Genomic DNA, 55,747 nt, shown 5'->3' with positions numbered 1-55,747 from the left:
CCTTCGACAGTGGGCCGAACGGACGTACAGGTGGGGGCGGTTCGGCTCGGGAAGTACCACCGTGGGCCGGGCGAAGGGCGGTTGCCGGAATGAGGGAGGGCCGCTGAGGCCTGGTGCCGGGACCGTCGGCCCATGCCGAGAGGCGGCACGAGCGGGGGACGCTGGGGTTGGACGGTTCACGAAGGGTGGACGGTCCGCGAGAGGCGGGATCCACCATGTCCGTGTCGTACGAGAAACCCGGCCACGCGGCGGTGCACCTGACCCGCGCCGCCTGCCTTGCGCCCTCCCCGCACAACAGCCAGCCCTGGTACTTCGTCGAGGAGGGCCACGACCACGGCTTCGAGGTGCACGCCGACGTCGGGCGCCGCATGATCCTCACCGACCCCGGCGGAAGGGAGATGGTCATCGCCTGCGGGGCGGCACTGTTCAACGCGCGGACGGCTGTGCGGCACCTCGGGTTCCGGCCGGTCGTCGAGCTGCTGCCGGAGCCCGGCAGCCCCGCCTTCCTCGCCCGCGTGGGTTTCGCGACGCACGCCCCGGTCACACCCGACGAGGCGGAACTCGCCGACGCGATCGCCCGCCGCCACACCCACCGCGGGCCGTTCCTGAACGAGTCGCTGCCCGACGGCCTCATGGACGAACTGCGCGAGCACGCCCGGGTGGAGGGCGCCGTCCTCCAGGTCTTCGACGAGCCGGAGGAGCTGGAGGTGCTCGCGGAACTGGTGCGCACCGCCGAGGACACCCAGCGCGCGGATCCCGGACGCGCCGCCGAGGTGATGCGCGGCCTCGGGCACGGCGGGGTGCCCGCCGAGGCCTGCCGGTACCACCCGGACGGCACACTCCTCGCCGGTCGCGACTACCTCGGCCTCGCCCGCCGCTACCTCCTCCCGTCCCGCCGTCGCCACCACGGGACGGGCACCGTCGCGGTGCTGTCCACCCCATGCGACGACCGCCACGACTGGCTGCGGTCGGGGCAGGCGCTCCAGCGTGTCCTGCTGGCCGCCGCCGCCCGCGGGGTCATGGCCGCCTTTCACACCCAGCCCCTCGAACTGCCCGCGCTCCGCGCCCAGTTGCGCCATCGCCTGACGGCCGGGAACTTTCCGCAGACGCTGCTGCGGCTCGGCCGCCCCGCACAGACATGGACCGCGCCGCGCCGCCCGCCCGCCGAGGTCCTGGTCCGCGACGGCAGCCCGGCCAGGTGGTGACGACGGCCACGGTGCGGCACGTACGGACGGCCGGGACCCGGCGGTGGCGGCCGCGGCGCAACCCGCTCGGGCGGCAGCGGCCGGTCCACGGCACGTTCCCGCAGCGGGGCGGCCACGGCGGGCCCACTCCGTCGTCGTACCGGAACTCGTCTCCGACGCCTGTCACGGCGATCGCGGTGTGCGCCCCCGTGCTGCTCACGGTGGGCCGCCGGGACCGGGCCCCACACGGGCCGAACGGGCCCCGCAGCCCGGCCGACCTGCCCCGCGGCGACTCACGACGGCACGACGGCGACCCGGCACCGGACGGCGTCCGGCAGCACTCGCGCGGGTTGCCCGTGCGCCGACCGAGCACCACCAGCGCGGCGTTCGCGGAGACAGAGCCGAGCGCCTCGCCGGGAGGCATCCCCAGAACATCCTCCAGGACGTTCACGTCCGGATATCCGGCGCGCCTCGGACGGTGCACGCGGAGAGCAGTTGCCCCCCCGCGTCGCACCGACTTTCCCCTGGACGGGACCACCGCCGTGTCCGTCGGCGGACCGGGTGGGAGGGGGGCCGAACGGACCCGGTCGCAGCCCTGGCGGCCCCTGTCGGGCGGTGAGCCGCAGGAAGACGCTAAGACCGGGAGCAGTCCGGACACAGGAGGTAACTGTCATGCTTGCGCCAGTCATTGTGGGAGTCGACGGGTCCGCCGAGAGCCTCGCCGCCGCCGAGTGGGCCGCGCACGAGGCGGTCCGCCGTGACCGGCCGCTGCGCCTCGTGCACGCGTGGAACTGGCACCCCCGCCAGGAGTCCGGTGAACAGGCCGACGCTGCTCAGCGGTACCAGGGCCGACGCTCCCTGCGCCAGGCCGAGGAACGGGTCCGCCGTACCTGCCCCGATGTCCGCCTGAACGACGAGCAGGTCGAGGGACCCGCGATCGCCGCGCTGCTGAAGGCCGCCGACCAGTCCGAGCTGCTGGTGCTGGGCTCGCGAGGGCTGAGCGGATTCGCCGGTTTCGTGGTCGGCTCGGTGGCCCTTGGTGTGGTGGCACGGGCAGAGCGCCCTGTCGTCCTGGTCCGGGCGGGGGAGGAGCCCGCCGACGAACACCTGCCTGCCGCCGACGGCAGTGCGTCCACCCGCTCCGCGTACCGGGATGTCGTCCTGGGCATCGATCTCGCCGACCCCTGCGACGAGGTGATCGAGTTCGCCTTCGAGGCGGCCCGGCTGCGCAGGGCCCGCCTGAGGGTCGTCCACGCCTGGCGGCAGCCGTCCCCGATCGGGCTCGGCCCCGGTGACCTCGGACTGGGCAGCGCCCCGGAGCGGGGCGACGAGTGGCTCGGCTTCCTGACCGCCGTGCTGCGGATGTGGCGCGACAAGTATCCCGGGGTCGAGGTCGACGAGACCGTCGCGGAGGGTCGGCCGCAGACCGTTCTGGTCCACGCGGCGGCCGAGGCGGGCCTGCTCGTCGTCGGGCGCCGTATCACCGAGCGCCCGGCCGGACCGCACACCGGCCCCGTCACCCACGCCGTCATCCACCATGTCGGCTGCCCCGTGGCCGTCGTGGCCCACGCCTGAGGGATCTCCGCGGATACGCCGACGCAGCAGGCCCAGGCACCGTCTGGCCCCCGGCCGCTCCTCCCGGAGCACGAGTGCGCACGTCTCCCCGGGGGGCGATGGCGTGAGGCGAGAGCAGAACCCCCGCGAGAGATCTGACTGTCCGACAGTAAAGTCGGCATTGGGCCGGCGGCAGCCCGATCAGAGCTGACGACGGCCGGCGGGACCCGCGCCGTGAAGTGCGGTGGATCGAGTGGTGTGACAGGGGTCTGCCTGGCTGTCCGTGCGAACCGGGCGGGGTGTGTTTCACCCCGCCCGGCGCTGTGTGCGTCAGCTTGTGAGGGCCCTGCTCAGCGCACTCGACCTCGTGGTTTCAGTGGCACCGGCGGCAGTTCGGGAGCAGGCAGAGGTGCTCCGTCGTAACCCTTCACTTCCCCGAATCGCGACCCGTTCATCCATTCCTCACGAGCCTGTTCGATATCCGCCTGGGTGCGTCCGACGAAGTTCCACCACATGATGAGTTCCTCCTCGAACGGCTCGCCGCCCAGGAGCATGAGCGTCGCGTCCGACTCGGCGCGCAGCGGCAGCTCGGAGCGGCCGCAGCCGAGGTAGAGCATCGAGCCCGGCAGCACCGGCACGCCGTCGACGCTCACCTCGCCGGACATCCCCAGCACGCCGTACTCGAAGTCGGGCTCCAGGGGCAGGCGCAGGTCGGTGCCCCGGGCGAGGGACAGGTCCGCGCCGACGATCGGGGTGAACGCCGTACCGGGGGACGTCGCGCCGTCGAGGGAGCCGAGGATGACCGTGGCGGTCAGGCCGGGGGCGGTGACCGTCGGCAGGTCGGGGTGGTGTTCGAATTTCGGGTCGGTGTGGCGGTGGGAGTCCGGCAGGGCCACCCACAGCTGGGCGCCGTGCAGATACCGGGCGTGCGACCGCGGGCTCTCCTCCGAGTGGCTGATCGCCCGGCCCGAGGTCATCAGCCCGAGCTCGCGCGGGCGGATCGTCTGCAGGCTGCCGGTCGAGTCGCGGTGCAGCACCTCACCCTGGTGCAGCCAGCTGACCGTCTGCAGTCCGATGTGCGGGTGCGGGGGCACCTGCATCCCGGGCTCGTCGGCGATGTCGTCGGGACCGTAGTGGTCGACGAACGCCCAGGCGCCGATCATGCGGCGGCCGAGGTTCGGCAGCAGCCGCCGCACCTCGGTCGACTCGCCGAGCTGCACACGGCGGGGGCTCAGCAGCTCGCGGACGGGTTCGGCGACGACGAATCCGCGGCCACCGCACACGCTCGGGACGGGCGCACGGTCAAGGTTGCTCATGCTGCCCAACTTAGCGGCCGAACGTCCCGGTTGCCGAGCGGTCGGCCGCTCATGCGGAATCCGTCCCTCACATCGTCGAAGTCCGGGCTGTGGCCGCGGGCCCGGTGGTGCACCAACGGCCGCGTCAGCGCGCCGTCAGTGTCCACAGATGGTCCGCCGTGCCGTTGTCGTCCCACTGGAGGACCTGGGCGACGGCGGAGGTACTCATTGCGGTCACTCCTGGCAGCAGCCCGCCGTTGTAGTTGGCGATCTCGTAGTAGCCGTCGCCGGACGGGCCGAGCTGCCAGAGATGGCCGGCGGTGCCGTTGTCGCCCCAGATCGGGGCGGTGCCACCGGCGCCGGTGCCCGCGTCGGTGATGCCGAGGAGCAGCCCGCTCGCCTGCTGCCGGATCTTGTAGAGGCCGCTGCCGGCGGCCACCAGCGTCCAGTTCTGGTCGGTGCCCGTGGTGGCGGTGGCCTGGACGACCGCGGTGCCCTGGGCGGTGCCCGCGCGGCTGGTGTCCAGGGCGAGGCCGCTGTTGCGGTTGGTGATCTGGCAGCGCCCGGCCGGCGAGGTGGCGGTGCCGCTCGGGGTGACGGTCAGGTGGTGGCCGGCGGCGGCGTTCATCGTCACCGGCACGGTGATCGAGCCGCCGCTGACCGGGTAGTCGGCGTCCGAGACGGTGATCGGCCCGGAGACGGCCTTCGTGCGGCCCCTGGACGGGGCGTACTCCAGCTTCACGTGCACGGTGCTGCCGAACGCCCCGGGCGGCGCACCGACCCCCGCCCGCCCCTGTCCGGCATCGATCCGGCGATCCCGGTCGTCTACGCCCTCTCGCCGTCGACCGACCCCGCCGACACCTCCGTCGTCACCGACGACCGGGGCTGCGCCGGGCTGGCCGTGGAACACCTGCCGGCCGCCGGCCGTACCCGGATCGCCCATGTCACCGGACCCGAACACCGCCAGGCGGCCCGCGACCGTGCCGCGCACGCGGTCCGGCACCTGGCCGGTGCCTGCCTCCGGCCCGCCACCGGCCGGGTGCACCTCGGGGAGTGGAGCGAGGCCCGGGGGCGGCGGGCCGCCGACGCGGTGCTGCGGACGGCACCCGACACGGACGCCGTCTTCTGCGGCAACGACCAGACGGCCCGGGGAGTGGCGGACGCGCTGCGCGAGCGCGGCAAGGACGTGCCGGGGGACGTCGCGGTCGTCGGCTACGACAACTGGGACACGATGGCCCTCGCCTGCCGCCCGCCGCTCACCACCGTCGACATGAACCCGGCCGAGACCGGGCGGATCGCCGCGCTGCGGCCGCTCCAGGCCATCGACGCCGGACCGGCACCCGGGGTGCACACGGTCCCGTGCCGACCGGTGGTGCGCGAGTCGAGCCGAGCGGGCATCCGACCGTGCTTGCTTGCGTAAATCAAGTGACTTACATTCGGGAGGGTCGTGCAGAGTCGAACGGCCCTACGGAGGCTCGACCATGTCCCACGCACAGCCCCGGCCGGAAGCGGCGGGGGAGTCCGCGCCGCCGCGGACCCAGACAGTCGTCGCGGTGCTGGCCTTCGGCGGGATCGTGGTCTCGCTGATGCAGACCCTCGTGATCCCCATCGTGCCCGAGCTGCCGAAGCTGCTCGACGCCGCGGCGTCCGACGCGGTCTGGGCCGTCACCGCCACCCTGCTCGCCGCCGCCGTCGCCACGCCCGTCATGGGACGGCTCGGCGACATGTACGGCAAGCGGCTGATGCTGCTGACCAGCCTGCTCATGCTGGTCGCCGGGTCGGTCACCGCCGCGCTCAGCGACACCCTCGTACCGATGATCGTCGGCCGCGCGCTGCAGGGCCTGGCCTCGGGTGTGATCCCGCTCGGCATCAGCATCATGCGCGACGAACTCCCCGCCGAACGCCTCGGGTCCGCCACCGCCCTGATGAGCGCCTCGCTCGGTGTCGGCGGCGCGCTCGGCCTGCCCGCCGCCGCGCTGATCGCGGACCACTTCGACTGGCACGTGCTGTTCTGGACCTCGGCCGCGCTCGGTGTCGTCGCCGCCGTACTGGTCCTCGTGCTGGTGCCCGAGTCCAAGGTGCGCACCGGCGGCAGGTTCGACCTGATCGGCGCCCTGGGCATGGCGACGGGCCTGGTCTGTCTGCTGCTCGGCATCTCCAAGGGCGCCGACTGGGGCTGGCACAGCGGCACCACGCTCGGTCTGTTCGGAGCCGCCGTGGTGACCCTGCTCGCCTGGGGCTGCTACGAACTGCGCACCCGGCAGCCGCTGGTCGACCTGCGTACCACCGCCCGCCGTCAGGTCCTGGTGACGAACCTCGCCTCGATCGCCTTCGGGTTCTCCATGTTCGCGATGTCCCTGGTGCTTCCGCAGCTCCTGCAGTTGCCTGAGGCGACCGGCTACGGGCTGGGCAAGTCGCTGCTCGACGCGGGACTGGTGATGGCCCCGACCGGCCTGGTGATGATGGCGACGGCGCCCGTGTCGGCCCTCGTCTCCAGGAACTTCGGCCCGAAGACCACCCTGATGTGCGGCGCGGTGATCGTGGCGGCCGGGTACGGGCTCAGCATCGTGCTGATGGACGCCGTCTGGCAGCTGGTGCTGGTCTCCTGCATCGTCGGCGCCGGAATCGGTTTCGCCTACGGCGCGATGCCCGCGCTCATCATGGGCGCCGTCGACCCGCACGAGACGGCCGCCGCCAACAGCCTCAACACCCTGATGCGGTCCATCGGTACGTCGACCGCCAGTGCCGTCGCCGGGGTGATCCTGGCCCAGATGACGAACGTCTTCGGCGGCGTGACCGTGCCCTCCGAGAACGGCTTCAAGGTGGTCATGGCGGTCGGCTCCGGTGCGGCGGTCCTCGCCCTGCTGGTGGCCGCGTTCATCCCGCGCCGGGAGCCCGCCGCGGCGGCCGGATCCGCCGACGGTGCACCGGCGTCCCTGCCCGCGTCGGCGCCCGAGCCACCGGTGGGTGCCGGCGGATCCGCGGTGACGGCCGGCCTCACCGACGACGGTGTCCAGGTGCGGGGGCAGGTGCGCGCCGCCGACGGAACAGGCGTCGGCCGGGCGGCCGTCACCCTGATCTCGCTCGGCGGCCGCCAGCTCGGCCGCGCGGTGGCGGACGCCGAGGGCCGCTACGCCGTGACGGCGCCCGGAGAGGGGACGTACGTTCTCATAGCCGCCGCCGACGGCTGCCGGCCGCAGGCCACCGCCCTGGTCGTGAGCACCGGACCGGTCGCGTACGACGTGCTGCTCGACGGCGCCGGCGGCCTGGCCGGACTGGTGCGGGCCGCGGACGGCGGGGAACCGGTCGCCGGAGCCGTGGTGGTCGTCACCGATGTGCGCGGGGACGTGCTCGCCACCCGGCAGACCGACGGCGTCGGGGAGTTCTCGGTCGGCGAGCTGGTGCCCGGCCCCGTGACCCTCGCCGTCAGCTCCCCCAAGCACCGTCCGCTCGCCGTGGCCGTCGAGATCGCCGGAACCGGGGCCACCCGCGTCGAGATCGAGCTGCGGCCCGGTGCCCATGTGCGCGGTGCGGTACGGGGCGGAGCGGGCCCGCTGGGTGACGCCCGGGTCACGCTGGTGGACGTCGCCGGCAACGTCGTCGCCGCGACCACCACCGGGGACGACGGCGCGTACGCCTTCTCCGACCTGGACACCGGTCCGTACACCGTCATCGCGACCGGCTACGCACCGCGGGCCGCCGGAGTGCTGGTCTCCGGTGCCGACATCCACGACCACGACATCGAACTCGCCCACCCCGAAGCCTAGGACACCGCATCGGCCCAGCCGGGGCACGTCCGGGCGTCAGATCGGCAGCAACCGTGCGATCAGGGCGCCCAGTTGGCGGGCCGTTCGGCACTCGTGCATCTCGGCCAGTTCGGCGTAGTCGGGTGCCGCCGAATCGCCGGTGCCCCACAGGGAGCGCGCCTCGGGGTTCAACCAGTAGACGCGGCGGGCCTGTTCGGTGATGCGGCGGAGGGCCGCGAGGTTCGGGTCGAGGTTGTTCGTGCGGGCGTCGCCCAGGACGAACACGGTGCTGCGCGGCCCGACCGCGGCGCCGTACCGCTCCGCGAACTCGCCCAGCGACACCCCGTAGTCGCTGCTGCCGTGCCAGCCGGTGAGCGTCGCCTCGGCGCGGATCCGGGCGCCGAGCCCCTCCGGGTCGGCCCGGCCGTGATCGAGCAGGCCGGTCACCTCGTCGACGCGGTTGACGAAGGCGAACACCCTGACCTTGCTGAACTGGTCGTGCAGCGCCTGCACCAGCAGCATCGTGAAGTCGGAGAACCCCGACACCGAGCCCGAGACGTCACACAGGAGGACGAGCTCGGGCCGCACCGGCCGGCGCCGGCGCAGCACCGGCCGCATCGGCACCCCGCCTGTGGACAGCGAACCGCGCAGGGTGCGGCGCAGATCGATGCTGCCCCGCGCGGCCCGGCGGCGGCGTGCCGCCAGCCGGGTCGCCAGCTTACGGGCCAGCGGCTGAACAGCCCTGCGCAGTTCGGCAAGTTGATCCCGCCCGGCGAACAGGAAGTCCACCCGGTCGGCGCTCGGCGGCACCGCCCGCCGGGCGATCTCGTCCCGCCCGCGCCGCTCGGCCACCCGGCGCCGGGCCTCCGCCGCGACCATGCCCCGGAACGTCTCGATCCGACGCCGGATCTCGTCGTCCAGCAGCCGGTCCGCGAACCCCTGGTCCGTGCCCCGGGCCCGGACGTCCGCCCGCACCCGTGCCAGCAGCGTCTGCGGCCGCAGCCGGTCCAGTGTCTGGTACGACGACCAGCCGTCGGAGCCCGACGGACTCCCGTATCCGCCCAGGCCGTCCACCGCCTGCGCCGCCAACTGCCTGAGCAGCGCGGTGTCGTCGTCGGCCAGCGCGCCGGCGAGCCGCTCCCGCAGTTCGTCCCGGTGGGCCGGCCCGGTGCCGGGCCCGCCCACCCCGCGCGGGAAGTAGAGGTCGAAGACCTGGTCGAACACGGCCCGCTGGGCACTGCCGTGCAGCAGGGTCGCGGCCAGCCCCTCGCGCAGCAGCTCCCGGTCCGCCAGGCCGAGCGCCGCAACCGCCCGGCCCGCGTCCACGGTCTCTCCGGTGCCGACCCGCACCCCGTGCGCCCGCAGCGCCCCCACCAGACCGGTGAGCCGGCCGGCGAGGTCGGGCGACGTGTCGGCCACCGCGTTCACAGCGCGTCCAGGTCCAGCTTGGCGGCCGCCTTCTGGATGTCGTCCTGGTGCTTGAGGATCACGCCCAGGGAATCCCGTACGACCTGCTCGTCCAGCGCGTCGGCGCCCAGGGCCAGCAGCGTGCGCGCCCAGTCGATCGTCTCGGCCACCGACGGCACCTTGCGCAGGTCCATCGCCCGCAGCGCCCCGACCACCCGGACCACGGACTCGGTGAGCGCCTCGGTGAGCTCGGGCACCTTCAGCCGTACGATCCGGCGCTCCAGCTCCTCGTCGGGGAACCCTATGTGCAGGAAGAGGCAGCGGCGGCGCAGCGCCTCGGACAGCTCACGGCTCGCGTTCGAGGTGAGCACGACGAAGGGACGGCGGGTCGCGGTGACCGTGCCCAGCTCGGGGACGGTCACCTGGAAGTCGCTGAGCACCTCCAGGAGCAGGCCCTCCACCTCGACATCGGCCTTGTCGGTCTCGTCGATCAGCAGCACCTTCGGTTCGTCGCCCCGGATCGCGGTGAGCAGCGGCCGGGGGAGCAGGAACTCCTCGCTGAAGATGTCGGTGCGCGCCTCGTCCCAGGTCTCGTCCCGGCCGGCGCTGATGCGGAGCAGCTGCTTGGCGTGGTTCCACTCGTACAGCGCCCGGGACTCGTCCACGCCCTCGTAGCACTGCAGGCGCACCAGCCGGGCGCCGGCGACCTCGGCGACGGCCTTCGCCAGCTCGGTCTTGCCGACCCCGGCGGGGCCCTCGACGAGGAGGGGCTTGCCGAGCCGGTCGGCCAGGAAGACGGTGGTGGCGACGGCGGGGGAGGCGAGGTAGCCGGTCTCCGCGAGGCGGCCGCGGACGTCGTCGACGGAAGTGAACAACGGGGCCTCCGGCTGAGCGGCGTGGTGCTGACCTTCCTATCTAAGCGCTTGGTCAGGGAGCTGGCCACCCTGTATACCGATCGGTTTCCGAATGTGCCGGCGAGAGGTAGTCTCGGGGCCATGGCCACCACCGACAAGGCGTCCCCCCGCGACCGGCTGCTCGAAGCCGCCGCCGATCTCTTCTACCGCGACGGCGTCTCCGTGGGCGTCGAGGCGCTGTGCAGGTCGGCCGGGGTGTCGAAGCGCTCGATGTACCAGCTCTTCGACAGCAAGGAGGAGATGCTCGCCGCCAGTCTGGAGCGCCGCAGGGCCTGGTACGAGGCCCAGCTCACGCCCGCCGACGGCGCCGGCGCGCCGGCCACGCCCCGTGAGCGGGTCCGGTACGTCTTCGAGCGGCTGGAGAAGGGCTCGGTGACCCCCGGCTACCAGGGCTGCCCGTACCTCGCCGTCCTGGTCGAGCTGAAGGACCCCGAGCACCCGGCGAGCGTGGTGGCCCGCGACGCGAAGGGCCGGATGGAGAGCTACTTCCGGGAACAGGCCGAACAGGGCGGTGTAGCGGACCCGGCCGTCCTGGCCCGCCAGCTGATGCTGGTCTTCGACGGCGCCAGCGCCCGCGCCGGCGCCCGCATCGAACGCCTGGACGACGGCCTGGCCCTGGGAACGGCGACGGCACTGATGGATGCGGCGGGAATGGCGTAATCGACAGTGGCGTGCGGTCTGCTTGGGGCCGGGTGGGCCGCGGGCACCGGTCGGCGGTAAGGGCGCTGCGGCCGGGAGACGGCTCGCGACGCACGACCCGTACGGGTCAGCACAACGCGCCGGCGCTGTCGCGCACCCGGTGCAATGGACGCGTGACCGGGCCCCCGAACGACTGCCTCGCGCGCAACGAGTGGATCTGCGGGGCCTATCTGAGCAGCCGCCGCCAGATCCTCCTCGACGCCGTCGGGCAGCACCTGCGGCTCACCGCGGTCTCCGTGCTCATCGGCCTCGTGATCGCCGTTCCCCTGGCCGTGCTGGCCCGCCGCCGGCGCTGGTCGGCCGCGCCCGTCCTCGGGGTCACGACGATCCTCTACACCATCCCCTCCCTGGCGATGTTCTCCCTGCTCCTGCCGGTCTACGGCCTCTCGGCCACCCTCGTCGTCGCCGGGCTGGTGCTCTACTCGCTCACCCTGCTCGTCCGGAACATCCTCGCGGGCCTGCGGGCCGTCCCGCAGGAGACCCGCCAGGCCGCCCGCGGCCTGGGCTACGGCCCGGTCCGCCTCCTGCTCACCGTCGAGCTCCCCCTCGCCCTGCCCGCGGCGATGGCCGGACTGCGCATCGCCACCGTCTCGGCGGTCTCCCTGGTCACCGTCGGCGCGATCGTCGGCTTCGGCGGTCTCGGCAACCTGATCTACGCCGGTATGAACACCTACTTCAAGGCCCAGGTCCTCACCGCCTCCGTGCTGTGCGTGCTGATCGCCGTCGCCGCCGACCTGCTGCTGCTCGGAGTGCAGCGACTGCTCACCCCGTGGACACGGGCGGCCCGCGCATGACCACGCTCGCCGACGCCTGGGGCTGGCTCACCGACTCCGCGCACTGGGCGGGCGACGACGGGATCGGGCACCGGCTCGTGCAGCACCTCGCCCTCACCGTCGTCTGTCTCGTCATCAGCTGCGCCGTCGCGCTGCCGGTCGCGCTGGTCCTCGGCCACCTCGGCAGGGGCGGCGCGCTCGCCGTGAACATCTCCAACGTCGGCCGTGCCGTCCCCACCTTCGCCGTCCTGGTCCTCCTGCTCCTCACCCCGATCGGCCGGTGGGGCGAGGGCCCCACGGTGGTGGCCCTGGTGCTGTTCGCGGTACCGCCGCTGCTCACCAACGCCTACGTGGGCATGCGCGAGGTCGACCGGAGCATCGTGCGCGCGGCCCGCGGCATGGGGATGACCGGCGCGCAGATGCTGTTCCGCGTGGAACTGCCCCTTTCACTGCCCCTGCTCCTCAACGGGGTGCGGATCGCCGCCGTCCAGCTCGTGGCCACGGCGACCATCGCCGCGCTGGCCGGCGGGGGCGGCCTGGGGCGGATCATCACCGCCGGGTTCAATCTGGCCAGCACGCCGCAGGTGGTCGCCGGGGCGATCCTGGTCGCCGTCTTCGCGCTGATCGTGGAGGGGATCTTCGAACTCGTCGAGCGGCTCGCCCCGGTCGGGGCGCGGGGTTCGCGGTGAGATCCCCTACGGCGGTGGCGGCCGTGCTGCTGGTGGGCCTCACCGGCTGCGCCACCGGCCCCTCCCTGGAGAACCGCGGTGCGGTCACCGCGCCCCCGGGCGACAGCAGGCACCTGACCGTCGGCTCGGCCGGCTTCACCGAGAGCGACCTGCTCGCCCAGATGTACGCACAGCTGCTGAACCAGGCCGGCTACCGGACCTCTCTGATCACCGTGGCCAACCGCGAGATCTACGAACCCGCCCTGGAGTCCGGGCAGATCGACGCCGTCCCCGAGTACGCGGCCACCTTCGCCGACTGGCTCAACGCCAAGGCCAACGGCCCCGACGCGCCGCCCGTCGGCTCGCCCGACCTCGACGCCACGATGAAGGCGCTGCGCCGCCTCGCCGCACCGCGCGGACTCACGGTCCTGGACCCGGGCCGCGCGGTGGACCAGAACGCGTTCGCCGTCACTGCCGCCTATGCCCGCGCGCACCGCCTCAGGACGCTCAGCGACCTGGGCGCCTCGGGGCTGAAGGTGCGGCTCGCGGCGGGGGACGAGTGCGTGCAGCGGCCCTACTGCGAGCCGGGGCTGAAGAAGGTCTACGGCATCGACATCACCGGCGTCGACCCCAAGGGCGTCGGCACCACCCAGGCCAAACGGGCCGTACAGGCCGGGCAGGACCAGATGCTGCTGACCACCACCACGGACGCGACCCTCGGCCAGTTCGGCCTGGTCCTGCTCGCCGACGACAAGCACCTCCAGAACGCCGACTACGCCGTTCCGGTCGTCAACCGCGCCCGGGCGGGTGCCGAGGGCGTGACGAAGGCGCTCGGCAAGCTCAACGACGTCCTGACGACCGCCGATCTGGCCGCCATGAACCAGCAGGTCGACAGCTGGCGGCGGCTCGCCCAGGACGTGGCCCGGACCTACTTGCGGGACAAGGGCCTGGTGAAGTGAGGATCGGCGCCCGTTGTCAGTGGCGGCCGCTACCTTCCGGGACATGGGGATCTATCTGGTGAGTGTCGCCGCGCGGGAGTGGTTCGGCGCGGACGAGGAGGACGGCGGCAAGGGCGCCATCGCCTCGGCCCTGAACGAGGAGTTGCGGCGGCGCGGGCTCGCGCCGTACGTGCCGGTGCCCGAGGCGGCCGTCCCGGTGCCCGGCCCGGGGCAGTCGTTCGAGGAGAAGCTGGTGCCGTCCATGCACGGGTTCGACGCGCTGTGCCGCAGACTCCTGGCACCGGGGGAGGCGGACCTGCTGCTGGGCTGGTCGGTGCTGGTGCCGGTCTCCCTCGACGAGGAGATCCGGCTGCCCCTCGCATCCCCCTGCACCGACGAGACGGTGATCGCCGGCGCGCCCGAGGTGCTCGCCCTCACGGAGCGGCTGGCGGTGGCTGTCCGGCTCCCCGTCGACGCGATACCCGAGGCCTGCGACAACCTCGAGCTGACGATGTGGTTCCTGGAGGGCGAGGCCGAGGAAGCCGCCGCCGCCCGTCCCGGCCCGTGGGCCGAGGACCTCGACACCGCCTTCTATGCCGCGCTGTACCTGCGGGCCGCCCAGCACGCGCTGCGCCGCGCCTGCCCGATGACGTACTGCTGACGGACGCCCGGCCGACACCCCGCCGGACCGGAGGTCAGGCGTCGGAGACCGAGTCGAACGGCACCTGACCCCGCGGGACGCCGCGGGCGTCCGCGTCCACCGAGCGGCGCAGCGCCTCGTGCAGCTTGGCCGGGGTCAGGACGCCGAGGAAACGCGAGCCGTCGAGGACCGCGACCCACCCGGCGTCGTGCTGGAGCATCACACCGAACGCCTGCTTCAGCGGGGCACCGACCGGCACCCACGCGGTCATCCGGTGTGCCAGGTCACCGACGCTGCCGCCCGCCGCCAGCTCGTCGCGGCCCACCCAGCCGTGCAGGTCGCCGTGCGCGTCCAGGACCACCGCCCAGCGGGCGCCCTCCGACCGCAACCGCGCCGCGGCGCTCCCGGCGGACTCGGCCGGGCGGACGACCGGCGGCTGCTCCAGGTCGTCCGGCTCGATCTCGGTCACCGACAGCCGCTTCAACCCGCGGTCCGCGCCCACGAAGTCGGCGACGTAGGACGTGGCGGGCGTCCCCAGCACCGCACCCGGCGTGTCGTACTGCTCGATGCGCCCCTGCCCGTACACCGCGATCCGGTCGCCGAGCCGCACCGCCTCCTCGATGTCATGGGTGACCAGCAGCACCGTCTTGCGCACGGCGGCCTGCATCCTGAGGAACTCGTCCTGCAACTGCTCGCGCACCACCGGGTCGACCGCACCGAACGGCTCGTCCATCAGCAGCACGGGAGGATCCGCGGCGAGCGCGCGGGCCACGCCGACCCGTTGCCGCTGGCCGCCGGAGAGCTGGTCCGGATAGCGAGGTCCGAACGTCGACGGGTCCAGGCCCACCAGGTCGAGCAGTTCGGCGGCGCGCCTGCGGGCCTCGGCCCGCTTCCAGCCGAGCAGGGCCGGGACGGTCGCGGTGTTGTCGAGCACGGTGCGGTGCGGGAACAGACCCACCTGCTGGATGACGTAGCCGATCCGGCGGCGCAGCCGGACCGGGTCGACCCGGGCGATGTCCTCGCCGTCGACCAGGATCCGGCCGGAGGTCGGTTCGATGAGCCGGTTGACCATCATCATCGTGGTGGTCTTGCCGCAGCCGGACGGGCCCACAAGGGTGACGAGTTCACCCTCCGCCACCTCGAGGGAGAGGCCGTCCACGGCGGTCGTGCCGTCCGGGTACCGCTTGGTGACCTGCTCGAACCGGATCATTCCCTCACGCTAGCCGCGCCCCTTGCGCCCCGCGCGCCGAAGCGGCGCCGGCCCGCCTACGAGGTGACCTCCGCGTCCGGCGGGCCGGCGCTGACGAGCACCACCTCCAGGGTGCGCGGACCGTGCACCCCCTCGACCCGGTCCAGCTCGATGTCGCTGGTCGCGGACGGCCCGGAGATCCAGGTCAACGGACGTGCCGGGTCGAGGCGTTCGAGGGCCTGCGGGACGGAGGGGACGACCTGGTCCGGAACCCGGACGACGCAGATGTGATGGTCCGGGACGAGCGTGATGCGGCGGCGGCCCTGGTCCGGGCCGCCGTCCAGCACGATCGTCCCCGTCTCGGCGATCGCCACCGCACACCCGGTGACCACGCTTCCCACCCCGTCCAGCTCGTGCGCCGTGCTCGCCGCCCGGTCGCGGACCCGGGCGGGCCCGGCGGCCGGCATCCACTCCGGCGGCAGCGAAGGGGGCACCAGCACCTGCCGCGATCCGCGTTCGGCGAGCAACCGCTCGATGACGTGGGGGAGTTCGTCGTCGGTGGCGCGGTGTACGACCGCCCGGTAGTCCGCCAGGTTCTCGGCCAGCAGCTCCACCGTCTCCGCGACGCCGCGCTGCCCGTGCTCGCGCAGATACGCCCGCTCGACCGGTACCTCCTCGTCCCGTACGTCGGCCAGCGCGCGCCGCACCCGGCCCAGGATCCGCTCCCTGCTGCTCACTTGGCACCGTCCTCCTTGCCGTTCGTCCGCTGCCACCAGTCACGGAACGGCTCCGCCGGTACGGCCGGCAGGTCCCGTGTGCCGCTCCACGCCCTGCCGGGACCCGGCAGCGTGCGGGGATGGAGGCGGCGGCTGCGGGAGGCGAGCCGCTGGCCGGTGCGCAGGGCGGCCGGGTGCGAGAGAGCCCAGCGGGCCGCCCGCATCGCCGCCCGCTCGGCCGCGTGTCCCTTGGCCGGTTTGAGCAGCACCTTGTTGCCGCCCCGGACCGCCTCGCCGCCCTCCACGACCCGCTCCCGCAGGTGGACCAGTACTTCGGGGATGTCGATGGCGACCGGGCACACCTCGTAACAGGCCCCGCACAGCGACGACGCGTACGGCAGCGAGGCGTCGATCGCGCTCCCCGTCCCGCGCAACTGGGGGCTGAGGATCGCGCCGATCGGGCCCGGATAGACCGAGCCGTAGGCGTGCCCGCCGGCCCGCTCGTACACCGGGCAGACGTTCAGACAGGCGGAACAGCGGATGCAGCGCAGCGCCTGGCGGCCGACCTCGTCGGCGAGGGTGTCGGTGCGGCCGTTGTCGAGGAGCACCAGATGGAAGGCCCGGGGGCCGTCCCCGTCGGTGGTGCCGGTCCACATCGAGGTGTACGGGTTCATCCGCTCGGCGGTCGACGAACGGGGCAGGGTCTGCAGGAAGACCTCCAGGTCCCGCCAGGTCGGCACGGTCTTCTCGATGCCGACGACCGAGATCAGCGTCTCGGGCAGCGTGAGGCACATCCGGCCGTTGCCCTCGGACTCGACCACGACCAGGGTGCCCGTCTCGGCGACCATGAAGTTGGCGCCGGAGATGCCGACCTTGGCGCGCAGGAACTTCTCGCGGAGGTGGAGCCGGGCCGCCTCGGCGAGTTCGGCGGGCGTGTCGGTGAGGCCCTCGGGCGCGGGACGCCCCCACTCGCCCATCTCGCGCCGGAAGATGTCCCGGATCTCCCCGCGGTTCCGGTGGATCGCCGGGACCAGGATGTGCGAGGGACGGTCCCTGCCCAACTGCACGATCAGCTCGGCGAGATCGGTCTCGTAGGCCCGGATGCCCTCGGCCTCCAGCGCCTCGTTCAGCCCGATCTCCTGCGTGGCCATCGACTTGACCTTCACGACCTCCGACTCGCCGGTCTCCTTGACCAGGCCGGTCACGATCCGGTTGGCCTCGTCGGCGTCCGCGGCCCAGTGGACCGTACCGCCGGCCGCCGTCACCGCCTGCTCCAACTGGACCAGGTAGCGGTCGAGATGACGGAGCGTGTCGTCCTTGACCTGCTTTCCGGCCTCTCGCAGCGCGTCCCAGTCGGACACCTCGGCGACGGCCCTGGCCCGTTTGGCGCGGATGGTGTGCGTGGCATGGCGCAGATTCCCGCGCAGGGTGCGGTCGCCCACGGCCTCGTGCGCGGCCTGCGGAAAGGCAGGCATTCCCAGATAGGTCCCGCTCATGCGGCCGGCTCCTCCTCCGTGCTCGCCAGGATCTCCGCGATGTGCACCGGCCGCATGCCGGTACCGAGCCGGGTCATGGTGCCACCGATGTGCATGAGGCAGGAGTTGTCGGCGGCGCACAGCACCTCCGCACCCGTCGACTCGGCGTTGCGCACCTTGTCGGCCCCCATCGCCGCCGAGACGTCGGGGTTCTTGACCGCGAAGGTGCCGCCGAACCCGCAGCACTCCTCCGCTCCCGGCAGCTCCACCAGTTCCAGCCCCTTCACCGCCTGGAGCAGCCGGCGCGGGCGCTCGCCGAGCCCCAGACTCCGCAGCCCGTGACAGGTGGGGTGGTAGGTCACCTTGTGCGGGTAGCAGGCGCCCACGTCCGTCACCTTGAGCACGTCGACCAGGAACTCCGTCAGCTCGTACGTCTTCGGCACCACCGGGGCCAGCGCGAGCGCGAGCCCGTTGCCGCGGCCCTCGGCCCGGGCCCGCTCACCCATCCTCGGATACAGCTCCCGCACCATCGCCCCGCAGGAGCCGGACGGCGTCACGATCGCCTCGTACTCCCCGAAGACATCGGAGAAATGCCGGGCCAGCGGTTCCGCCTGATGACGGTATCCGGTGTTGTAGTGGGCCTGCCCACAGCAGGTCTGCGCCATCGGGAAGTCCACCTCGACGCCCAGCCTGGTCAGGAGTTTCACGACGGCACGGCCCGTGTCCGGATACAGCGTGTCGTTGACACAGGTCAGGGACAGGGCGACACGCATCGCGGCTCCTAGAGATCGATCATCCGATGAGTGCAGGGTAATGGGCCGGTGCGATCCGCGGGAGTCCCGGTTCACCGCGTGGTGAGTCGCGCCTGGGCCGCCGCCCAGCGGACGGTGTCCCCGCGCGGCGCGTACCGGGTCAGCGGCTGGGTGCGCGTGAGCAGCCGCCGCATGTCGGCCAGATCACCGACCAGACCGTGGGCGCGGGCCTGGACCAGCACGTTCCCGAAAGCCGCCGCCTCCGTGGGACCCGCCACCACCGGCAGCCCGCAGGCGTCGGCGGTGAGCTGGCAGAGCAGCGCGTTGCGGGTGCCGCCGCCCACCACGTACACCGTGTCCACCGGGTGGTCGGCGAGCCGCTGGGCCTCCGCGACCGCCCCGCGGTGGGCGAGCGCCAGGGAGTCGAGGATGCACCGGGTGATCTCACCCGGAGTCCGCGGCACCGGCTGCCCGGACGCCCGGCACGCCTCGGCGATCCGCTCCGGCATCCGGCCGGGTGCCAGGAACGCCGCGTCGCCCGCGTCGACCACCGAGCGCAGCGCCGGCACGGTGGCCGCCTCCCGCAGCAGCCCCTCCAGATCCGGCTCTTCCCAGGCCCGTACGCACTCCTGCAGCAGCCACAGCCCCATGATGTTCCGCAGATAGCGGACCGTGCCGTCCAGCCCCAGCTCGTTCGTGAAGTTGGCGGCGCGGCTCTCCTCGGTCAGCACGGGCGCGGCCAGTTCGAGTCCGGCCAGCGACCAGGTGCCGGTGCAGATGTAGGCGAACCGCTCACCGGCCGCCGGGACCGCGGCCACCGCCGACGCGGTGTCGTGCGAGCCGACGGTGGTCACCGGCACCGGCCCGGCGAGCCCGGTCTCCTCCAGGACCTCGGGCCGCAGCAGCCCGGCGCTGTCCCCGGGCCGCCGCAGCGGCGCGAACAGCCCGAGGTCGATCCCCACCCGGTCCGCCACCTCGTGGGACCAGTCGCGGGTCCGAGGATCGACCAGCTGGGTGGTGGAGGCGTTGGTCAGCTCGGTGCCCTGTTCGCCGGTCAGCCAGTACGACAGCAGGTCGGGGATGAGCAACAGGCGCCCGGCGCGGGCGAACTGGGCACCTGAGCGCGCCGCCACCAGCTGGTAGAGGGTGTTGAAGGGCGCGTACTGGAGGCCGGTGCGGGCGTACAGCTCCGCCGCCGGCAGGGTCGCCCACACCTGCTCGGCGACTCCCTCCGTGCGGGCGTCCCGGTAGTGCACGGGGTTGCCGAGCAGCGCCCCGTCGGCGTCCAGCAGCCCGTAGTCCACGGCCCAGCTGTCGATCCCGACGGAGTCCACCCGCCCCGCCGCCCTGAGCCCGTCCAGCATGCCGGCGTACAGGGCGAGCACGTCCCACCGCAGCCCCTCCGGCACCCGCACCGGCCGGTTGGCGAACCGGTGCGCCTCGATCAGCTCCAGCGAGTCAGGGCCCACCCGGCCGACCATGACCCGACCGCTGGACGCGCCGAGGTCGACCGCGGCATAGGTCCTCGGGCCGGTCATCGCAGGAAGGCGGCCGCCACACCCGCGTCGACGGGCACGTGCAGCCCGGTGGTGTGGGTCAGTTCCCCGCCCGTCAGCGCGAACACGGCGTTCGCCACGTGCTCGGGCAGCACCTCGCGCTTGAGGATGGTCCGCTGCGCGTAGAACTCGCCCAGCTTCGCCTCCTCCACCCCGTACACGGCGGCCCGCTGAGCCCCCCACCCGCCGGCGAAGATGCCCGACCCCCGCACCACACCGTCCGGGTTGACCCCGTTGACCCGGATCCCGTGCTCACCCAACTCCGCTGCCAGCAAGCGCACTTGATGGGCCTGGTCCGCCTTGGTGGCCGAGTAGGCGATGTTGTTGGGCCCGGCGAACACGGCGTTCTTGGAGGCGATGTAGACGATGTCACCACCGAGCCCCTGGGCGGTCATCACCCGGGCCGCCTCCCGTGACACCAGGAAGGAACCGCGGGCCATGATGTCGTGCTGGAGGTCCCAGTCCTTCGCCGTCGTCTCCAGCAGGGGCTTGGAGACGGAGATCCCCGCGTTGTTGACGACGAGGTCGACCCCGCCGAAGGCCAGCGCGGCGGCCCGGAAGGCGGCGGCGATCTGCTCCTCGTCCGTCACGTCGACGGTGACGGCGACCGCCTGGTCGGGGCCGCCGAGCTCCGCCGCGACGGCGGCGGCACCCTCGGCATTGAGATCGGCCACGACGACACAGGCCCCCTCGGCGACGAGCCGGTGCGCGATCGCCCTGCCGATCCCGCTGCCGGCCCCCGTCACCAGTGCCACCCGGGTCGCCAGGGCCTTCGGCCTCGGCATCCGCCGGAGCTTGGCCTCCTCCAGCGCCCAGTACTCGATCCGGAACTTCTCCGACTCCTCGATCGGCGCGTACGAGGACACGGCCTCGGCGCCGCGCATCACGTTGACCGCGTTGACGTAGAACTCGCCGGCGACCCGGGCGGTCTGCTTGTCCTTGCCGAAGCTGAACATGCCGACGCCCGGCACCAGCACGATCGCCGGGTCGGCGCCGCGCATGGCGGGGGAGTCGGGCAGGGCGTGCCGCCGGTAGTAGGCCGCGTACTCCTCCCGGTAGGCCGTGTGCAGCTCGCCGAGCCGGGCGACGGCCTCGTCCAGGGACGCGGTCGGCGGCAGGTCGAGTACGAGCGGCCGTACCTTGGTCCGCAGGAAGTGGTCCGGGCACGAGGTCCCGAGCGCCGCCAGCCGCGGATGCTCGGCGCGGGCCAGGAAGTCGAGGACCACGTCGGAGTCGGTGAAGTGCCCGACCTGCGGCCGGTCCTTGGAGGCGAGGGCACGGACGTACGGCGCGAGGGCGGCGGCCCGCTCCCGGCGCTGCGCCTCCGGCAGCGCGCCGTACCCCTCGACGACGGGCCCGAACGGCTCGGCCCTGCCGCGCTCGGCGAGGAAGGCCTCGGCGGTGCGGATGATGGACAGCGAGTTCCGCTCGCACTCCTCGGAGGTGTCGCCCCAGGCGGTGATCCCGTGCCCGCCGAGAACGCATCCGACCGCCCGCGGGTTGGCGGCCTTCACGGCCGCGATGTCCAGCCCCAGCTGGAACCCCGGCCGCCGCCACGGCACCCAGACCACCGAGTCCCCGAAACACTCGGCGGTCAGCTTCTCCCCGTCGGCGGCACACGCCAGCGCGATGCCGGAGTCCGGGTGCAGATGATCGACGTGTCGGGCGTCCACGAGCCCGTGCATGGCGGTGTCGATGGAAGGGGCGGCGCCGCCCCTGCCGTGCAGGCAGTAGTCGAAGGCACCGGCCATCTCGTCCTCGCGCTCGATGCCCGGATAGACACCGGCAAGCGCCCGGAGCCGGTCCAGGCGCAGCACGGCCAGCCCCGGTTCGGTGAGGGTGCCGAGATCCCCGCCGGACCCCTTCACCCACATCAGCTCGACGTCACCACCGGTGACGGGATCGGTGGCGGTGCCCTTGGCGGAGGTGTTCCCGCCGGCGTAGTTGGTATTCCGGGGATCGGCACCGAGCCGATGGGAACGGGCGAGGAGAGCGGCGGCCTCGGGATGGGTGGACATGGGAGATTCCTCACTTCTCGAACGAGGGTGACTGCACTTCCCCAGGGGCGCTGGGGGTACCCCCGGCCGAAGGCCGGGGGAGCAACTGCGCGACCGGCCGCGACGGACCCGCAGCCCCGCGACTCACGGATCCCGGCGACGGGTCAGGCGCCCCACCCCGCCTGCTCGCCGCCCACCCGCTCGGCGACGATCCTCTCGGCCCACCCGGACCGGCGGTACGCGGCGAGCGGCTCGGGGTCCAGCCCCATCTCGCCCCGCACCTCCCGCAGCAACGGCCGCACGTCCGTGTCGTACGCGTCCATCAGCACCGCGTTGGCGCCGAGCACATCCCCCGCCGCCTGCGCCGCGGCGAGCGCCCCCCGGTCCACCAGCAGCGCCTTCGCCGTGGCCTCCTGCACGTTCATCACCGAGCGGATGATCGCCGGGATCTTCGCCTCGATGTTGTGGCACTGGTCGAGCATGAAGGCCACCTCGGAGGTGAACCCGCCCCCGCGCACCACCTCGCACATGATCCGGAACAGCTGGAACGGATCGGCGGCCCCGACCATGAGGTCGTCGTCCGCGTAGAACCGCGAGTTGAAGTCGAAGCCCCCGAGCTTCTCCTCCCGCAGCAGCGTGGCGACGATGAACTCGATGTTGGTGCCCGGCGCGTGGTGCCCGGTGTCGACCACGACCTGGGCCTGGGGTCCCAGCTTCAGACAGTGGGCGTAGGCCGTGCCCCAGTCCGGCACGTCCGTCGTGTAGAAGGACGGCTCGAACAGCTTGTACTCCAGCAGCATCCGCTGCCCCTCGCCGAGGCGCGCGTACACCTCCGACAGCCCCTCGGCCAGCCGGTCCTGGCGGGCCCGGATGTCGTCCTGGCCGGGGTAGTTGGTGCCGTCCGCGAACCACAGCTTCAGATCGCGGGACCCCGTCGCGTCCATGATGTCGACGCATTCCAGGAGATGACGGACGGCCTTGCGGCGCACCGCCGCGTCCGGGTGGCAGATGCTGCCCAGCTTGTAGTCGTCGTCCTGGAAGGTGTTGGAGTTGATCGTTCCCAGCCTCAGCCCGCGCTTCTCGGCGTGTGCGGCCAGGTCCGCGTACCCGTCGGAGCCGTCCGCCTTGTCCCAGGGGATGTGCAACGCCACCGTCGGCGCGACCCCGGTCACCGCGTGGACCTGCGCCGCGTCGTCCAGCTTCTCCTTCACCGAGCGCGGCACGCCCTGCTGGGCGAACACCTTGAAACGGGTCCCCGAGTTTCCGTACGCCCATGACGGCGTCTCGACGGCCTGGGTCTTCAGCGCGGCCTTCACCGCGGCGAGGTCGGTCACTTGGGAGCTCCTGGAGTATGAAACGGTGAAACGATTCAGAACGGCAAAGTATGAGCCCCCCGAAGGGGGTGTCAAGCTCTCCGGCCGACCTGGTTTTCCGTGACTCAGCCGTGACCTTAGGCTATCGAAATTTTTTCAATACGGACCCATTGACGTGACATGCCCGTGGTGCCTACGGTCCCGGCATTCCAGTTGAAACCTTTCACGACGCTGTGGGGTCGGTGCCGACCGCCTCGCGGGTGTCGTCGAGGAGCCATCCATGACCCACCCGTCCGACACGGGACCGGCCCCGGTGCTGGCGCTGAAGGACGTCTCCAAGTCCTTCGGCGCCGTCCGCGCCCTGCGGGACGTCGCCCTGGAGCTGTTTCCCGGCGAGGTGCACGCGCTCGCCGGGGAGAACGGCGCGGGCAAGTCGACGCTGATCAAGACCCTCGCCGGTGTGCACCGACCGGACGCCGGTCAGGTGCTGCTCGACGGTGAGCCCGTCGTCTTCCACGGCCCCGGCGACGCCCGCGACGCCGGCATCGCCGTGATCTACCAGGAACCCACCCTCTTCCCCGACCTGTCGATCGCCGAGAACATCTTCATGGGCCGTCAGCCCCGGCGTGCGCTGGGCCGGATCGACCACAAGGCCACCCGCGCGGCCACGGCCGCCCTGATGAAGCGGCTCGGCGTCGCCCTCGACCCCGACCGCCCCGCCCGCGGCCTGTCGATCGCGGACCAGCAGATCGTGGAGATCGCCAAGGCGCTCTCCTTCGACGCCCGGGTCCTGATCATGGACGAGCCGACCGCGGCCCTCACCGGCAGCGAGGTCGCCCGCCTCTTCGGCGTCGTGCGCACCCTGCGCGACCAGGGCGCGGCCGTGCTGTTCATCTCGCACCGGCTGGAGGAGATCTTCCAGATCTGCCGCCGGGTCACCACCCTGCGGGACGGCGCCCGGATCGCCAGCGAGCCGGTCGACGGCATGACCGAGGACGACCTGGTCCGCCGGATGGTCGGCCGCGACCTGGACGAGCTGTACCCCAAGCAGGACGTACCGGCCGGTGAAGTGGCCCTCTCGGTGCGGCGGTTGACCCGGGAGGGCGTCTTCACCGACGTCTCCTTCGAGGTCCGCTCCGGCGAGATCGTCGGGCTGGCCGGACTGGTCGGCGCCGGCCGCACCGAGGTCGCCCGCGCCGTGTTCGGCGTCGACCGCTGGGACGCGGGCGAGGTGGAGGTGCGGGGCCGCAGGCTCACCAACGGCGCCCCGTCCACGGCGATGGCCGCCGGACTCGCCCTGGTCCCCGAGGACCGGCGCGCCCAGGGCCTGGTGATGGACATGTCCATCGAGCGCAACATCGGCCTGACCGGACTGCGTACGACCGTCCGGGCCGGACTCATGGACCGGGGCGCCGAGCGCAGCCGCTCGCTGGACTGGGCGGTCAGGCTCCAGGTGAAGTACGCCCGGATCGCCGACGCGGTCTCGACCCTGTCCGGCGGCAACCAGCAGAAGGTGGTCCTCGCCAAGTGGCTGGCGACCGGACCGAAGGTGCTGATCGTCGACGAGCCGACCCGCGGCATCGACGTCGGCACGAAGGCCGAGGTCCACCGGCTCCTCGGCGAGCTGGCCGCCGACGGGGTCGCCGTCCTGATGATCTCCTCCGACCTGCCCGAGATCCTCGGCATGGCCGACCGCGTGCTGGTGATGCACGAGGGCCGGATCACCGCCGAGATCCCGCGCTCCGACGCCACCGAGGAAACCGTGATGGCCGCAGCGACCGGGAGGGCCGCCGCATGACGGTGACCACCTCCGAACAGACCTCCGTCGCCGGGACACCCGAGTCCAGTGGGCCCCGGCTCGTCGACCGTGTCTTCAAGATGCGCGAACTCGCCATCCTGGTCGTCTTCCTGGTGATGATCGCCGTCACCCAGGCCGGCAACAGCGAGTTCCTCTCCCAGCAGGGCATCAAGGACCTGCTGCTCAACGCGACCATCCTGGTGCTGGTCGCCACCGGGCAGTCCCTGGTGGTGATCACCAGGAACGTCGACCTGTCCGTCGGCTCCACCCTCGGCATCACGGCCTTCGCCGCCGGCGACTACCTGCACGGCGGCGGCAGCACGGTCGTCGCGATCGTGCTGGCCGTGCTGCTCGGCATCGGCTGCGGACTGCTCAACGGCCTCCTCGTGAGCCTCGGCCAGGTGCCCGCCCTGGTCGTCACCCTCGGCACGCTGTACATCATCCGGGGCGTCGACTCGATCTGGGTCGGCTCCCGGCAGATCACGGCCGCCGATCTCCCCGGCGGGTTCAACGACTTCGGCTCGGGCGGGCTGTCGGCCGTCCCCTGGCTCGCGCTGATCGCGCTCGCCGTCCTGGTCGCCACCGCCTGCTACCTCAAACATTTCGGCAGCGGCCGGGAGCTGTACGCCCTCGGTTCCAACCCGGAGGCCGCCCGGCTGGCCGGCATCCCGGTGCGCAAGCGGATCCTGGTCGCTTACACCTTCTGCGGCGGACTCGCCGGGCTGGCCGGCGCCATGTACCTGGCCCGCTTCGGCAACGTCGACTCCGGCACCGGCAACGGCTACGAACTCACCGTCGTGAGCGCCGTGGTGGTCGGCGGCGTGGTCTTCACCGGCGGCTCCGGGAGCGTGTACGGAGCCGCGCTGGGCGCACTGCTGCTGACCTCCGTCAACAGCGTGCTCCCCGCCCTCGGGGTCAGCTCCGTGTGGGTGCTCGCCATCAACGGCTTCCTGCTGCTGCTCGCCATCGCCGTCGACCGGGTGGTGGCACTGCGGGTGGCGGCCGCGCTGAAGAAGAAGTCGGCCCTCAAGAGGACCGCGACCAGCAAGGAGAGCACCAGCCATGCCTGAGTCCTTGACGCGTGCGATTCGCTGGGACACCGTCGTCGGCGCCCTGCTGGTCGTCCTGCTGCTGTTCTCCTTCGGCTTCGTGGACGGCTTCGGCAACGCGCTCAACCTGTCGTTCCTGATCGGCAACACGCTGCCGATCGCCCTGGTCGCGCTGCCGATGACGCTGCTGGTGGTCGCCGGTGAGATCGACCTGTCGGTCGCCTCGACCGCCGGTCTCTCGGGCGCGGTCATGGGCAGGCTCTGGAACGAGGGCATGGCGATCGAGACGATCATCCCGCTGTGCCTGCTGCTCGGCGTGGCCTGCGGGCTGGTCAACGGACTGCTGGTGACCCGGCTGGGCCTGCCGTCGCTGGCCGTCACCATCGGGACGCTCGCCGCCTACCGGGGCCTCGCGCAGATCGTCCTCGGCTCGGACGCGGTCACCGACTTCCCCACCCAGTACCTCGACTTCGCGGCGGGCCGGCTCGGCGGCTCGTTCCTGCCGCGGGCCTTCCTGCCGTTCCTGGTACTCCTCGTGATCGCCGTGGTGGTGCTGCACGCCACGCCGTTCGGACGGTCGCTGTTCGCCACCGGGGCGAGCGAGGAGGCGGCGCGGTTCGCGGGGATCCGGGTGAAGCGGAACAAGCTGATTCTGTTCGTCGCCACCGGGCTGATGGCCTCCCTGACCGGGATCTTCTGGGCGCTGCACTACGCGAGTGCGCGCTACGACAACGCGACCGGGCTCGAACTGAGCGTGGTGGCCGCGGTGTTGCTCGGTGGCATCGACTTCGACGGGGGACGGGGGACGCTCGGCGGGGCGATCGCGGGGGTGTTCCTGCTCGGGGCGCTCCAGAACGTGATGAGCCTGCTGAACGTGTCCGCGCAGTCCCAGATCGTCGTGACCGGTGTGTTGCTCGTCGTGTCGGTGCTCGGGCCCCGGGTCGCCCGGCAGATCTCGCTGGCTCGGCACAGGGGCGCGAAGGCCGTCTGATCGCTGCGGGCCGCGTGTCGCCGGCCGCGCAGTTCCTCCTCCGGCCTCCGGCCGGGGGACCCCCGGCGCCCCCGAACGGAGGGCGCTCCCGGAGCCGTTACTCAAAAAGGAACCGTCATGCGTAAGTCATCCCTTCGGCGTGCCTGTGTCGCTCTCGCCGCCGTCTCCTCCCTCGCTCTCGCCGCCACCGCCTGCGGCGGCACCACCAAGGACAACTCCGGCAGTGACAATTCGGCGGCGGCCACCTCCACCGCCAAGGCCGATCCGAACGCCGCCCTCAAGAAGGGGCTGACCGTCGGCTTTTTGCCCAAGCAGGTCAACAACCCCTACTTCACCTCCGCCGACAAGGGCGGCGAGAAGGCGCTCACCGAACTGGGATCCACGTACAAGGAGGTCGGGCCCTCCAGTGCCACCGACACCTCCGGGCAGGTCTCCTACGTCAACACCCTCACCCAGCAGCAGGTCGACGCCATGGCCGTGTCCGCCCAGGACCCCGGCGCCCTGTGCACCGCGCTCAAGCAGGCCATGAGCAACGGGATCAAGGTCGTCACCTACGACTCGGACACCAACGCCGGCTGCCGCAACGCCTTCGTCTCGCAGGCCAGCGCCGAGGACCTCGGCCGTACCGAGGTGCAGCTGCTCGCCGAGCAGATCGGGTACAAGGGCGAGATCGCGATCCTGTCCGCCGCGCAGACCGCGACGAACCAGAACACCTGGATCGGCTTCATGAAGGAGGAGCTGAAGGACCCGAAGTACAAGAACGTCAAGCTGGTCAAGGTCGCCTACGGCAACGACGACGCCCAGCAGTCCTTCCAGCAGACCCAGGGCCTGCTCCAGCAGTACCCGGACCTCAAGGGGATCATCTCCCCGACCACCGTCGGCATCAAGGCGGCCGCCCAGTACCTGTCCGGCTCCAAGTACAAGGGCAAGGTCAGGCTGACCGGGCTCGGCACGCCGAACGACATGCGCCAGTACGTCAAGAACGGCACCGTCGAGGGCTTCGAGCTGTGGGACCCGGCCAAGCTCGGCGACCTCGCCGCCCGCACCGCCGTCGCCCTGGCCTCCGGGCAGATCACCGGCAAGGAGGGCGAGACCTTCAAGGCCGGCGACACCACGTACACCATCGGCAAGGACGGCGTGATCAACCTCGGCAAGCCGACCGTGTTCGACGCGAAGAACATCGACCAGTTCGACTTCTAGGCGACCAAGGGGTGCCGATGCAGCGGGTGTGTTTCCTTCTCAAGGTCCGGCAGGACCGCGTCGCCGAGTACCGCGAGCGCCATGCCGCCGTCTGGCCGCGGATGCGCGAGGCGCTCTCCGCCACCGGCTGGCGGAACTACTCGCTCTTCCTGCGCGAGGACGGTCTGCTGGTGGGCTATCTGGAGACGGAGGACTTCGAGGCCGCCCGTGCCGGCATGGCGGCCACCGAGGTCAACGCCCGCTGGCAGGCCGAGATGGGGCCGTTCTTCGAGGCGCCGGACGGCACCCGGCCCGACGAGGCGATGAGACCGCTCACCGAAGTGTTCCACCTCGCCTGACCCGCACCCGCGCCCAGGAGCCGCTCATGAGACCCTCCGTCACCAGGACGGGCAGCAGTCGACTCGACGCCCAGGCCGTCCACTTCGTCTCCTACGACGGCCTGGTCAACAACAACTCCTTCCAGAAGAACGGCCTGTTCACCTACCAGGGCTACCAGTACGCCGGCTGGTACACCGCGACCGGCGCCGCGGTGATCGGGCGCCGGTCGCCGGGCGGGTCCTGCTGGGCGACCGTCACCCTCGCCCACCGGCTGAAGGCCGAGGACTCCCACAACGTCATCTCCATGGGCGTCTCCGGGGTCGACGGCCGCCTCCACATCACCATGGACTCCCACAGCGACGGCTTCTTCTACGTGAAGTCGGTGGCCGGGCTGCTGGACGACCCCGGGTCCGCGCCCTGGACCCCGGCCGTCCTCGGGGCCGTACAGACGTCGCTGGACGGGGTGGAGCCGGCCTCGCGGTTCACCTGCCCGCGGTTCGTCTCCACGCCCGAGGGGAGGCTGCGGCTGAGCTATCGGACGGGCATCTCCGGGAACGGCCGCAACGCGCTGGCCGAGTACGACGGTTCGCGCTGGAGCGTGCTGGGGGAGTGGACCGCCTCCGACGGGACGTACACGAGCGAGCACGGCTCGTCCAGCGCCCGGAACATGTACCTGCACGGTCTCGACTACGACGTGCACGGGCGGCTGCACGCCTTCTTCACCTGGTGGGAGCAGAGCGGCGCCGTGACGAAAGACAGCGGCGGCATCACCAACCACGACACCTGCTACGTCAGCTCCACCGACCGCGGCCGTACCTGGCGCAACGACGCCGGTGCCCTGGTCGCCACCACCGGCACCGCGGACACCGTCTCCGTCACCGACCCGGGTCTCGTCGTCGACCCGCTCGGCCCGGACCACTCGCTGATGGACCAGGAGAGCCAGTGGACCGATTCCGCGGGTCTGCCGCACGCGATCATCAGCCATGTGCCCGGGCGCTTCGGCCGGTGCACCACGGGCTACGTCGGCCACCGCACGGCGAACGGACGCGCCTTCCACGTCCGCAGGAACTCCGCCGGCACCTGGGAGAAGACCGAGATCCCGGTCGCCCTGAACTCCAGCCAGCGCACCAAGCTGGTCCTGGACAGGTACGACAACGCCTACGCGGTGTTCCCCTGCGGCCGGATCGCCGGCGCGTCCAGCCCTTCCGGACACACCGACTGGGCCCTGCTCCACGACGGCGGCGGGCTGAACGCCTTCGGCGAGGTCGTGATCGACGAGATGCGGGTCGGGTCGGAGCACGTGCTGTCGTTCATGTACCAGGACACGTCGAGCGGCAGGACCCCCTCGGCGCCCCGTGTCGTCGACTTCGCGCTGCCCGCCTGACCCGGGCCGGTGTGCGAGTCATGTCGTAATGTGAAGCCCTTCCGGATGCGCCCTTCCTCGCTGCGAAGGTGCCGTCCACGGTTCCCTGGAGGTCTCGCCCGATGGCCCAGTCGGTGGGTATCAAGGACGTCGCCCGCGCCGCCGGAGTCTCGGTGGGCACGGTCTCCAACGTCATCAACCGCCCGGACTCCGTGGCCGGTGAGACGCGGGCGCGGGTGCAGTCGGCGATCGACCGGCTCGGCTACGTCCGCAGCGAGTCCGCGCGCCAGCTGCGCGCGGGCCGCAGCCGGATCATGGGCCTGCTCGTGCTCGACATGGGCAACCCCTTCTTCGTGGACGTGGCGCGGGGCGCCGAGCGGGCGGCGCGGGACGCCGGGCTCGGTGTGATGGTCTGCAACAGTGCCCAGAACGCCGGTGAGGAGGCCGACTACCTCGCGCTCTTCGCCGAACAGCGGGTGCGCGGCGTCCTGCTCACCCCGGCGGACGCCACCGGCCGCAACATCGAGGCCTTCCGCCGGCACGGCATCCCCTTCGTCCTGGTCGACCGGGTCGCGGAGGGCACCACCGAGTGCTCGGTCAGCGTGGACGACGTGGCGGGCGGCGCGCTCGCGGTCCGTCACCTCGTGGACGCCGGGCACCGGTCCATCGCCTACGTCAGCGGGCCGCCCGGGCTCAACCAGGTCCGCGACCGGCGCACCGGTGCGCTGAACGCCCTCGCCGAGGCGGGCCTGGGGCCCGACGCGCTGCGCGAGCTGCCGACGGAGCGGCTGGACGTCGCGGCGGGCCGGGACGCGGGAGCCCGGCTGCTCGGCCTCGCCGACCGGCCCACCGCCGTGTTCTGCGCCAACGACCTGCTCGCCCTCGGCGTCCTGCAGGCCCTGTACGCGGCCGGGGTGGTCGTCCCGGACGACCTGGCGATCGTCGGCTACGACGACATCGAGTTCGCCGCCGCGGCCGCCGTACCGCTGACCTCGGTCCGCCAGCCGGCCGTGACCATGGGCGCCATGGCCGCCGACCTGCTCCTGGAGGAGACCGAGGAGCGCGAGGGGCGGGCGGCGCACGAGCACCGCAGGGTGGTGCTCCAGCCGGAACTGGTGGTGCGCCGTTCCAGCCTCGTGGCCCGCTGATCGGCTATTCAGTAACGATTTCATGATCCCGGGCGTGGCGGGGGCCCGGACATGTGCTCAACTGGGTCGCGACCGTCCGTCCGTCACGGGAGAAACGTTGAGCCTCAGCTACCGCCAGCCCGGCGTCGTCCTCACCGACCGCCATTTCACCGTCCCCCTGGACCACGCCGATCCGGACGGGGAGACCATCGAGCTGTACGCCCGGGAGGCGGTCGCGAGCGACAAGGCGGACCAGGAGCTGCCCTGGCTGCTCTATCTGCAGGGCGGCCCGGGGTTCGGGGCGAATCGTTTCGTCGGACGGCAGGCCTGGCTCGACCGGGCCCTGCGGGAGTACCGCGTCCTCCTCCTCGACCAGCGCGGCACCGGTCGTTCCACCCCGGTCAGCCGGCAGACACTGCCCCTGCGCGGCGGCCCGGCCGCCCAGGCCGACCACCTCGCCCGCTTCCGCGCCGACTCGATCGTCCGGGACTGCGAGGCGATCCGCCCGCAGGTCACCGGCGGCGCCCCCTGGACCACCCTCGGCCAGAGCTACGGCGGCTTCTGCACGGTCACCTACCTGTCGTTCTTCCCGGAAGGTCTGAGGACCTCCCTCGTCACCGGAGGCCTGCCGTCCCTGGACGCACACGCCGACGACGTCTACCGGGCCGCCTACCCGCGCATCGAACGCAAGGTCGCCGCGCACTACGACCGCTACCCGATGGACGTCGAGCGGGTCCGGCGGATCGCCGGGCACCTCCTCGACCACCCGGTGGTGCTGCCGGGCGGCTACCGGCTCACCGTCGAGGCCTTCCAGTCCCTCGGCCTGATGCTGGGCATGAGCGACGGCAGCCACCGCCTGCACTTCCTGCTGGAGGACGCCTTCGTCCGCACCCCGGCCGGCCATGAACTGTCCGACAGCTTCCAGGAGCAGGCCCAGGCGCTGCTGTCGTACGCGAGCAACCCGCTGTACGCCCTCGTCCACGAGCCGGTCTACGGGCAGGACAGCCGGCCCACCGCCTGGGCGGCCGAGCGGGTGCGCGCCGAGTTCCCGCAGTTCGACGCGGCCAAGGCGCTCACCGACGACGCGCCGGTGCTCTTCACCGGCGAGACGGTCCACCCCTGGGTGTTCGAGACCGACCCCTCCCTGCGCCCGCTGCGCGAGACCGCCGAACTGCTCGCCGCCCGCACCGACTGGCAGCCGCTGTACGACCCGGCCCGGCTCGCCGTCAACGAGGTACCGGTCGCCGCCGCCGTGTACCACGACGACATGTACGTCGACGCCGGGCACTCGCTGGAGACCGCACGGGCCGTGCGGGGTCTGCGCACCTGGGTCACCGACGAGTTCGAGCACGACGGACTGCGTACCGGCGCCCCGCGGGTCCTCGACCGGCTCCTTGCGCTCGTCCGCGACGAGGCCTGACACCCGCCGCCGGAGCAGACGGACGGGGAAAGCGGACGCCCGCTGTCCGTACCTCCTGGTAAGACGGTGTGCGGGGAGGGCGCCCGGCGGTGACCGGGCGCCCCGGCCGACGAACGGGGAGACCGGATGAACGACACGGAACTGCTGGCCCGCCGCTTCCAGGAACACCGCGACCGGCTGCGCGCGGTGGCCTACCGGATGCTCGGCTCGGTCGTCGAGGCGGAGGACGCGGTCCAGGAGGCCTGGCTCAAGCTCGGCCGCACCGACGCGGACGAGATCCGGAACCTCGGCGGCTGGCTGACCACGGTGGTCGGCCGGGTCTGCCTCGACATGCTGCGCTCCCGCACGGCCCGCCGCGAGCAGCCGATCGACGAGACGTTCGTCCCGGACCCGCTGGTCAGGCCGCTGTCGGAGGTGGACCCCGAGCGGGAGGCGGTCGAGGTCGACTCCGTGGGGATCGCCCTGCTGATCGTCCTGGAGACGCTGGAGCCCGACGAGCGGCTGGCGTTCGTGCTGCACGACATGTTCGCGGTGCCCTTCGACGACATCGCGCCGATCGTGGAACGCGGTGCGGCGGCGACCCGGCAGCTGGCCAGCCGGGCCCGCCGCCGGGTTCAGGGGGCCACCCCGTCGGCCGAACCCGATCCCGTCCGGCAGCGCCAGGCGCTGGAGGCATTCCTCGCCGCCTCCCGCAGCGGTGACTTCGAGGCGCTGCTCGCGGTCCTCCACCCCGATGTGGTGCTGCGCGTGGACTCGGGCGCACTGGTCCAGGGCGCGGCCGCCTCCAAGGTGCTGCGCGGAGCCCGGTCGGTGGCCGAAGGGGCGTTCACCTTCCGGCAGTTCTCCCTCTGGTCGCGGCTCGTGCTCGTCAACGGCACGGTCGGCGTGGTCACCATGCCCGAGGGCCGCCCGTTGTCGGTCTCGGCGGTCACCGTCGTGGACGGCCGGATCACCGAGATGTACATCCTGGCCGACCCCGATCGGCTCGCGCTCCTGGACCTCCCCGCCCGGGAGGAGTGATCCACGTCCCACCCGGTGGCGGGATGTCGCACCCGCCGCCGGGCCCCTCTCAGCCGGCAGGAGACCGCAGAGAGGGGAAGACCACGCGAAAATCGTCGTATTCGGGGCGAACGGAGTGACCGGCCGGCAGGTCACCGCGCAGGCGCCCGCCGAAGGGCACACGGTCACCGCCGCCACCCGCCACCCCGAGGATCTCCCGCTCGGCGACGCACTGTTGCGGGTGGCCGTCGCGGACGTCCTCGACCCGGTCGCGGTGGAACGCGCCGTCGCCGGACAGGACGCGGTGATCTCGGCACTCGGGGTGCCCTACGGCCGAAAGCCGGTCACCGTGTACTCCGAGGGCGTCACCCGCGTCCGGCGCCTGGTCTGCGTGAGTTCGACCGTACTCTTCGGCGTGGCGGCACCCGGTGAGACCTTCTTCTTCCGGAAGGTGCTCGAACCCGCCATCGCCGGCACCGTCGGGCGCACCGTGTACGAGGACATGCGGCGCATGGAGGAGATCGTGCGGGACGGCGATCACCGGTGGACCGTCGTCCGCCCCGCCGGACTCTTCGACACGGACGCCGTCAGCCCCTACCGGGCCGCCGCGCCTGCCCGGCCGGTTCACCTCCCGCGCGGATCTGGGCAGCGCGCTGCTGCGCGAGGCGGTCGACGATCTTCATGTGCGCGCCTTCGTCGACGTCCGTACCTCACAGGGCGTTCCGAGCCTCCTCGACGTCATCCGCAAAGAGGCCTTCGGGGGCGGGAAATGGGCCCGGACCCGACCGAGCCGGCCGCCTCCACCGCTGCGGCGGGCCGAGCGGTACCGGACCGCGACGGCCCGTCGGACGCCGCGACCCGGCCCGTCGTCGACCACCGTGAGCTGCTGTTCTCCGTCGTCCACCACATGCTCGGCAGCGTCGCCGACACCGAGGACGTGCTCCAGGAGACCTGGCTGTCCTGGTCCGGCAGGAACAGCCGGACGCCCCAGCCGGCGATCGGTCATCCGCGCGCCTATCCGGTCCGGACCGCGGTGAACCACGCGCTCGCCCGGCGGGAGGCCGTCGCCCTGCGCCGGGAGACGTACGTCGGTGCCTGGCTGCCCGAACCCCTGGTCGCCGACACCGGTGACCAGACGCTCCGCTCCGGGAGCGTCTCCCTGGCCATCGCCACACCGAGATCGCCGGCATGCTCGACCGCGGCCCGTCTCGGTACGCCAGCTCGCCCACCGGGCCCGCGCCCATGTCCACGCCCGCCGCCCCCGCTACCGTGCCCACCCCCGGGTCCGCCGGGAGGCGACCGAGCGGTTCGTGTGGGCCGCACCGGGCGGGGACCTCCGCGCGCTCACGGCGATCCTCGCCCCGGACGTGACGGTGTGGACCGACGGCGGCGGCGCGCCGGGGATCTGGACGTCCACTACCGTCGCGTCAACGGCGACGACGCGGCGGTGCTGTTCACGGGTGACTCCCCGTACGCCGTGATGGTCATGGATCTCACGCCGGACGGCGACCGGGTCTGCGGCGTCTACGTGGTCACCAACCCGGACAAGCTCACCCGCGTACACCCTGACGAGGACCCGGTTCAGTAGCGTGCGGTGCTCTCCAGCAGAGGCGGGTAGACCGCGGTCGGCTCGCCGTCGACCGTGGCCCCCGCGTACTTGAGCATCGCGCCGACCTGGCGGTTCAGGTCGTAGGGGAAATTGAGGGCGGGGGCCGAGACCTCGTCCAGGCGTGCCGTCTGCTCCGGTGTCAGATGTACGTCCAGGGCGGCGACGTTCGCCTCCAGGTGGCCGAGCGTGCGCGGGCCGATCAGGGTGGAGGTGACGCCGGGGCGGTTCTGCACCCAGGACAGCGCCACGGCGGCGGGGCTCGCGCCGGCCTCCGCGGCGACGGCGGCGAGTGCCTCGATCACCGTGAACTGGGCCTCGCTGGGCTGCCCGAGGACCGCGGCCCGCCTGGTGTCGGTGGGCGCCGCCCCGGCGCGGCGGTACTTCCCGGACAGGAAGCCGCTCTTGAGCGGGCTCCAGGGCAGCAGGCCCATCCCGGCGTCCTCGGCGAGCGGGATCAGCTCGCCCTCGATGGTGCGCTCCAGCAGTGAGTACTCCATCTGCAGCGCGGTCACCGGCGTCCAGCCGCGCAGCAGGGCCATGGTGTGGGCCTTGGCCGTGAACCAGGCCGGGGTGTCCGAGAAACCGACGTACCGGATCTTGCCGGCCGTCACCAGGTCGTCGAGCGTGCGCAGGGTCTCCTCGACGGGCGTGGACCGGTCGTGGTTGTGCAGCCAGTACAGGTCGATGTAGTCGGTGCGCAGCCGGCGCAGCGAGTCCTCCAGCTGGCCGACGACGGCCTTGCGGCCCGCGCCGCCGCCGTTGGGGTCGCCGAGGTGGAGGTTGCCGAAGAACTTGGTGGCGAGTACCAGCCGGTCGCGTCGGCCGGGGCGGGCGGCGAGGAAGTCGCCGAGGATCGCCTCCGAGTGGCCGTTGGTGTAGAAGTTCGCGGTGTCGACGAAGTTGCCGCCGAGGTCGAGATAGGTCTGGAGGATCTTCTCCGACTCCTCGACCGAGCAGCCGAAGCCGCCGTCCTCGCCGAAGTTCATCGCGCCGAGGCAGAAGGGGCTCACCTTGAGCCCGGAACGGCCGAGACCGATGTACGAGTCGAGTGCCATGAAATGCTCCGTGGAAGCTGGTTGGGGAATCCGGCTCTTCGAGCAAACCAGCCTGAGCTGCGGGAACGTTAGAACGATCGCATCGAAGGCTTGCACGATCCTGCCGGTAGGCTGAACGGATGCCAGAACACCCGTCCGAACGGGCCCGGCCGCTGGAGCTGCGCGCGGACTGTACCCGCTGCTTCGGTCTGTGCTGCGTCGCTCTGCCGTTCACCGCTTCGGCCGACTTCGCGGTCGGCAAGGCCGCCGGCACGCCGTGCCGGAACCTCGGCGGCGAGAACCGCTGCCGCATCCACACCGACCTGCGCCAGCGGGGGTTCACCGGCTGCACGGTCTACGACTGCTTCGGCGCCGGGCAGTGGGTCTCGCAGGCGACCTTCGGCGGCCAGGACTGGCGGAGCGGGACCGAGGAGCACGCCCGCCGGATGTTCGACGTCTTCCCGGTCGTCCGGCAGCTGCACGAAATGCTCTGGTACCTCACCGAGGCGCTGGGCCTGTCCGCCGCCCGCCCGGTCCACGCCGAGTCGAGGCGGCTGCTGGAGACCACCGGGGAACTCGCCCTCGGCACGCCCGCGGAACTCGCCGCCCTGGACGTGGCCGCCCACCGGCGGCGGGTGAACACCGTGCTGCTGCGCACCAGCGAGCTGGCCCGCGCGGGTGTACCGGACCGGGCCGAGGACCGCCGGAACGCGGACCTGGTCGGTGCCCGGCTGCGGGGGGCCGGCCTGCGCGGCGCGAGCCTGCGTGGGGCCTGGCTGATCGCCGCCGACCTCACCGGCGCGGATCTGCGGGACACCGATCTGATCGGCGCCGACCTGCGCGACGCCGATCTGACCGGAGCGGATCTCACGGGCGCGTTCTTCCTGACCCAGCCGCAGCTCGACGCGGCCCGGGGGAGCGCCGCCACCCGGCTGCCGGCCTCAGTCACCCGCCCCGTGCACTGGGCAGCCGCCGCCCGCTGAGGCGGGCGCGTCGTCCGGCGCGTCCACCGGCCCCGGGGCCGGACGGCGCCGCTCCAGCCGCAGCCGCAGTCCGTCCGGCATCAGTGTCAGCCGCTCGGTCACCCGCAGCCGGTAGCCGGGGTCGGCCTTCAGGTCGTAGCGGCGCAGCAGCAGGCCGAGGACCAGGGTCGCCTCGTGCAGGGCGAACTGGCGGCCGATACAGGCCCGGGCGCCCGTGCCGAACGGCTTGAAGGTGTGCGGGGCCCGGCCCCTCGCCGCCTTCGCCTCGAAGCGGTCCGGGTCGAAGCTCTCGGCGTCCGGGCCCCACACCGCGGGATCCCGGTGCAGCATCGGGGTCAGGACCAGGGCCCAGGCGCCCCGGCGCATCGGGTGGTCCCCGGCGAGCACGGTGTCCTTGCGGGCCTCGCGGGCGAAGGCGGGGGCGGTGGGCCACAGCCGCAGCGACTCGTCGAGGACCCGGCGGACGTAACGGAGCTTGGCGACCTGGTCGTAGTCCGGTGTGGGCGTGTCGCCCCAGACGCGGTCGACCTCGGCGGCGGCCCTGGCGGCGACCTCCGGGTGCAGGGCGAGGTAGTGCAGGGCGAAGGAGAGCGCGCCCGAGGTGGTCTCGTGGCCGGCCACCAGGAAGGTGATCACCTGCCTGCGTACGTTCTCCGCGGACAGCCGCTCCCCGGTCTCCGGGTGGGCCGTCTCCAGCATCCGGTCCAGCAGGTCACCGTCCGCGCGTCCCTTCGCGCGGCGCTCGGCCACCAGGCCGTCGACCGTGCGGTTGAGGTGGTCGATGTCGGCCGCGTTGCGCCGCGAGGCCTGCCGCAGCAGCAGCGGGGCCAACGGCGAGGGCACGCTGTTCAGACGCTGCGCGTAGGTGAGTGTGCCGATCATCGCGGTCACGAAGGGGTGCGGCCGGTCCCGCTCGAAGGAGCCGAAGTCGTGTCCGAACCCGGTACGGGCGATCGTCTCCAGGGTCAGCTTGGTCATGTCCCCGGGCACGTCGACCCAGCGGCCGGCCGCCAGCTCCCGGTCCCAGTGGCCGGTCAGGCGGCCGGCCACCGACAGCATCATCGCGTGGTAGCCCTCCATGGCCTCCCGGCTGAAACCCGGGGCCAGGACGTCGTGCGCCAGTTGCCAGTTGGGCTCGTGGTTGTACGCCGTGAACAGGCCGTCCCCGGCGATCGGGCGCAGGTTGGCGACCCCCAGGCCCACGTGCTTGGCGAACCGTGACTCGTCGGCCATGTCGGCGGCCGGTTCGGCGCCCCACACGAACACGAACTCGTTGCCGAAGGCCCGGCGCCGGAAGATCGGGCCCAGCTGCCTGGCGAAGCGCATCGAGTCCTGGAGCGGCGTGCGCCGGTCGACGCCCAGGATGTCACCGAGGAGCGGCAGCCGGTGCGGCGGGTGCGGAATCCGGTGCAGCTCGGGCCAGCCCTGCTCGGCGCCCCGGAACCCCTTCGGCAGCGGGCCGTCCGCCCGCGTCGCCGTCTGCGTGGCCGTCTCCGCCATGACGCGATCTCCCTCGGTGCTGCGGCAGGTTGAGCTAGTTGTACGTGAGTTCAATAGGCGTTTCAGTCTCGTCCCGTTGTTGAACCCGCGTCAAGTAAAGTGCGGACATGGTCGCGAACCAGGGTGAGCGCAGCCGCCGCAGACTCAGCACCGCGGAACGACGCGAGCAGCTCCTCTCGGTCGGGGCCAGGCTCTTCTCCGAGAGCCCGTACGACGACGTGTGGATCGAACAGGTCGCCGAGATCGCGGGCGTCTCCCGGGGTCTGCTGTACCACTATTTTCCGACCAAGCGTGACTTCTTCGCCGCGGTGGTGGAGCGGGAGAGTGAGCGCATGCTGCGGATGACGGCGGCCGAGCCCGGCGTGTCCGCCCGGGAGCAGCTCACCGCGGGCCTCGATTTCTACCTCGACTACGTCCACACCCACGCGCACGGTTTCCGCGCCTTCCACCGTGCCGAGGCCTCCGGCGACCAGGCCGTGCGCCGCGTATACCGGCAGGCCCAGGCCGCCCAGGAGCGCCAGATCCTGGCCGCGCTCGCCGCCGACCCGGAGTTCGGCCCCGCCCTGGAGCTGCGCCCCGACACCCGGCTGGCGGTGCGCGGCTGGCTCGCCTTCACCACGCACGTCTGCCTGGAGTGGCTGCGTACCGAGGAGCTGACCCGGCAGCAGGTGCGGGACCTGTGCGCGCGGGCCCTGCTGGGTGTCATCTCCTGAGTCCGTTCGGCACGTGCTCCGTGCGCGCCGTGCTTGGCGTGCTCCCCGATCTTCGCTAAGTTAGGTGAGGCTTACCTAAGGAGATTTGGGATGGGTGACGAACAGGCGGTCCGGGCGGCCGGCCCGGGCGCGGCCGAACAAGCGCGGTCGGTGCTGGCCACGGCATGGTCGTGCCGGGTGACCGCGGACGGCGGGCGTGAGGAGTACGCCGGCGCCCATGGTGTCGCCGACGACGGCCGGGTGCTGCTGCACGTGCCGGAGGACAGCGCCCTGCTCACGGCCGTGGTCTGCGCTCCGCGCGGCGAGCCGTCCGCCGTGCTGGAGTTCGCCGACGTGGCGCCCGTCGCGGTGCGCGACCGGGTCCGGGCCCGGCTGTGGCTGGCCGGCTGGTTCGTGCCCTCCGACGGGCACCTCGTCTTCCAGCCCACCCGTGTGGTGCTGTGCCGGCCCTCCGGCGCGGTCGTCGTGGACCTCGACGAGTTCGCCGCCGCGCGCCCCGACCCGCTGGCCGGGGCCGAGGCCCACCTGCTCACCCACCTGGCGGACGCCCACCCGGAAGCCGTCGAACGGCTCACCCGGCTCGTGGAGCCCGAGAGCCTGCATGCCGCGACCCGCGTCCGGCCCCTGGCCGTGGACCGGCACGGGCTGACCCTGCGCATCGAACGCACCCGTGCCCACGGCGACGTACGGCTGGCCTTCCACGAACCCGCCGGCGACGTCACCCAGCTCACCGAGCGCATGCACGTCCTGCTGACCCGGGCCGGTGCCGCCGCCTCCCGCCCGCGCACGCTACAGCGGCAGCGCGCAGACGGCGACGGGTGACGCGAACGGCCGTCCCGTGAGCCGGAGTTCACCGCTGCGGGCGTCCACCGTGAAGACGCTCACGGTGCCGGACCGCTGATTGGCCGCGAACAGCAGCCGGCCGTCCGGCGAGAACGCGATCTGCCGGGGGAAGTCCCCTTCCACCGGCACCGTGTCCAGCAGCCGCAGCCGGGCCCCGGAGGCCTCGACCGCGTACCGCGCCAGCGTGTTGTCGCCCCGGTTGGCCAGGTAGGCGTAGGCGCCGTCGGCGGTGACCAGGATCTGGGCCGGGTAGTTGGTGGTGCCCGCCCTGCTGCCGGTGGACTGGGGAGCGCCGATATCGAGCCGGCCGGCGGCCTGGTCGTAGCCGCACACCGCGATCGTGTCGTCCACCTCGTTGGCCAGGTACGCGTACCGCCCGCCCGGGTGGAAGGTCAGATGGCGCGGACCGGCCCCCGGCCTGGTGTGTGCCTGGGCGGCCTCGGTGAGCCTGCCCCGGGTGAGGTCCAGACGGTAGCTGTAGACGGTGTCGGTGCCGAGGTCGACGGCGAGGACATGGCCGCCGTCCGGGCTGGTGACGAACTGGTGCGCGTGCGGCCCCTGCTGGCCGGGACCGGGCGCCGGGGTCGAGTGCGTGACCAGGTCGGTGCGCTCACCGAGGGTGCCGGAGGCGTCGATCGGATGGACGGCCACACTGCCGGAGGTGTAGTTCGCGCTGAGCAGCCAGCGTCCGCTCGGGTGCACCGAGAGATGACAGGGCCCCGCCCCGCCCGTGCTCCGGCTGCCGAGGACCGTCCGGTCCGCCAGACGTACTGCGGTCACCGCGCCGTCCGTGCGCTCGTTCACCGCGTACAGCGTGCGGCCGTCCGGGTGGACGGCCAGATACGACGGGTCGGCGACGCCGGTGAGCGTGCCGGTGCCGGTGATCCGGCCGGTCTCGGGGCTGTAGGTGGCCAGACCGATGCCGGTCCCGCCGCCGTCCACGGAGGTGTAGGTGCCGAGGTGGAGGGGGCGCGGCCCGGCGGCGGGCGTCGCCGGGGACCCGGCCGCCGGCCGGGGTGCCGGGCCGCCCTCACCGGGCGGGGCCGCCGGTGCCGGGACCGCCGCCACCGCCGCGGCGCCCGCCACCGCACCGACGAACCGGCGCCTGCTCCAGCCGCCACGCGTCGCTTCCGTACCACTGCCCATGCCCGCACCTCAGGTCGTCGGTCACCTCGGTCGTCACAGCAACCTTGGCGCGGGCGCCGGGTCAAAAGCAAGAAGGGCAACGGTCGTTGCGTCGCTTGCAACGGCTGTCACCAGTCGCCGTCCGCCACCGGCTTGCCGGGCGGGTCCTTCAGCGGGACCACCTGCCCGCCGGACGGCTGCTGCCAGGGCTCCAGGTCGTCGCCGAGCCAGTCGCCGACCGGCTTGACCCCCTCCAGGGCGTCCGTGGGGGCGAGATCCTGGCCGTCCTGGTCGTAGTAGTCGTACCAGGGCAGCCCGGCCCGGGTGTACGCGGCCCGGTCCACCGGTGACGGCGGGGGCTCCTCGCCCGTGATGCGACGCCACTGCGGAGGCGTGACCAGGTGCACGAAGACCCGCCCGGCAGGGGTCTCGGCCCAGTCGAGCGGGGGCCGTTCGTCCTCGTAGACCTCCTGGCGCATCGAGCCGCCGGCCCCGAGGCCCATCCCGGCCGAGCGGGCGGCGGGGGCGGTCGCGGGCACGGCCGGCGCGGCCACCGCCAGTGGGCCGCCGTAACCGCCGAGCGCTCCCGGCGCGGGGGTCCGCTCGCGCCGCAGCCGCTCCTGCCGCCGCCACCGGGCGAGCGGCTCCTCCTTGAGCGCGAAGGACTGGAGCTGCACCCCGCCCCACACCTCCTCGCCGGTGACCTGTCCCTCCACCGTGGCGCCGAGACCGAGCGGCACCGCCACGAACTGGCGGACCGTGCCCCGGCCGGAATTGATGCCGTCCAGCCAGGGCTGGCGGGGCAGTACCAGGTAGTTCTGCGGATCCCGGGACAGCCGGTCGCTCCACGGCTCGCCGGAGACCGCGCACACCTTGCCGACGCCGACCTGGAGGGCGGCCGGTTCCACCGTGCCCGCGAAACTCAGCCACATCGCCTCGCGCAGGTACACCGGCAGCATCACCCCGCCGCGCGCCCGCCACCCGTCCGGGACCGTGTCCGGACAGTCGCTCACCCGCCGGACCGGGAACTCGCCGAGCCCCGGCGGCAGCGGATGCGTCCCCGTCTCCGGCAGGCGCAGGGTGCGCACGAAACGCACCGCCACCCCGCCCGGCAACCGCAGTGTGTTCCCGTCGGTCCGTACCGTCGTGTCCGTCACCGGCGTGCCCCCTTCTCCGTCCTGGACCGAGAACGCTCCGCACCACCCGCCCGGTTCCGCCGCAACCGCTCCGGTACGCCGATCCGCTCCCGCAGCCAGGTCAGCCGGGGCCGCTTGACGCGCTGCTCGGCGGAGACCCGGTCCAGCTCCTCCAGCAGCCGGCGGGTGCGGTGCTCGGTGTTCATCTCGTCGAGGAGCCGGTTGACCTCGGTCAGGACGGCACCCAGCAGCTGCCAGTTCCGGTCGTCGCCGCGGACCTCGTCGCGGAGCAGCTCGGCGAGCTTGTCGCGGGTGCCGGCCGCGGTGTGCAGCTCGGCCGCGAGCCGGGCCTCGGCCGACTCGGCGCTCTCGCTGATGCTGGTGGTCACCAGTACCGCGAAGCTCACCACGGCGTCGGCGATCTGGGACAGCAGCTGCTCCACGGCCGCCCCCGTGTCCGGGGCGAACAGCGGCTCGGGTTCGCGGGCCTTGGCCAGGTCGGTGAAGGTCCGGGCCAGCACCCGCAGCACGACCGTGCAGATCTCCAGCGTGTCCAGGCCGGTGCGCAGCACCACCCGGTGCAGCAGCCCCTCCCTGACCCGCGGATTGAGCCGCAGGCTGTCCTCGGCCTGCCGCAGCGCCGCGTCCACGTCGATGATGGCGTGGTCGAGCCGGCGGGCCTCGTGCAGCCGCTCGGCCGCCTGCCGCCACGGCGTCGGCCCCGACGCCTCCTCGCCCATGCGCAGCATCAACTGCCGCAGCCGGCGGGCCAGGCCCTCGATCGACTCCCCGGCCTCGTCCACCCACACCGGGGGAGGGAGCAGCACATTGCAGCCCATCCCGACGACCGCGCCGATCAGCGTCTCCACGATCCGGGCCCAGGCCGTGCTGCTGATGGTGGTCACCCCGAGCACCAGCATGGCGCTGATCGCCACCTCGGGGATGTACTCGTCGACGCGCACCAGGTGCCCCACCCCCAGTGAAGCCACGATCAGCAGGGCCAGGCTCCACCAGGTCAGCCCCACCAGCTGGCTGAAGGCGATGGCGACCAGCACGCCGGCCACCACCGCGTTGACCCGGCGGAAACCGTTGGTGAGGGTGGCGTACAGGGTCACCTGCACGACCAGGAGCGCGGTCAGCGGAGCGGTGAGCGGAGCCGGTTCCGGGCTCAGCCGGAGCGCGACGACGTAGGCGATCGTGGCCGCAGCGGACGACCGCAGCGTCTGGACGACCACCGGGTCCCGATGACGCCGCAGCAGCCGCGTCAGACCCCTGGCCCACTCTTGTACGTCTTGCATCCTTTGGCCTGTTCCCTCTCACCCGTCACGTCGAACGTGTTTTCCGCGGATCACCCGGGCGCCGGTGGCCGGATGACCAGGGTGGACTACGGAGTGTGTCCGACGGCCGGGCCGTGTCGCCCGCAACCGAACACCAGCCCGACGCGTCTCCGGTGCCCGGGGTGCCGGACGAACCAGCGGTGCGGAAGGGCTGGGCGTCGGACTGCGGTGCGGTGCTGTGCGCGGTGGCGGGCCTCGGGGATGTCAGCCCGTCACGGCGACGAGCATCCCCGAACCGAGGAAGACCGCTCCGCCGAGCACCGGCATGCGCACGTTGCCGACGACGACTCGCCCCGGTGCGCGGCCGCCCCACCACGGCGCGACGAAACCGCCGGGACCCGGCCGGCCGCGGTCGGATAGGGTCGGCCGGCACCGGACGGGCAGGGAGAGGTCGCAGGCAGGAGCCGATGGAACTCACGAACATCGGGACGGCACGGGCCGCGGCGGCGCTGCGCCATGTGGCCGCGCTGTCCGCGGGACCGGTTCTCGATCCCGGCCTGTCCATCACCCTGAACTTCCACCCCGACCGGCTGTCGGCCGGGCTGCCGATCCTGGAGGCGCTGGCCCGGGACGGCGCCTACCACTCCCAGTTCGTCACCGGCACCAGCAACGGCGGGCTCACCGCGCACCCCGGCGGCGACCGGTGGCGCTGGGAGAGCCGGATCTTCGGCGGGACCTACGACGACGCGGACCCGGCCGAACGGCCGGTGTACGGGGCGCTGAACTTCCGCGGCCAAGTGGTCGGGGCGGCTCCGCGATTCGGTTCCTCCCACCTGCGGCTGACCGGACCGGCACTGCACCGCGCGACCTTCTGCTACCCCGACAGCGCGGCCGAACCGACGGACTTCGGTGTCGCCGCCGGTACCCACCTGCTGGCCCTCGCCGAGGCGGACGAGCAGGACGCCCTCAACGACTACATCGAGACACAGGTGCACGGCGGGGTACGGCTCGACCGGGACGTGGCCGCCCTGGTGCTGGACGCCTCCTACCGGGGGACCCCCGTGGAATCGGCGGCCCGGCGACTGCCCTTCCCGGTCGAATGGCACCCCGGCTACCGGCTCACCGTGCCCGGCCTCCTCCGCCGGGCGGACTACCGGGGCCCGCAGTACGCCGCGCTCGGCGCCCGGATCGCCGAGAAGGGCGTCGTGGACCCCCGGATCATCGGCGACGCGGCCCGCACCGGCCGGTACCCGATCCAGGACCTCAAGATGGTCTGGCACACCCTCGCGCGCTTCGGCGCCCCGGAAGGCGCCGGCACGGCCTGCTCCGCCGGTCCGGGTCGCCGGACGCCGGGGGGCGGCACCCCCAAGGCGTAGGCGCGGGCGACCGGGTTCGGTGCGGTGGACCGCGGAACAGCGGGCTGACAGGCGGCGCAGGTGATACGTGACACCGGCCGCGCCTGCCGACCTCCTGACCCCGCTGACACCGCGCCACCACTCGGTCTCCTCGTCCCCGGCCGCCGCCACGCCGACCTGATGAACTCCCCGCCGGCGGCCCCCGCCGGCTTGGGCAGGGGGCACCTACCGCGGCACCGGATCCGGCCCTCGCGGGGCTCCGCCCCGGCGAACCGCTGTAGGCCCGTGTCCAGCCCTGCCGGGAGGCCTTCCGGATCGACGGCAGCCGACCGGCCGTCGTGATCGCCGCGGGCACGCGCCTGGCAGCCCTCCGGGATGCCGTCGCCGACCGGACGGCCGTGCTCGCGGCGGGCGCAGAACTCCCGCCCGCGCTCTGCTGCTTCGGCTGCGACGCCGCCGAGGCCGACTTCCCGCGCGCCGAGGAGCTCCGCGGCGCCGAGACCGCCGGAGCCGGATCGCTGCGCCCGGCCTTCAGCACGGCCGGCACGTTCGTCCAGCACCCTGTCGCCACCGGGGGCGACGAGGTGTGGGCGTTGCCGGCGGCGGGCGCGAGGGTGTACGTCCGCGGTGACGGCAGCAGGACGGCACCGGGGGTGCGGGTTGACGTATACCGGAGATGTTCCGCGCCCGCGTCCCCGGGGGAAATCCCGTCGAATGGCTGAACTCCCTGGTGGCGGAAGGCCGTTTTGTGGAGGATGTATGCGCGTCGAGCTGATCGACGCCGTCGCCCGCGGCGCCCCGTCAGGGACGCGGGGAACTGCGCGAGCCGCCGGGCCGGACCCGCGGCCCGCGCGCGACCCGCCCCCCACGGTGTGATCCGCCGTCGCCCCCTCCTTAGCTCACAGCGTGAACTAAGGGTTGGGAAAATATCGCTTCCGCCCTCTCGAAGGAGTATGTTGCAGGTCGGGAAGGGTTCGTGAAGGGAGCCACATGGCGGGGCGGAACGGGCGCACGGTACGCGACCTCAGGAGGGCCAACCGCACGGCCGTGCTCCAGCGACTGTATTTCGACGGCCCCCTCAGCCGCTTCGAGCTCGGCCCCGCCACCGGCCTGAGCTCCGGCTCGGTGAGCAACGTGGTGGCCGACCTGGTCGCCGACGGCCTGGTCGAGGAGGCCGGCAGCGTCGACTCCGACGGCGGCCGGCCCCGCACCCTGCTGCGCGTGGCCCCGCACAGCGGCCACATGATCGGCGTCGACGTCGGCGAGACCCGGGTCCGGGTCGAGCTGTTCGATCTCACCCTCACCGAACTCGCCCGCGTCGAGCGCCCGCTGACGCAGCAGGGCTATGACGTCGAGGTGATCGTCGGGCACATCCGGGACGGCATCGCGGAGGTCCTCGCGACCGAGGGCGCCTCGCCCGAGCTGCTGCTCGGTGTCGGTGTCGGCGTCCCCGGCATCGTCGAGCACACCGCGGACCGGGGTGCCCTGGTGCACGGTCAGACCATCGGCTGGGACGCCGTCCCGCTGGAGGAGCTGCTCCGCACCGGCTGCCAACTCCCGGAGTCCGTCCGGTACTTCATTGACAACGGCGCCAAGACGCTGGGGCAGGCCGAGATGTGGTTCGGCGCCGGGCGCGGCGCGGACAACGCGGTCGTGGTGCTGTTCGGCTCCGGCGTCGGCGCCTGTCTGGTCACCGCCGAGGTGGAGCACGGCCGGGCCGTCGAGTGGGGCCATCTGACGGTACGGGTGCGGGGGCGGCGCTGCCGCTGTGGCGCACTCGGCTGCCTGGAGGCGTATGCGGGCGCAGAGTCGCTGCTGGCCCGCTGGCGCGAGGAGGGCGGCCGTCCGGCCGAGGGCACCGACGAGGAGACGGCGCTGACCGCGATGCTCGCCGCCGCCTACCCGTCCGAGGACACCGAGCCCGATCCGGTCGCCCTCGCCGTCCTGGAGGAGACCGCGGAGTACCTGGGCGCAGGCCTCTCCGACCTGATCAACCTCTTCCAGCCCGAGCGGATCCTGATCGGCGGCTGGGCCGGGCTCCAGCTGGGCGCCCGCTTCCTGCCCGCCGTACGCCGGTACGCGACCACGTACGCGCTGCGCCACCCCGCCGAGCAGGTCACCATCGACCTCGGCCGGCTCGGGCCGGACGCGGTCACCGTCGGAGCCGCGATCCTGCCCCTCGCCGACTTCTTCAGCCGTGGCGGCCGCCGCGCCGAACCGGCGACCGAGGACCGCCTGCCCGCCTGGCGTATGGCCCTGGAGGAGCGCACTCCGCGCTGAGCACCCCCGGTTTCACGGCTCCCGGGCGAGGTACCCGCGTACCGCCCGCACCGATCCGACCTCGAGGGGCGCAGCCATGAGTGACCAGCAGGGCGGGGGGCCCGTACCCCGCGACATGCCGGACCAGCAGGCCCGGCCCGATGACCGGGACCCGTGGGACGCGGCCGAGGGCAGGCGCCCGGACGCCCACGAGGACGCGGGCCTGCCCGGGACCGACGAGGCGGGCACGGGCCTGCGGGGCGCCCCTCGCCCGGGAGTGGTGCAGCCCGACGAGCCGCTGCCGGAGGAGCCCTCGGCCTGAGCGCCGGGCGTGGCGTGGCGGCGGTGTGTCAGGCGAACGCGTTCACGCCCGTCAGTTCCGCCGACAGGTCCCAGAGCCGGGCGGCCTGTACGGGGTCGATCGCCCAGTCCTTGACACCGGTCGACGCGCCCTCCACGGCGGGCTCGGCGATGTCGCAGTCCTCCAGGTACACCCCGCCGAGGTCCGCCAGTTGCGGGGAGGTGGCCGCCCAGGTCTGGGTGGCCGCACCCTGCGGCGGGGTCTTGAAGCCCTGCGGGTTCAGCACGGTGCCCTGCTCGTCGATCCAGCCGCGCTCGACCATCTCCTCGCGCGGGATGTGCCGCTGGAGGGGTGTCATGATGCCGCCCGGGTGCAGGGCGAAGGCCCGTACCCCCGCGTCCCGGCCGAGCCGGTCCAGGTGGACGGCGAACAGCACGTTCGCGGTCTTGGCCTGGCCGTACGCCTGCCACTTGTCGTAGCCGTGCCGCCACTGGACGTCGTCCCAGCGCATCCCGGCGAAGTGGTGGGCCCGCGAGGAGACCGACACCACCCGGGCGCCGCCCGGTTCCAGGGCCGGCCAGAGCCGGTTGACCAGGGCGAAGTGCCCCAGGTGATTGGTGGCGAACTGGGCCTCCCAGCCCGGTCCTACCCGGGTCTCGGGGCAGGCCATGACGCCCGCGTTGTCGATCATGAAGTCGACCGTCCGGCCGGAGGCCAGGAACCGCTCGGCGAAGGCACCCACGCTGTCCAGGTCGCCGAGGTCCAGCTCGTCCACCTCGACGGCGTCCAGGCCGGCGAGCGCCTCCCGGGCTGCCTCGGGGCGCCGCGCGGGGACGACGACGCGGGCGCCCGCCTTGGTCAGCGCCCTGGTGGTCTCCAGCCCGAGCCCGGAGTAGCCGCCGGTGACGATCGCGAGCCGGCCACCGAGGTCGAGGCCCGCCAGGACGTCGTCGGCGGTGCTGTCCGCGCCGAACCCGGAACCGATCTTGTGCTGCTCAGTCGTAGTGCTCATGGCGTGAACGCTACGAATTGGAGTGCGCTCGAAGTCAAGCGGAGGTCCCGGCGCCCGGGAACCGCCTTTCGGGCAGCGGAAAGCCCCGGCCGCGACGGGGGATTCGCGACCGGGGCGGTCAGGTGGGGGCACGGACGGCGGTCGCCCCGCGGCGAGACGCTCCACAGGGCTTCAGCCGAACGATCGTCCCCGTGGGCGGGAGTTGAGGCCCGGGGACACTGTCCCGTCGGCACCCACGGCTGGTTCAACGGACAACCACCCCGGGCTGTTCCGGACCCCGGAGTGACGCGGGTCACCCGGTCCCGGTCCAGGCCAGGAGCCGTTCCACCGGCCAGGTGTTCACCACCCGGTCGGCGGACACCCCGCACTCCTCGGCCCGGGCACAGCCGAGGATCTGCCAGTCCAGCTGGCCGGGCGCGTGGGCGTCGGAGTCGATCGAGAACAGCACTCCCGCCTCGACGGCCCGGCGCAGCAGCCGGCGGGGCGGGTCCAGGCGCTCGGGGCGGCTGTTGATCTCCACGGCCGTGTCCGACGCGGCGCAGGCGGCGAACACCTCGTCCGCGTCGAACTCCGACTCCGGCCGCCCCCGTCCGGTGACGAGACGGCCCGTGCAGTGGCCGAGGACGTCCGCGTGCGGATCGCTCACGGCCCGCACCAGGCGCCGGGTCATCGAGCGGGCGTCCATCCGCAGCTTGGAGTGGACGGAGACGACGACCACGTCGAGCCGCTCCAGCAGCTGCGGTTCCTGGTCCAGCGAACCGTCCTCCAGGATGTCGCACTCGATGCCGGTGAGCAGCCGGAACGGCGCCCAGGAGGCGTTCAGCCCCGCCACCACCGCCAGCTGCTCGCGCAGCCGCTGTGGGGACAGGCCGCGGGCCACCGTGAGCCGGGGCGAGTGGTCGGTGAGCACCGCCCACGCGTGCCCGAGCGCGGCGGCGGTGCGGCCCATCTCCTCGATCGGGCTGCCGCCGTCGGACCAGTCCGAGTGCAGATGACAGTCCCCGCGCAGCAGCGCCCGCAGCCGGGAGCCCCCGTCGGCCGCCGGTTCTCCCGTCTCTTCCTCAAGCGTGCGCAAATATCCGGGCAAATCTCCCGTGAGGGATTCCCGGACCACCTGGGCCGTCTTCGGGCCCACGCCCCGCAGCGACTCCAGGGTGCCGGCCGCGGCCCGCTCGGCGATCTCCCCGGCGGGCAGGGAGGCCAGGACCCGTGCGGCGGTGCGGAAGGCGCGCACCCGGTAGGCCGGTGCCAGGGACCGTTCCAGCAGGAAGGCGATCCGTTCCAGTGCCTCGACGGGTCCCATGGCCACCTCCACCGTCAGGGTGACTCAGGCAAGTCACATCCGCCCGGGGAGATCTACCCTCGATTGCATGACCGAGATAGCGAGCCCGTTCATCTCCCAGCCGCGGATCCTGGTGCTCGGGGTCATGACCGGCAAGCCGGGCAGCCCGCCCTTCCGCATCGTGGAGATCGACGGTGAGGTGGTCGGTGAGGCACGGGACATCACCGAGGTGCTGGCGGTCGCCGCGACCCACGGCATCACGGTCCACGACCTGGACGACCCGGCCGTGGTCTGCTGGGTGGGCGGGGACAAGTTCACCTGGGTGCCCCGCCACTAGGGCCCGTCCGGCGGACGGGCCCCAGTGGCCGGTCGGCGGGTCAGCCTCAGCCGACGGTCCACTTCTGGTTGGCGCCGCCGGAGCAGGTCCAGATCTGCAGCCGGGTGCCGTTGGCCGAGTTGTTGCCGGTGACGTCCAGGCACTTGTCCGCCTGTGGGTTCACGATGTCGTGCGCCGCGGAGACGGCCCACTTCTGGGCGGCGCTGCCGTTGCAGTCGTAGAGCTGGACCGTCGTACCGTCCGCCGTACCGCCGCTGGTGACGTCCAGGCACTTGCCCAGGGCGCGGATGGTGCCGTCACTGCCCACGGTCCACTGCTGGGCGGCGGAGCCGTTGCAGTCGTAGAGCTGCACGGGCGTGCCGTTGGCGGAGTTCGCCCCGGCCACGTCCACGCACTTGCCGGCCAGGCCCTTGATCGCGACGCCGGCCGCGGTGTCACTCGTCGTCACCGACACCGAGTCCACGACCAGCTGTGCCGGGAACGCCGTGGAGCTGTTGGGGTCGCCCGGCCAGTAGCCGCCGACGGCCAGGTTGAGGATGAGGAAGAACGGCTTGTTGAACGCCCAGGTGTTGCCGCCCACGTCGGCGGGCGTGCGGGTCTGGTAGGCGACCCCGTCGACCGACCAGGTGATCTTGTTGGGTGCCCAGTCGACGGCGAAGGTGTGGAAGGCGTCCGCGAAGGCCTGGCCGTTCGGGAGCGTGTAGCCGGCGCCTATCCCGGCCGAGCCGGAGTAGCCGGGACCGTGGATGGTGCCGTGCACGGTCGAGGGCTCGAAACCGACGTTCTCCATCACGTCGATCTCACCGGAGTCGGGCCAGCCGACCTGTCCGATGTCGGTGCCCAGCATCCAGAACGCGGGCCACATGCCCTGCCCGCGCGGGATCTTCATCCGGGCCTCGACGTGCCCGTACTGGGCGCTGAACTTGCCCGAGGTGTTCATCCGGGCCGAGGTGTACTGACAAGTACCGTACCAGCACTGGTAGTTGGCGGGGTTCTCCTTCTTGGCCGTGATGACCAGGTGACCCTGGCCGTCGAGGGCCGCGTTGTTGGTGCCGGAGGTGTAGTACTCCCGCTCGTGGTTGTTGACGTTGTCGCCGGTCTCCTGGGTCCACTTCGAGGAGTTGACCGCCGAACCGGCGGGACCGTCGAAGGTGTCGGAGAAGGTCACGGCGGCCGCACCGGCGTCGGCGGCCTCGGCCCGGTGCGCGGGGCCGACCGCGACGGATCCGACGAGCGCGGCGGACAGGGCGGCGAACAGGCAGCTGCGGAGCAGTCGTGGGGAGGCCACGGCTCTTCCTTCCGTACGGCGGCCGGACGCGGGGTGGCATCCGGCCGAGGTGGGGGGTGAAGGCGTCGCCTGTTGATTTAAGAGTTGAGATAAGTACCCCGTCAATACCTTGGTACGGACCAGTGTCAGGCCCGCTGCTTCTTCGGCTTGCGCGCGTGAACCGCCCGGCCGAGCCGCCGGCCCACCAGCAGCCAGCCGATCAGCGCCCCCGAGGTGTTGAGGATGACGTCGTCCACGTCGAAGGCGCGCCCCTCGACCAGCAGACCCTGCGCCGTCTCGACCATCAGCATCACGAACGCGGTCAGCAGCAGCACCCCGAAGAAGCCCCGGGCGCGCGGCACGAGGACCGGCACGATGATCCCGAACGGCACGCCGAGCAGGATGTTCCCGCCGATCTGCTTGACCGCGTCTCGCAGGGCCGGCTGGTCCAGGTAGATCTTGAGGGACTCGCCGGGATGCAGATTGGTGTGCGCGATCGACACGGAGGCCGGGGACGGATCCAGCGTCAGCCGGGCCAGTACGACGGCGAACGCCACCATCGCCGCGAACGCGAACAGCATGGCCAGGATCCGCAACGGCAGCGGGAGCGGATGGCGTCCCGTGCCGGTGGCCCTGGCGGTCCGGCCTGCCTTTCCCGCGCCGTTTGTCCTGCCGGTACGCGCCGCCCTGCCGAGGCGGCCCTTCTTCCCGGCGCCCGCGGTCTTGGCGGTGCCGGTCTTCGCGGGGGCGTCCGGCCCGGCGCGGCGGACGCCGACGGCGCGGGCGGCCTTGGTCAGCACTCCGGGCTGTTTTCCGGTGTTCCCGTCCGTGTTCGTCCTGCCGTTCTTCTCGGCTCTGGTCGTGCGCAGGCGCGAAGCGGCACTGGCCATGAGGTCCTCCACTAGTCAACAGTCCGGCGTGCTGACCCAGTTACCCCGGAACCGCCCGCGGACACCCGCCGCCGTGGCGGCGGCCGGGACGCACCCGAGGTTTCCGCCGGCGCTCGCCGGGCACTCCGGAGCCGTTCCCGCGTGCCGCCCCTCCCCGCGACGGAGGCGGTGCTTGGATGCGAGAGGCGGCGAAACGGGCACAGCGTCGCAAAATGGCCCGAGGAGGTGGCGTATGACCGGACGTACGGCGTTCGTCGCCACGGCCGAACTGCTCGGCTGGTGGGCCGCGCTGGTCCTGCTCTGGCTGGTGTTCATCGGCACCGTCGACACCCTGGAGCGGATCGTCGGCGCGAGCGCGGCGGCCGTCGGCGCCCTGGCCGCCCGAGCCGGGCGACAGGCGGTGAGCTGGCGGTGAACGGCTGGATCGTGGCCGCGACCGTGCTGCTGGCCGGGGGAGCGGGCAGCGCCCTGTGGGCGGTGGCCACCGGTCCGCTCGGCCGCCGGGTGGCCGCCCAGAACCTCGCCACCTCCGCGGTCTGCCCCAGCCTGTTGCTGCTGGCCCAGGGCTACGGCCGCACGTCCTACGTCGATCTCGCGCTGCTGCTGGCGCTGCTGGGACCGGTCGGCACCCTGGTCTTCGCCCGGCTGCTCGCGGACGACCTGGCGGACGAGCGGCCCGCCGCCTGGGGCCTGACCTGGACGGCGGCCGGGATCGGCGCGCTGGTCGTCCTCGCGCTGTGCGCGGTGACCGGACCGGGGCGGGCGACGGTGAAGCTGCTGGTGACCGGGGCACTGCTGATCGGCGGCAACGTGGTCGCCTCCCGCGCGCTGTCCGGCGGATTCCGGGGGGTGCGCGGTGGCTGACGCGGTGATCGTCGTCGCGCTGCTGCTGACGGCGGCCTCGGCGACCGTGGCGGTGGCGACCCGGGACCCGGCCCGCCAGGCCCTGGTCCTGTCCCTGCTCGGCCTGATCCTGGGCGCGCTGTTCACCGTCCTCCAGGCCCCGGACGTCGGCCTCTCCCAGCTCGCCGCGGGCTCCGCGCTCACCCCGCTGCTGATCATGCTGTCGGTCCGCAAGGTGAAGCGGCGCGGCAAGGCGGACGACAGGTGACCCGGCGCCTGCGGCTGTGGCTGCTGGCCGTCGGCGGCACAGGTCTCGCCGCCCTGCTGGTCGCGGCCTGTTTCGACCTGCCCTCCTTCGGCGGCCGCAGCCACCCCTACGGCGACCGCGCCGTCCGGGCCTCCCTGGCCCGGCACACCGCCAACGTCATCTCCTCCGTCAACTTCGACCAGCGCGCCTACGACACCCTCGGCGAGATGAGCATCCTCTTCGCGGCCGTCCTCGGCTGCGTGGTCCTGCTGCGCCAGACCCGCGACGAGCACCGGGCCCGTCCGCGGCCCGCCGAAGTCGCCCGGCCCGTCCGCCGGTACGCCCTGCTGGTGCTTCCGGTCGCCCTGGTCACCGGCCTGTACATCATCGCGCACGGCCAGCTCAGCCCCGGCGGCGGCTTCCAGGGCGGGGTCGTCGCCGCGACCGCCCTGCACCTGCTCTATCTCGGCGCCGACTACCACGCCCTGGAGCGCGTCCGCCCGATCGGCGTCCTCGAGGTCGCCGACTCCCTGGCCGCCTGCGCCTACCTGGTGCTGGGCCTGTCCGGGCTGCTGGCCGGCACCGCGTTCCTCGCCAACACGCTGCTGCCGTACGGGACGTTCAACACGCTGTCCTCCGGCGGAATGGTCCCCCTGCTGAACGCGGCCGTCGGCATGGAGGTGGCGAGCGCGGTGGTCGTCCTGCTCGCCGGCTTCCTCGACCAGGCCGTCGAGATCGAGGACGAGAACGGGAGTTGAGCCGCCGGTGATACACGTCTTCCCCTATCTGACAGCCGTCTGGATCTTCCTGGCCGGCTGTTACGGTCTGGCCACCAGCCGGAACCTGATCCACGCGGTCGGGTGTCTGGCCGTCGTCCAGTCCTCGACGTACGTCCTGCTGCTGGCGGTCGGTTACCGCGACGGCGGCACCGCGCCCGTCTTCTCCGATCTCAGGCCCGGCACCCGGCCGCTGGTCGACCCGGTGGTGCAGGCCCTCGCCCTGACCGACGTGGTCGTCGGTGCGACCGTCACCGCGCTGCTGCTCGCGCTGGTCCTGCAGATCGCCAAGCGGCACGGCACGGTCGACCCGGACGAACTGACGGAGCTGCGCGGCTGATGCACCACCTGCTGCCCCTGCTCGTGGCCGTCCCGCTGCTCGGCGCCACCCTGCTGGTGGCCGGCGGCCGCCGGCTGCACCGGGTCCTCGCCGAGAGCTTCGCCTGCGCGGTGTGCGCCGGCACCTGCGCCCTCGCCCTGGTCCTGCTGCTCCACTCCGCGCCCCCGCTGGTCGAGTGGGCCGGTGGATGGCGTCCCGTCGGCGGGGAGAGCGTCGGGATCGTCCTGACCGGAGACGGTCCCGCGCTCGGCATGGCCGCCCTCGCCTCGCTGCTGACCCTGGCCGCACTCGTCTATTCCTGGCGCTACTTCGCGGAGCCGCCCCGCCGGCACGCGGGCTCCTTCCCGGCGCTGATGCTGGTCTTCCAGGCCGGGATGTGCGGCTTCACCCTGGCGGGCGACCTGTTCAACGCGTTCGTCTTCTTCGAGCTGATGAGCGTCGTCGCCTACGCGCTGACCGGCTACCGCATCGACGAGGCGAAGGCCGTGCAGGGGGCGCTGACCTTCGGCGTGGTCAACTCCCTCGGGGCCTACGCCATGCTGACGGGCATCGGCCTGCTGTACGCCCGCACCGGCGAACTGGGCATGGCGAGGATCGGCCACGGCCTGGACGCGCACGGCCGTCCGGACGCGCTGGTCCTGGCCGCCTTCGTGCTGGTGCTCACCGCGCTGCTGGTCAAGGCGGCCGCCGTGCCCTTCCACTTCTGGCTCCCGGACGCGCACGCCGTCGCCCCGACCCCGGTCTGCATGCTCCTGTCCGGAGTGATGGTCGAACTCGGCGCCTACGGCGTGTGGCGGGTGTACGGCACGGTCTTCGCCGGACCCGGCGGCATCCCGGCCGCCGACCTGGAACGGGCGCTGGTCGTCCTCGGCACGCTCACGGCCGTACTGGGCGCGTTCATGTGCTGGCATCAGCGGCACATCAAACGGCTGCTGGCCAACTCCACCATCGCCCACACCGGACTGTTCCTCGTCGGCCTCGGCGTCCTGACCCCGGCGGGCGACTCCGGGGTCGCCCTCTACCTGGTCGGGCACGCCGGGGTGAAGGCCGCCCTCTTCGCCTGTGCCGGGATCCTCCTGGACCGCTACGGCAACGTCGACGAACGCGCGCTGCACGGCCGGGCCCGGGAACTGCGCACAGTGGGCGTCCTGTTCACCATCGGGGCGCTGGCCCTCGCGGGGCTGCCGCCGTTCGGCACCGCGCTCGGCAAGTCGGTCGCCGAGGAAGCGGTGGGCGCTCCGCTGACCGTGCTCTACGTCGTCGTGTCGGCGGTGACCGCGGGGGCGGTGCTGCGGGTCGCCGCCCGGGTCTTCCTCGGCCTCGGGGACCGGCCGCCCAAGGGCGACGCGTACGAGACCTCCGGAGCCGACGAGGAGCCCGAGACCGAGGGCCGTCTCGGGCGGATCCCGGCCACGATGACCGCGGTCCCCGCCGCGCTGCTGGCCGGCGCCCTCGCGGTGGGGCTCGTCCCCGGCTTCCCGGCGGCGCTGGCCGACACCGTGGACAGGGGCAGGACCCCGGCGGACGTCCAGTGGAC

Annotated in this window: 52 protein-coding genes and 2 pseudogenes; 34 read left to right on the top strand and 20 right to left on the bottom strand. The window is 72.7% G+C overall.

All coding sequences use genetic code 11. The annotated features are described in order from the left end of the window. The first annotated feature begins 215 nt into the window (after positions 1-215). Complete coding sequence (locus ACFXI4_RS38435) at positions 216-1,205, top strand: Acg family FMN-binding oxidoreductase (protein WP_385000418.1); 990 nt, start codon at positions 216-218, stop codon at positions 1,203-1,205. Positions 1,206-1,856: 651 nt separating this feature from the next. Further along, complete coding sequence (locus ACFXI4_RS38430; RefSeq protein WP_385000415.1) at positions 1,857-2,759, top strand: universal stress protein; 903 nt, start codon at positions 1,857-1,859, stop codon at positions 2,757-2,759. Positions 2,760-3,088: 329 nt separating this feature from the next. Here the strand turns inward: ACFXI4_RS38430 and ACFXI4_RS38425 are convergent, their stop codons facing one another. Both ACFXI4_RS38425 and ACFXI4_RS38420 read right to left on the bottom strand, forming a co-directional pair. Then, positions 3,089-4,054, bottom strand: coding sequence for a pirin family protein (locus ACFXI4_RS38425; protein WP_385000412.1), 966 nt, complete (start codon positions 4,052-4,054; stop codon positions 3,089-3,091). Between the two features lie 124 nt (positions 4,055-4,178). Next, complete coding sequence (locus ACFXI4_RS38420; protein ID WP_385000409.1) at positions 4,179-4,775, bottom strand: RICIN domain-containing protein; 597 nt, start codon at positions 4,773-4,775, stop codon at positions 4,179-4,181. Here ACFXI4_RS38420 and ACFXI4_RS38415 point away from each other — a divergent pair, their 5' ends adjacent. Next, positions 4,776-5,453, top strand: coding sequence for a substrate-binding domain-containing protein (locus ACFXI4_RS38415; RefSeq protein WP_385000406.1), 678 nt, complete (start codon positions 4,776-4,778; stop codon positions 5,451-5,453). It abuts the gene before it with no gap. A 61-nt stretch (positions 5,454-5,514) separates the two neighbouring features. Further along, a complete protein-coding gene (locus tag ACFXI4_RS38410; RefSeq protein ID WP_385000403.1) occupies positions 5,515-7,800 on the top strand; it encodes an MFS transporter in 2,286 nt (761 codons plus the stop codon). A 36-nt stretch (positions 7,801-7,836) separates the two neighbouring features. On the opposite strand, the gene ACFXI4_RS38405 is transcribed toward ACFXI4_RS38410, so the two are convergent. Together ACFXI4_RS38405 and ACFXI4_RS38400 are read right to left on the bottom strand one after the other, a co-directional pair. Further along, entirely contained in the window at positions 7,837-9,198 is a 1,362-nt protein-coding gene (locus ACFXI4_RS38405; protein WP_385000400.1) for a VWA domain-containing protein, read from the bottom strand. A gap of 5 nt (positions 9,199-9,203) precedes the next feature. Then, entirely contained in the window at positions 9,204-10,061 is an 858-nt protein-coding gene (locus ACFXI4_RS38400; RefSeq protein WP_385000397.1) for an AAA family ATPase, read from the bottom strand. Between the two features lie 120 nt (positions 10,062-10,181). On the opposite strand from ACFXI4_RS38400, the gene ACFXI4_RS38395 reads away from it, so the two are divergent. The 5 genes from ACFXI4_RS38395 (at position 10,182) to ACFXI4_RS38375 (ending at position 13,839) form a co-directional block, all read left to right on the top strand. Then, positions 10,182-10,760, top strand: coding sequence for a TetR/AcrR family transcriptional regulator (locus tag ACFXI4_RS38395; RefSeq protein ID WP_385000394.1), 579 nt, complete (start codon positions 10,182-10,184; stop codon positions 10,758-10,760). A 152-nt stretch (positions 10,761-10,912) separates the two neighbouring features. Then, positions 10,913-11,593, top strand: a complete 681-nt coding sequence (locus ACFXI4_RS38390) for an ABC transporter permease (protein ID WP_385000391.1) — start codon at positions 10,913-10,915, stop codon at positions 11,591-11,593. Then, a complete protein-coding gene (locus tag ACFXI4_RS38385; RefSeq protein WP_385000388.1) occupies positions 11,590-12,261 on the top strand; it encodes an ABC transporter permease in 672 nt (223 codons plus the stop codon). Before ACFXI4_RS38390 ends, ACFXI4_RS38385 begins: the two co-directional genes overlap by 4 nt. After that, positions 12,258-13,199, top strand: a complete 942-nt coding sequence (locus tag ACFXI4_RS38380) for an ABC transporter substrate-binding protein (protein ID WP_385000385.1) — start codon at positions 12,258-12,260, stop codon at positions 13,197-13,199. The genes ACFXI4_RS38385 and ACFXI4_RS38380 overlap by 4 nt, the downstream gene beginning before the upstream one ends. Positions 13,200-13,242: 43 nt before the next feature. Next, positions 13,243-13,839, top strand: a complete 597-nt coding sequence (locus ACFXI4_RS38375) for a hypothetical protein (protein WP_385000382.1) — start codon at positions 13,243-13,245, stop codon at positions 13,837-13,839. A 34-nt stretch (positions 13,840-13,873) separates the two neighbouring features. Here ACFXI4_RS38375 and ACFXI4_RS38370 read toward each other — a convergent pair whose 3' ends face one another. From ACFXI4_RS38370 to rhaI, 7 genes are all read right to left on the bottom strand, one after another. Then, the gene (locus ACFXI4_RS38370; protein WP_385000379.1) at positions 13,874-15,028 is read right to left on the bottom strand and encodes a betaine/proline/choline family ABC transporter ATP-binding protein; all 1,155 of its coding nucleotides are present in this window, start codon (positions 15,026-15,028) and stop codon (positions 13,874-13,876) included. Positions 15,029-15,084: 56 nt separating this feature from the next. Beyond that, on the bottom strand, positions 15,085-15,744 hold the full coding sequence (locus tag ACFXI4_RS38365) for a lactate utilization protein C (protein ID WP_385000376.1): 660 nt from the start codon (positions 15,742-15,744) through the stop codon (positions 15,085-15,087). Next, a complete protein-coding gene (locus ACFXI4_RS38360; protein WP_385000373.1) occupies positions 15,741-17,219 on the bottom strand; it encodes a LutB/LldF family L-lactate oxidation iron-sulfur protein in 1,479 nt (492 codons plus the stop codon). The genes ACFXI4_RS38365 and ACFXI4_RS38360 overlap by 4 nt, the downstream gene beginning before the upstream one ends. Further along, a complete protein-coding gene (locus ACFXI4_RS38355; protein WP_385000370.1) occupies positions 17,216-17,971 on the bottom strand; it encodes a (Fe-S)-binding protein in 756 nt (251 codons plus the stop codon). Before ACFXI4_RS38355 ends, ACFXI4_RS38360 begins: the two co-directional genes overlap by 4 nt. Positions 17,972-18,042: 71 nt before the next feature. After that, complete coding sequence (locus ACFXI4_RS38350; protein WP_385000367.1) at positions 18,043-19,488, bottom strand: rhamnulokinase family protein; 1,446 nt, start codon at positions 19,486-19,488, stop codon at positions 18,043-18,045. Beyond that, positions 19,485-21,524, bottom strand: a complete 2,040-nt coding sequence (locus ACFXI4_RS38345; protein ID WP_385000364.1) for a bifunctional aldolase/short-chain dehydrogenase — start codon at positions 21,522-21,524, stop codon at positions 19,485-19,487. Before ACFXI4_RS38345 ends, ACFXI4_RS38350 begins: the two co-directional genes overlap by 4 nt. Before the next feature lie 143 nt (positions 21,525-21,667). Next, positions 21,668-22,837 carry an L-rhamnose isomerase gene (rhaI, locus tag ACFXI4_RS38340; RefSeq protein WP_362728770.1) on the bottom strand — a complete coding sequence of 390 codons (1,170 nt, stop codon included), beginning with the start codon at positions 22,835-22,837 and terminating at the stop codon, positions 21,668-21,670. 259 nt (positions 22,838-23,096) lie between these two features. On the opposite strand from rhaI, the gene ACFXI4_RS38335 reads away from it, so the two are divergent. The 11 genes and pseudogenes from ACFXI4_RS38335 to ACFXI4_RS38285 all read left to right on the top strand — a co-directional run bounded on the left by ACFXI4_RS38335 (position 23,097) and on the right by ACFXI4_RS38285 (position 34,669). Then, positions 23,097-24,614, top strand: coding sequence for a sugar ABC transporter ATP-binding protein (locus ACFXI4_RS38335; protein ID WP_385000360.1), 1,518 nt, complete (start codon positions 23,097-23,099; stop codon positions 24,612-24,614). Beyond that, the gene (locus ACFXI4_RS38330) at positions 24,611-25,684 is read left to right on the top strand and encodes an ABC transporter permease (RefSeq protein WP_385000357.1); all 1,074 of its coding nucleotides are present in this window, start codon (positions 24,611-24,613) and stop codon (positions 25,682-25,684) included. Before ACFXI4_RS38335 ends, ACFXI4_RS38330 begins: the two co-directional genes overlap by 4 nt. Further along, entirely contained in the window at positions 25,677-26,654 is a 978-nt protein-coding gene (locus ACFXI4_RS38325; RefSeq protein ID WP_362725168.1) for an ABC transporter permease, read from the top strand. The genes ACFXI4_RS38330 and ACFXI4_RS38325 overlap by 8 nt, the downstream gene beginning before the upstream one ends. A gap of 117 nt (positions 26,655-26,771) precedes the next feature. Continuing rightward, positions 26,772-27,854, top strand: coding sequence for a rhamnose ABC transporter substrate-binding protein (gene rhaS, locus ACFXI4_RS38320; RefSeq protein WP_385000353.1), 1,083 nt, complete (start codon positions 26,772-26,774; stop codon positions 27,852-27,854). Positions 27,855-27,871: 17 nt separating this feature from the next. Next, positions 27,872-28,192: an L-rhamnose mutarotase gene (locus ACFXI4_RS38315; protein ID WP_362725173.1), complete on the top strand. Its 321-nt coding sequence runs from the start codon at positions 27,872-27,874 to the stop codon at positions 28,190-28,192. Between the two features lie 26 nt (positions 28,193-28,218). Further along, the gene (locus tag ACFXI4_RS38310; protein WP_385000350.1) at positions 28,219-29,556 is read left to right on the top strand and encodes a BNR repeat-containing protein; all 1,338 of its coding nucleotides are present in this window, start codon (positions 28,219-28,221) and stop codon (positions 29,554-29,556) included. A gap of 101 nt (positions 29,557-29,657) precedes the next feature. Next, the gene (locus ACFXI4_RS38305; RefSeq protein WP_385000347.1) at positions 29,658-30,683 is read left to right on the top strand and encodes a LacI family DNA-binding transcriptional regulator; all 1,026 of its coding nucleotides are present in this window, start codon (positions 29,658-29,660) and stop codon (positions 30,681-30,683) included. A gap of 97 nt (positions 30,684-30,780) precedes the next feature. Further along, entirely contained in the window at positions 30,781-32,082 is a 1,302-nt protein-coding gene (locus tag ACFXI4_RS38300) for an alpha/beta fold hydrolase (RefSeq protein ID WP_385000344.1), read from the top strand. A gap of 126 nt (positions 32,083-32,208) precedes the next feature. Then, positions 32,209-33,102 carry an RNA polymerase sigma factor SigJ gene (sigJ, locus tag ACFXI4_RS38295; RefSeq protein ID WP_362727332.1) on the top strand — a complete coding sequence of 298 codons (894 nt, stop codon included), beginning with the start codon at positions 32,209-32,211 and terminating at the stop codon, positions 33,100-33,102. A 115-nt stretch (positions 33,103-33,217) separates the two neighbouring features. Then, positions 33,218-33,646: pseudogene (locus tag ACFXI4_RS38290) on the top strand (NAD(P)-dependent oxidoreductase); the annotation flags it as partial. Positions 33,647-33,850: 204 nt separating this feature from the next. Next, a pseudogene (locus ACFXI4_RS38285) lies at positions 33,851-34,669 on the top strand (sigma factor). On the opposite strand, the gene ACFXI4_RS38280 reads toward ACFXI4_RS38285, so the two are convergent. After that, positions 34,663-35,745 (bottom strand): aldo/keto reductase, encoded by a 1,083-nt coding sequence (locus tag ACFXI4_RS38280; protein WP_385000341.1) that lies wholly within the window; start codon positions 35,743-35,745, stop codon positions 34,663-34,665. The pseudogene ACFXI4_RS38285 and the gene ACFXI4_RS38280 sit on opposite strands and share 7 nt — an antisense overlap. 119 nt (positions 35,746-35,864) lie before the next feature. Between ACFXI4_RS38280 and ACFXI4_RS38275 the strand changes: the two genes are divergently transcribed. Continuing rightward, the gene (locus tag ACFXI4_RS38275) at positions 35,865-36,707 is read left to right on the top strand and encodes a pentapeptide repeat-containing protein (protein ID WP_385000338.1); all 843 of its coding nucleotides are present in this window, start codon (positions 35,865-35,867) and stop codon (positions 36,705-36,707) included. Here ACFXI4_RS38275 and ACFXI4_RS38270 read toward each other — a convergent pair. After that, a complete protein-coding gene (locus ACFXI4_RS38270) occupies positions 36,666-38,207 on the bottom strand; it encodes a cytochrome P450 (protein WP_385000335.1) in 1,542 nt (513 codons plus the stop codon). The two genes, ACFXI4_RS38275 and ACFXI4_RS38270, sit on opposite strands and share 42 nt — an antisense overlap. A 107-nt stretch (positions 38,208-38,314) precedes the next feature. On the opposite strand from ACFXI4_RS38270, the gene ACFXI4_RS38265 reads away from it, so the two are divergent. After that, positions 38,315-38,920, top strand: coding sequence for a TetR/AcrR family transcriptional regulator (locus tag ACFXI4_RS38265; protein ID WP_385000332.1), 606 nt, complete (start codon positions 38,315-38,317; stop codon positions 38,918-38,920). 90 nt (positions 38,921-39,010) lie between these two features. After that, positions 39,011-39,742 carry a DUF2470 domain-containing protein gene (locus tag ACFXI4_RS38260; RefSeq protein ID WP_385000329.1) on the top strand — a complete coding sequence of 244 codons (732 nt, stop codon included), beginning with the start codon at positions 39,011-39,013 and terminating at the stop codon, positions 39,740-39,742. On the opposite strand, the gene ACFXI4_RS38255 is transcribed toward ACFXI4_RS38260, so the two are convergent. From ACFXI4_RS38255 to ACFXI4_RS38245, 3 genes are all read right to left on the bottom strand, one after another. Then, positions 39,710-40,909: a lactonase family protein gene (locus ACFXI4_RS38255; RefSeq protein WP_385000326.1), complete on the bottom strand. Its 1,200-nt coding sequence runs from the start codon at positions 40,907-40,909 to the stop codon at positions 39,710-39,712. The genes ACFXI4_RS38260 and ACFXI4_RS38255 overlap by 33 nt on opposite strands. Positions 40,910-41,016: 107 nt before the next feature. Next, a complete protein-coding gene (locus ACFXI4_RS38250; protein ID WP_385000324.1) occupies positions 41,017-42,045 on the bottom strand; it encodes a hypothetical protein in 1,029 nt (342 codons plus the stop codon). Continuing rightward, positions 42,042-43,322: an aromatic acid exporter family protein gene (locus ACFXI4_RS38245; RefSeq protein WP_385000321.1), complete on the bottom strand. Its 1,281-nt coding sequence runs from the start codon at positions 43,320-43,322 to the stop codon at positions 42,042-42,044. Before ACFXI4_RS38245 ends, ACFXI4_RS38250 begins: the two co-directional genes overlap by 4 nt. A 446-nt stretch (positions 43,323-43,768) precedes the next feature. Between ACFXI4_RS38245 and ACFXI4_RS38240 the strand changes: the two genes are divergently transcribed. The 4 genes from ACFXI4_RS38240 (at position 43,769) to ACFXI4_RS38225 (ending at position 47,237) form a co-directional block, all read left to right on the top strand. Then, complete coding sequence (locus ACFXI4_RS38240; RefSeq protein WP_385000318.1) at positions 43,769-44,677, top strand: DUF3626 domain-containing protein; 909 nt, start codon at positions 43,769-43,771, stop codon at positions 44,675-44,677. Between the two features lie 317 nt (positions 44,678-44,994). Beyond that, positions 44,995-45,378: a hypothetical protein gene (locus ACFXI4_RS38235; protein ID WP_385000315.1), complete on the top strand. Its 384-nt coding sequence runs from the start codon at positions 44,995-44,997 to the stop codon at positions 45,376-45,378. Between the two features lie 268 nt (positions 45,379-45,646). Continuing rightward, positions 45,647-46,936, top strand: coding sequence for an ROK family protein (locus ACFXI4_RS38230; RefSeq protein ID WP_385000312.1), 1,290 nt, complete (start codon positions 45,647-45,649; stop codon positions 46,934-46,936). 76 nt (positions 46,937-47,012) lie between these two features. Then, positions 47,013-47,237, top strand: coding sequence for a hypothetical protein (locus ACFXI4_RS38225; RefSeq protein WP_385000309.1), 225 nt, complete (start codon positions 47,013-47,015; stop codon positions 47,235-47,237). A 28-nt stretch (positions 47,238-47,265) separates the two neighbouring features. Here the strand turns inward: ACFXI4_RS38225 and ACFXI4_RS38220 are convergent, their stop codons facing one another. Both ACFXI4_RS38220 and ACFXI4_RS38215 read right to left on the bottom strand, forming a co-directional pair. Next, positions 47,266-48,228: an SDR family NAD(P)-dependent oxidoreductase gene (locus ACFXI4_RS38220; protein ID WP_362714891.1), complete on the bottom strand. Its 963-nt coding sequence runs from the start codon at positions 48,226-48,228 to the stop codon at positions 47,266-47,268. A 292-nt stretch (positions 48,229-48,520) separates the two neighbouring features. Beyond that, a complete protein-coding gene (locus ACFXI4_RS38215) occupies positions 48,521-49,531 on the bottom strand; it encodes a PHP domain-containing protein (RefSeq protein ID WP_385000306.1) in 1,011 nt (336 codons plus the stop codon). A gap of 67 nt (positions 49,532-49,598) precedes the next feature. On the opposite strand from ACFXI4_RS38215, the gene ACFXI4_RS38210 reads away from it, so the two are divergent. Next, positions 49,599-49,847 carry a hypothetical protein gene (locus tag ACFXI4_RS38210; protein WP_362714897.1) on the top strand — a complete coding sequence of 83 codons (249 nt, stop codon included), beginning with the start codon at positions 49,599-49,601 and terminating at the stop codon, positions 49,845-49,847. 46 nt (positions 49,848-49,893) lie between these two features. Here the strand turns inward: ACFXI4_RS38210 and ACFXI4_RS38205 are convergent, their stop codons facing one another. Together ACFXI4_RS38205 and ACFXI4_RS38200 are read right to left on the bottom strand one after the other, a co-directional pair. After that, positions 49,894-51,135 carry a ricin-type beta-trefoil lectin domain protein gene (locus tag ACFXI4_RS38205; protein WP_385000302.1) on the bottom strand — a complete coding sequence of 414 codons (1,242 nt, stop codon included), beginning with the start codon at positions 51,133-51,135 and terminating at the stop codon, positions 49,894-49,896. Between the two features lie 125 nt (positions 51,136-51,260). After that, positions 51,261-51,716 carry a VanZ family protein gene (locus tag ACFXI4_RS38200; protein ID WP_362714905.1) on the bottom strand — a complete coding sequence of 152 codons (456 nt, stop codon included), beginning with the start codon at positions 51,714-51,716 and terminating at the stop codon, positions 51,261-51,263. Between the two features lie 520 nt (positions 51,717-52,236). Between ACFXI4_RS38200 and ACFXI4_RS38195 the strand changes: the two genes are divergently transcribed. The 6 genes from ACFXI4_RS38195 to ACFXI4_RS38170 all read left to right on the top strand — a co-directional run. Next, positions 52,237-52,419 (top strand): hypothetical protein, encoded by a 183-nt coding sequence (locus ACFXI4_RS38195; protein ID WP_385000299.1) that lies wholly within the window; start codon positions 52,237-52,239, stop codon positions 52,417-52,419. Beyond that, positions 52,416-52,868 carry a monovalent cation/H+ antiporter complex subunit F gene (locus ACFXI4_RS38190; protein ID WP_385000297.1) on the top strand — a complete coding sequence of 151 codons (453 nt, stop codon included), beginning with the start codon at positions 52,416-52,418 and terminating at the stop codon, positions 52,866-52,868. The genes ACFXI4_RS38195 and ACFXI4_RS38190 overlap by 4 nt, the downstream gene beginning before the upstream one ends. Beyond that, on the top strand, positions 52,861-53,115 hold the full coding sequence (locus tag ACFXI4_RS38185) for a hydrogenase subunit MbhD domain-containing protein (RefSeq protein ID WP_385000294.1): 255 nt from the start codon (positions 52,861-52,863) through the stop codon (positions 53,113-53,115). Before ACFXI4_RS38190 ends, ACFXI4_RS38185 begins: the two co-directional genes overlap by 8 nt. Next, on the top strand, positions 53,112-53,852 hold the full coding sequence (gene mbhE, locus ACFXI4_RS38180) for a hydrogen gas-evolving membrane-bound hydrogenase subunit E (RefSeq protein WP_385000291.1): 741 nt from the start codon (positions 53,112-53,114) through the stop codon (positions 53,850-53,852). The genes ACFXI4_RS38185 and mbhE overlap by 4 nt, the downstream gene beginning before the upstream one ends. Before the next feature lie 7 nt (positions 53,853-53,859). After that, positions 53,860-54,210, top strand: a complete 351-nt coding sequence (locus ACFXI4_RS38175; protein WP_362723942.1) for a sodium:proton antiporter — start codon at positions 53,860-53,862, stop codon at positions 54,208-54,210. Then, on the top strand, positions 54,210-55,747 hold a 1,538-nt coding region (locus ACFXI4_RS38170), incomplete at its 3' end, for a complex I subunit 5 family protein (RefSeq protein ID WP_385000288.1). The genes ACFXI4_RS38175 and ACFXI4_RS38170, both read left to right, overlap by 1 nt.

This window comes from Streptomyces sp. NPDC059224 (assembly GCF_042754285.1).
Lineage (GTDB): Bacteria > Actinomycetota > Actinomycetes > Streptomycetales > Streptomycetaceae > Streptomyces.
The sequence above is the reverse complement of the archived record's forward strand: the minus strand, read 5'-3'. Positions and strand labels throughout refer to the sequence as shown.

What these genes read in the sequence shown, in the direction of transcription:
- ACFXI4_RS38435 (WP_385000418.1), top strand. Translation starts at nt 216, where the DNA reads ATGTCCGTGTCGTACGAGAAACCCGGCCACGCGGCGGTGCACCTGACC.
- ACFXI4_RS38430 (WP_385000415.1), top strand. Translation starts at nt 1,857, where the DNA reads ATGCTTGCGCCAGTCATTGTGGGAGTCGACGGGTCCGCCGAGAGCCTC.
- ACFXI4_RS38425 (WP_385000412.1), bottom strand. Translation starts at nt 4,054, where the DNA reads ATGAGCAACCTTGACCGTGCGCCCGTCCCGAGCGTGTGCGGTGGCCGC.
- ACFXI4_RS38410 (WP_385000403.1), top strand. Translation starts at nt 5,515, where the DNA reads ATGTCCCACGCACAGCCCCGGCCGGAAGCGGCGGGGGAGTCCGCGCCG.
- ACFXI4_RS38395 (WP_385000394.1), top strand. Translation starts at nt 10,182, where the DNA reads ATGGCCACCACCGACAAGGCGTCCCCCCGCGACCGGCTGCTCGAAGCC.
- ACFXI4_RS38385 (WP_385000388.1), top strand. Translation starts at nt 11,590, where the DNA reads ATGACCACGCTCGCCGACGCCTGGGGCTGGCTCACCGACTCCGCGCAC.
- ACFXI4_RS38375 (WP_385000382.1), top strand. Translation starts at nt 13,243, where the DNA reads ATGGGGATCTATCTGGTGAGTGTCGCCGCGCGGGAGTGGTTCGGCGCG.
- ACFXI4_RS38370 (WP_385000379.1), bottom strand. Translation starts at nt 15,028, where the DNA reads ATGATCCGGTTCGAGCAGGTCACCAAGCGGTACCCGGACGGCACGACC.
- ACFXI4_RS38360 (WP_385000373.1), bottom strand. Translation starts at nt 17,219, where the DNA reads ATGAGCGGGACCTATCTGGGAATGCCTGCCTTTCCGCAGGCCGCGCAC.
- ACFXI4_RS38355 (WP_385000370.1), bottom strand. Translation starts at nt 17,971, where the DNA reads ATGCGTGTCGCCCTGTCCCTGACCTGTGTCAACGACACGCTGTATCCG.
- ACFXI4_RS38350 (WP_385000367.1), bottom strand. Translation starts at nt 19,488, where the DNA reads ATGACCGGCCCGAGGACCTATGCCGCGGTCGACCTCGGCGCGTCCAGC.
- ACFXI4_RS38345 (WP_385000364.1), bottom strand. Translation starts at nt 21,524, where the DNA reads ATGTCCACCCATCCCGAGGCCGCCGCTCTCCTCGCCCGTTCCCATCGG.
- ACFXI4_RS38335 (WP_385000360.1), top strand. Translation starts at nt 23,097, where the DNA reads ATGACCCACCCGTCCGACACGGGACCGGCCCCGGTGCTGGCGCTGAAG.
- ACFXI4_RS38330 (WP_385000357.1), top strand. Translation starts at nt 24,611, where the DNA reads ATGACGGTGACCACCTCCGAACAGACCTCCGTCGCCGGGACACCCGAG.
- ACFXI4_RS38325 (WP_362725168.1), top strand. Translation starts at nt 25,677, where the DNA reads ATGCCTGAGTCCTTGACGCGTGCGATTCGCTGGGACACCGTCGTCGGC.
- rhaS (WP_385000353.1), top strand. Translation starts at nt 26,772, where the DNA reads ATGCGTAAGTCATCCCTTCGGCGTGCCTGTGTCGCTCTCGCCGCCGTC.
- ACFXI4_RS38315 (WP_362725173.1), top strand. Translation starts at nt 27,872, where the DNA reads ATGCAGCGGGTGTGTTTCCTTCTCAAGGTCCGGCAGGACCGCGTCGCC.
- ACFXI4_RS38310 (WP_385000350.1), top strand. Translation starts at nt 28,219, where the DNA reads ATGAGACCCTCCGTCACCAGGACGGGCAGCAGTCGACTCGACGCCCAG.
- ACFXI4_RS38305 (WP_385000347.1), top strand. Translation starts at nt 29,658, where the DNA reads ATGGCCCAGTCGGTGGGTATCAAGGACGTCGCCCGCGCCGCCGGAGTC.
- sigJ (WP_362727332.1), top strand. Translation starts at nt 32,209, where the DNA reads ATGAACGACACGGAACTGCTGGCCCGCCGCTTCCAGGAACACCGCGAC.
- ACFXI4_RS38280 (WP_385000341.1), bottom strand. Translation starts at nt 35,745, where the DNA reads ATGGCACTCGACTCGTACATCGGTCTCGGCCGTTCCGGGCTCAAGGTG.
- ACFXI4_RS38275 (WP_385000338.1), top strand. Translation starts at nt 35,865, where the DNA reads ATGCCAGAACACCCGTCCGAACGGGCCCGGCCGCTGGAGCTGCGCGCG.
- ACFXI4_RS38270 (WP_385000335.1), bottom strand. Translation starts at nt 38,207, where the DNA reads ATGGCGGAGACGGCCACGCAGACGGCGACGCGGGCGGACGGCCCGCTG.
- ACFXI4_RS38265 (WP_385000332.1), top strand. Translation starts at nt 38,315, where the DNA reads ATGGTCGCGAACCAGGGTGAGCGCAGCCGCCGCAGACTCAGCACCGCG.
- ACFXI4_RS38260 (WP_385000329.1), top strand. Translation starts at nt 39,011, where the DNA reads ATGGGTGACGAACAGGCGGTCCGGGCGGCCGGCCCGGGCGCGGCCGAA.
- ACFXI4_RS38255 (WP_385000326.1), bottom strand. Translation starts at nt 40,909, where the DNA reads ATGGGCAGTGGTACGGAAGCGACGCGTGGCGGCTGGAGCAGGCGCCGG.
- ACFXI4_RS38245 (WP_385000321.1), bottom strand. Translation starts at nt 43,322, where the DNA reads ATGCAAGACGTACAAGAGTGGGCCAGGGGTCTGACGCGGCTGCTGCGG.
- ACFXI4_RS38240 (WP_385000318.1), top strand. Translation starts at nt 43,769, where the DNA reads ATGGAACTCACGAACATCGGGACGGCACGGGCCGCGGCGGCGCTGCGC.
- ACFXI4_RS38230 (WP_385000312.1), top strand. Translation starts at nt 45,647, where the DNA reads ATGGCGGGGCGGAACGGGCGCACGGTACGCGACCTCAGGAGGGCCAAC.
- ACFXI4_RS38225 (WP_385000309.1), top strand. Translation starts at nt 47,013, where the DNA reads ATGAGTGACCAGCAGGGCGGGGGGCCCGTACCCCGCGACATGCCGGAC.
- ACFXI4_RS38220 (WP_362714891.1), bottom strand. Translation starts at nt 48,228, where the DNA reads ATGAGCACTACGACTGAGCAGCACAAGATCGGTTCCGGGTTCGGCGCG.
- ACFXI4_RS38215 (WP_385000306.1), bottom strand. Translation starts at nt 49,531, where the DNA reads ATGGGACCCGTCGAGGCACTGGAACGGATCGCCTTCCTGCTGGAACGG.
- ACFXI4_RS38210 (WP_362714897.1), top strand. Translation starts at nt 49,599, where the DNA reads ATGACCGAGATAGCGAGCCCGTTCATCTCCCAGCCGCGGATCCTGGTG.
- ACFXI4_RS38195 (WP_385000299.1), top strand. Translation starts at nt 52,237, where the DNA reads ATGACCGGACGTACGGCGTTCGTCGCCACGGCCGAACTGCTCGGCTGG.